This is a genomic window from Peribacillus frigoritolerans, assembly GCF_004358755.1.
In the GTDB taxonomy this organism is placed as follows: Bacteria; Bacillota; Bacilli; order Bacillales; family Bacillaceae; genus Bacillus_P.
The window spans coordinates 288358-336415 of record NZ_SMZY01000004.1 but is presented as its reverse complement, the minus strand read 5'-3'; the positions used below and the strand labels follow the sequence as shown (position 1 = coordinate 336415).

Here is a 48058-nt window from a genome sequence, read left to right as displayed (position 1 = left end):
ATCACGTAAGTGAGTAAGAACCCTGAAAGATGATCAGGTTGATAGGTCTGAGGTGGAAGCGCGGTGACGTGTGGAGCTGACAGATACTAATCGTTCGAGGACTTAACCACAGTCTAATAAAGTGTAATATGTAAGTGAATCTTGTTATCATACGTTATCTAGTTTTGAAAGAATAACATTCTTTCTTCAATTGCATATTGTCTGGTGACGATGGCAAAGAGGTCACACCCGTTCCCATGCCGAACACGGAAGTTAAGCTCTTTAGCGCCGATGGTAGTTGGGGGTTTCCCCCTGTGAGAGTAGGACGTTGCCAGGCACGCATAAAAAGAGAACAGCAGAGATGCTGTTTTTTTTTATGGAAAAAAGAGAGAACTTATTTAAAATGCTGCACGTGTTTGAAATAAGTGAGCAGAAAAGGAGCATAGACGAGCGTGAATTTCAGGGAGCGAGCACAAATGACCGGTTAGCGAGCATAAATAGGAAAGCTGCTGTCATCCAGTGTATGATTGAGCAGAAGCTCCAGGCCAAGGCCGAATTTTTTAAAAAAGACACAATCTACATGTAAATAACTCTGAAAATGGCTCTTTCTAGCTTTCCTTGCAAAATTAATCTATTAAATACCATTTCAAACGCTCATTTCAACGAGCTGCACGAGCTTACTCTCTGCAAACCGTGTTCTGCGATTCGTTAAAGTGCTCTAACTCTCCAGAAGTCACGTTTCACTCTCCGGAATCGGCATATAACTATCCGCGCGCGCCATTCCCCCATTGTGTCTTTCCAGAAACTTTAGTAAGATATGACCTGTTACCTTCATTAGAAGGTAGAACACGGTTAGGAGGAAGTCGATTGCTTTCAAATAGTGTAACGATGGTGTTAATCATCTTGCTCATCAATATTGTTTATGTATCATTTTTTACGATACGCATGATTTTGACGTTAAAGGGTCAGCGGTATTTAGCGGCTTTTATCAGTACGATTGAGGTTGTTATTTATGTCATTGGCCTTGGGCTGGTGCTCGATAATTTAAATGAGATTCAGAACTTGATTGCTTATGCCGTTGGTTATGGCATTGGTGTTGTTGTAGGGATGAAGATTGAAGAGAAGCTTGCTCTCGGGTATATTACAGTTAATGTGATTTCAACAGAGAGTGAGAAGGATTTGCCGGCGATTTTAAGAGACCGCGGATATGGTGTGACAGACTGGATGGCGAACGGGCGCGAAGGCGATCGTTTGGCGATGCAGATTCTGACGCCGCGCAGGTATGAGCTGAATTTATATGCTGCGATTAAGGAGCTTGATCCGAAGGCGTTTATTATTGCTTTTGAACCAAAAACGATACACGGCGGTTTCTGGGTGAAGGCTGTAAGAAGGAGCAAGATTGAGGTATGACGGATAAACCTAAAAAGCGAAAGTTTGAAGTGCTTGATGGCGAGACGATTGACAGCTGTCTTTCCCGTATGCAAAAAGAAGGATACATGCCTGTAAGAAGAATGGAAGAGCCCATCTTTAAAGAAGAGAAGGTAAATGGTGCTATTGAAGTGGTACCTTATGGTAAAAAGATTGTTTTTGAAGGAAAACTGATCTAAATACGAACGTTTTTGTCTCGATAAACATTATTGTTCGATTTTGCGTTGACAACTTCTCAAGTGTGCTGTTATGATAAACATGGATATGAAAACGAATGTATTTTACCTCATATAAAGTCGGGAATATGGCCCGAAAGTTTCTACCCGATAACCGTAAATTATTGGACTATGAGGGAAAGTAATTTTCAGCCTGTCATGGAACGGCTTTCTTTAAAAATGTTCTGATGCCCGGTTTGTGTTGCTTTCTCTTATAGAGAAGCGATGCATGCTGGGCTTTTTTTATGGATAAAAAAGGTGGGATATAGAATGGAAGCAGCGGTTGGAATTATTATGGGAAGCACGTCTGACTGGGAAACGATGAAGCACGCGTGTGAGATTTTAGATGAGCTGCAGGTGCCTTACGAGAAAAAAGTCGTTTCGGCGCATCGTACACCTGATTATATGTTTGAATACGCAGAAGATGCTAGAAATAGAGGGTTAAAGGTTATTATTGCAGGTGCAGGCGGTGCAGCACATTTGCCTGGCATGGTAGCAGCGAAGACAACGCTTCCTGTTATCGGAGTGCCTGTTCAGTCAAAAGCGCTGAATGGCATGGACTCCCTGCTGTCAATTGTTCAAATGCCCGGAGGTGTTCCAGTTGCAACAGTTGCGATTGGAAAAGCGGGAGCGGTAAACGCGGGGCTGCTTGCTGCACAAATCTTATCCATAACAAATGGTGAGATTGAAGAAGCGCTGGAAACAAGACGTGAACGAACGAAAAAAAACGTGCTGGAAAGCAGTGATGAGCTTGTCTAACAAAACGATCTTGCCGGGTTCTACTATTGGAATTATCGGCGGCGGACAGCTTGGCAGAATGATGACGGTGGCTGCCAAAAGCATGGGATATGATGTGGCTGTTTTAGATCCGACCCCGAACTCACCGTGCGGACAGCTTGCAGACTATGAAATTACTGCTTCATACAATGATTTATCAGCGATAAAGAAGCTTGCTGAACTTAGTGATGTGATAACTTACGAGTTTGAAAACATAGATTACGAGGCTTTAAAATGGATTGAAGAGAATGCATACCTGCCTCAAGGTTCTGTCCTTCTCGCTTTAACTCAAGATCGCGAGACAGAGAAAAAGGCGATTACAGACGCGGGCTGCAAGGTTGCAGACTACAGGATTGTCAAAACGGCAGAAGAACTTTCCGCTGCTGTGCAAGAACTTCAGTATCCATGTGTTTTGAAAACATGCAGAGGTGGCTACGATGGTAAAGGGCAGGCTGTGATCAGGCAGGAAAGCGATATTCCTGAAGCTTCAGAGCTTTTAAACAGCGGTGCATGTATTTTGGAAAAATGGGTGTCTTTTGAAAAAGAGATCTCGGTGATTGTTGCCAGAAACTCTGATGGAGAAATCAACTCTTTTCCAATTGCAGAAAATATCCATGTAAACAATATCCTTCATCAAAGCATCGTGCCTGCAAGAATACAGGAAAAGGTTGCAGTAGAAGCAAGAAAACAGGCAGACCTGCTTGCAAAAGCGTTTAGCCTGGTCGGGACACTTGCCGTTGAAATGTTTGTGACAGAAGACGGTGAAGTATTTATAAACGAGCTTGCTCCAAGGCCGCACAATTCTGGTCATTACACGATTGATCTTTGCGAGACGGATCAATTTGAGCAGCACATTAGAGCTGTATGCAATTTGCCCCTCGGAAAGCCGGCGCTGCTGCATCCTGGGCTGATGGTCAACGTTTTAGGCGAACATATGCCGCTTATTTTAAATAATCTTTCGTTATTCCGCGAAGGTAAGATATACTTGTACGGTAAAAAAGAGGCGAAGCACAGACGGAAAATGGGGCACGTCACTTTTTTAACAGAGGTAATTGATGAGACAGAAACAGAGATCAATAAACTATGGGCTCAACAATAGAACGGAGGATTTATCAATGATTGAACGCTACACAAGACCTGAAATGGGTGCAATTTGGACGGAAGAAAACCGTTTTAAAGCTTGGCTAGAGGTTGAAATACTTGCATGTGAGGCATGGGCTGAGCTTGGGCACATCCCAAAGGAAGACGTAAAGCTGCTTCGTCAAAACGCTTCATTTGATATTAACCGCATCAAAGAGATAGAAGAAGAAACACGCCACGACGTGGTTGCTTTTACAAGAGCCGTTTCTGAAACGCTTGGAGACGAAAGAAAATGGGTGCATTACGGCTTAACTTCTACAGACGTAGTTGATACCGCTCTTTCTTATCTTTTAAAACAGGCTAACGATATTCTCTTAAAAGACATTGAAAACTTTGTTGAGATCTTAAAAAACAAAGCGATTGAACACAAATACACAGTCATGATGGGCCGTACACATGGTGTACACGCTGAGCCGACGACGTTTGGCCTTAAGCTTGGCCTGTGGTATGAGGAAATGAAACGCAACTTGGAGCGCTTCAAGCGTTCAGCAGAAGGCATTGAATTCGGAAAAATGTCCGGCGCAGTTGGTACATATGCAAACATTGATCCATTTGTTGAAGCATATGTGTGTGAAAAATTAGGCTTGCAGGCAGCTCCAATCTCCACTCAGACATTGCAGCGCGACCGTCACGCAGATTATATGAGCACACTTGCTTTAATTGCAACTTCAATTGAGAAATTCGCAACAGAGGTTCGCGGTCTTCAAAAGAGTGAAACACGCGAGGTTGAGGAATTCTTTGCAAAAGGACAAAAAGGATCTTCAGCAATGCCTCACAAACGCAACCCGATTGGTTCTGAAAACATGACAGGTCTTGCAAGAGTCATCCGCGGGTATATGATGACAGCTTACGAAAATGTGCCTCTATGGCATGAGCGCGACATCTCACACTCATCTGCAGAGCGAATCATTCTGCCGGATGCAACCATTGCATTGAACTACATGCTGAACCGTTTCGGCAACATCGTGAAGAACTTGACGGTTTTCCCTGAAAACATGAAGCGCAACATGGACCGCACACTTGGCCTTATCTACTCACAGCGTGTTCTTCTTGCCTTGATTGATTCGGGTATGACGCGTGAGCAGGCTTATGATATCGTGCAGCCAAAAGCGATGGAAGCATGGGAAAAACAAGTGCCATTCCGCAGCCTGGTAGAAGCGGATGGAACAATCACAGACCGTCTATCAAGTGAACTGATTGATGACTGCTTTGACTACAACTACCACTTAAAAGGTGTAGATACGATTTTTGAGCGTTTAGGTTTATAAAATCAAAAAACTATGAGGTAAATAATTTATTTGCCTCTTTTTTAAAGAAGCACTTCGGTGGTGTCCGGCTCCATCGCCCAACTCCTCGGCCAGAACGGCTCCGCCAGTAAAGGCAAAAAGCGCCTTTTCTGTCGGATCCTTATCTGTCTGTCGGAGCTAAACGGGCGATTCCGCACTTCGATTTCCCAATATTCTGTCGTTAACAGGAGGATTTTCATGACTATTCAAAAGTTGAACCTGCTATATGAAGGCAAGGCAAAGCAAATTTACCGCACAAATGAAGATGCAGTTTTACTAGTTTCATATAAAAACTCTGCAACAGCCTTCAATGGTGAGAAGAAAGCTGAAATCGAAGGAAAGGGCCGTTTGAATAATGAAATCTCGACGCTGCTGTTTGAAAAGCTGGCTGAGAACGGCATTGAAAGTCATTTCATCAAAAGGCTTTCCCAAACGGAGCAGCTTGTCAAAGAGGTTTCGATTGTGCCGCTTGAGGTCGTAGTCCGCAACATCATGGCAGGAAGCCTCTCAAAGCGACTTGGAATTGAGGAAGGAACACCGCTTAAAACTCCAATTGTAGAATTCTATTATAAAAATGATGATCTGGGTGATCCTCTTATCACGGAAGATCACATTGAACTCCTTGAAGCTGCAACGAAAGAGCAAGTACAGGAGCTGAAGGAAGCGGCATTAAAAGTGAATCAGGTTTTGATCAGCCATTTCAAAGACTGCGGCATCCGCCTGGTGGACTTCAAATTAGAATTTGGTTTAACAAAGGATGGCACGCTGCTTTTAGCAGATGAGATTTCGCCTGATACTTGCCGGTTATGGGACGAAAAAACGAACGAAAAGTTTGATAAAGATGTTTTCCGCCGTGATATCGGCAGCTTAACAGATGCATACTCAGAAATTTTAAATCGTTTAGGAGGAGAAACAGCATGTACAAAGTAAAGGTATTCGTTACACTCAGAGAAAGCGTTCTTGATCCACAGGGAAGCGCGGTACAGCACGCATTGCACAGCATGAACTACAAAGAGGTTAACGATGTTCGGATCGGAAAGTACATGGAGCTTACGATTGAAAAGACTGAGCGTGACCTGGACGCAACGGTTCGTGAAATGTGCGAAAAGCTGCTTGCAAATACAGTCATTGAAGACTACCGCTATGAGGTGGAGGAGGTTGTCGCACAGTGAAATTCGCCGTCATCGTTTTTCCGGGATCAAACTGTGATATCGATATGTTCCACGCTGTCAAAGATGAGCTTGGAGAAGAAGCAGAGTACGTTTGGCATGATGAAACAGATCTAAGCCGTTTTGACGGCATTCTCCTTCCTGGGGGATTCTCATACGGAGATTACCTTCGTTCCGGTGCGATTGCCCGTTTTGCAAATGTCATGAAGGAAGTTGTTAAAGCTGCTGAAGCGGGCAAGCCGGTTCTTGGCGTCTGCAACGGATTTCAGATTTTACTTGAAGCAGGTTTATTGCCTGGTGCGATGAAGCGCAATGAAAACTTGAAATTCATGTGCCGTCCGACAAAGCTTATCGTTCAAAATGAAAAAACAATGTTTACCTCTGCCTATGAAAAAGAGCAGGCCATCTCTGTTCCAATCGCACATGGTGAAGGAAACTACTATTGTGATGAGCTGACTTTAGAAAGATTAAGAGAAAACAATCAAATTGTCTTCACATATGAAAACAATCCAAATGGAAGTTTGGAAGATATCGCGGGAATCGTCAATGAGCGCGGAAATGTTCTAGGAATGATGCCGCATCCGGAACGTGCAGTTGATGCACTGCTTGGAAGCGCGGACGGACTGAACTTATTTAAATCGATCGTGAAAAACTGGAGGGAATCTCATGTCACTACTGCTTGAACCAACACAGCAAATGATTAAAGAAGAGAAAATCTACCGTCAAATGGGCGTTAGTGATGATGAGTTTTCAATGATTGAAACGATTATGGGACGCCTGCCGAATTATACAGAGCTCGGCATTTTCTCTGTCATGTGGTCAGAGCACTGCAGCTATAAAAATTCCAAGCCCGTTTTAAAGAAGTTCCCGACTACAGGCGAGCATGTTCTTCAAGGACCTGGAGAAGGTGCAGGGATCGTTGATATTGGAGATGAGCAGGCAGTTGTGTTTAAAATCGAAAGCCATAATCACCCTTCGGCGATTGAACCTTATCAAGGGGCAGCAACAGGCGTAGGCGGAATCATCCGTGATGTCTTTTCGATGGGTGCTCGTCCTATTGCTCTATTAAACTCTCTGCGCTTCGGGGAATTAACATCTCCTCGCGTTCGCTATTTGTTTGAAGAGGTTGTCGCAGGTATTGCTGGCTACGGAAACTGCATCGGTATTCCTACAGTCGGAGGAGAAATTCAGTTTGATCCTTCTTATGATGGAAATCCGCTTGTAAATGCGATGTGCGTCGGCTTAATCAACCATGAAGATATTAAAAAAGGTGTAGCAAAAGGAATCGGCAATACCGTAATGTATGTGGGCGCTAAAACAGGACGCGACGGCATTCACGGCGCTACATTTGCATCAGAAGAACTGACAGATGCATCAGATGAAAAACGCCCTGCTGTCCAAGTAGGCGATCCGTTTATGGAAAAGCTTTTGCTTGAAGCTTGTCTAGAGGTTATAAAATGCGATGCTCTTGTTGGCATTCAGGACATGGGAGCTGCCGGACTTACAAGCTCGACTGCTGAAATGGCGAGCAAAGCAGGTTCAGGCATCGAGATGAATTTAGATTTAGTGCCTCAGCGTGAAGCAGGAATGACACCTTATGAAATGATGCTCTCAGAATCACAGGAGCGGATGGTATTAGTCGTTGAACGGGGCCGTGAAAAAGAAATCACCGACATTTTTGACAAATATGAGCTTGAAGCAAAAGCAATCGGGGTTGTAACAGATGATAAAATGCTCCGTCTTCTCCATAAAGGTGAGGTTGTTGTAGAAATTCCGGTTGATGCATTGGCAGAAGAAGCACCAGTCTATTACAAGCCATCTGCTGAGCCGGCTTATTACAAAGAGTTTCAGGAGATGGAAGCAAGCACGCCTGAAGTGGGCGACTTGAAAGAAACGCTTCTGAACCTCTTAAAACAGCCGACAATTGCGAGCAAAGAATGGGTTTATGATCAATATGACTACATGGTCCGCACAAATACGGTTGTAGCGCCTGGCTCTGATGCAGCGGTTCTCCGTATTCGCGATACAAATAAAGCACTTGCGATGACAACAGACTGCAACTCAAGATATCTTTACCTCGATCCTGAGGTTGGCGGAATGATTGCCGTTGCTGAAGCAGCACGCAATATCGTCTGCTCAGGCGGAAGACCTCTTGCAGTGACAGACTGTCTGAACTTTGGGAATCCGGAAAAGCCAGAGATCTTCTGGCAAATCGAAAAAGCAGCTGATGGCATGAGTGAAGCATGCCGCGTGCTGAATTCACCGGTAATTGGCGGAAACGTATCGCTTTATAATGAAACAAACGGAACGGCTGTTTATCCGACACCTGTTATCGGGATGGTTGGACTCATTGAAGATACAAAATACATTACAACACAATCCTTCAAAGCAGCAGGCGACCTGATCTATTTGATCGGAGAGACGAAAGCTGAATTTGGCGGCAGCGAGCTGCAAAAAATGGTACACGGCAAGATTTTCGGCAAAGCACCTGAAATGGACCTTGGAGTTGAAGCAGAGCGCCAGGCGCAATTATCTGCAGCCATTCGCGCAGGATTAGTAGCCTCTGCCCATGACGTAGCAGAAGGCGGCTTGGCAGTAGCAGCTGCAGAAAGCACATTCGGCACGAACGGACTTGGCGCAAGCATCACAGTAAATGGCGAAGCAGTTGCCGCGCTGTTCAGTGAAACACAGTCCCGCTTTATCGTGACAGTTAAGCCTGAACACCAGACAGCTTTTGAAGAAATGACAGATGCTGCACTAATCGGAAGCGTAACAGAAGATGCAGCCTTCACTGTGAAGAATGAAACAGGCGAAATCTTAATTCAATCGAATGTAAGCGCGCTTGAAACAGCTTGGAGAGGAGCGATTCCATGCTTGCTGAAATCAGAGGGTTAAACGAAGAGTGCGGAGTGTTCGGAATTTGGGGACACTCTGAGGCACCGCAAGTCACATATTACGGCTTGCATAGTCTTCAGCACAGAGGTCAAGAAGGTGCCGGGATTGTTTCAACGGACGGGAAGAAGCTGACTTGTGTAAAAGGGCAGGGCCTGATCACAGAAGTATTCAGCGGCGGCCGTCTGAATGATATTAAAGGAAAAGGAGCCATCGGCCACGTTCGCTATGCGACGGCTGGGGGAGGCGGTTTTGAAAATGTTCAGCCGCTTCTTTTCCGTTCTGAAAGCGGCGGCCTGGCTCTTGCCCATAACGGGAACTTAGTGAATGCAAACGGGCTGAAGCATCAGCTTGAAAATCAGGGAAGTATTTTTCAATCAACATCAGACACAGAAGTGCTTGCTCACTTAATTAAGAGAAGCGGTTACTTCTCAATGAAGGATAAAATTAAAAATGCCCTGACGATGATCAAAGGAGCGTATGCTTTCTTAATCATGACGGAAACGGAAATGATGGTTGCGCTGGATCCGAACGGTCTTCGCCCATTATCAATCGGCATGCTTGGCGACTCTTATGTTGTCGCATCTGAAACGTGTGCTTTTGACATTATCGGTGCTGAATATCTTCGTGAGGTTGAACCTGGAGAGCTGTTGATCATTAACGATGACGGCTTGCATTCAGAGCGCTTCTCCATGAACGTCAACCGCGCGATCTGCAGCATGGAATACATTTATTTTTCAAGACCTGACAGCAACATCGACGGCATTAATGTTCATACAGCGCGCAAAAACCTTGGGAAACGCATGGCCGTTGAAGCTCCATTTGAAGCAGATGTTGTCACAGGGGTGCCGGATTCAAGTATTTCAGCAGCGATTGGCTATGCAGAAGCATCCGGTATTCCGTATGAGCTTGGATTGATCAAAAACCGTTATGTCGGCAGAACGTTTATCCAGCCATCACAGTCTCTGAGAGAGCAGGGCGTGAAAATGAAGCTGTCTGCCGTACGGGGCGTTGTTGAAGGCAAGCGGGTTGTCATGGTGGATGATTCCATCGTGCGCGGAACAACGAGCCGCAGAATCGTTAACATGCTGAGAGAAGCGGGAGCAACGGAAGTGCATGTCTGCATTACGTCACCGCCTATCAGCAATCCATGCTTCTACGGAATTGATACATCATCAACGGAAGAATTGATTGCAGCGAGCCACTCAGTGGAAGAGATCCGCAAAATAATTGGGGCTGACACGCTGACTTTCCTAAGTGTAGAAGGTCTGCTTGAAGGAATTGGACGCCCTTATGAAGGAGAACGCCGCGGTCAATGTTTAGCTTGTTTTACAGGGAAATATCCGACTGAAATTTATCCAGATACAGAATTGCCACATGAAAAGGAAGAAGTAATGACGAAATAAGAGCGGGGGAATGTGTGATGTCAAACGCATACAAGCAGGCAGGCGTTGATATAGAAGCTGGCTATGAAGCCGTTTCGCGAATGAAAAAGCATGTAGCTAAAACAATGAGAAAAGGCGTTATGGGAAGCCTCGGCGGATTTGGCGGCATGTTCGATCTTTCAGAGCTGAATTATAAACAGCCGGTCCTCGTATCGGGCACAGATGGTGTAGGCACAAAGCTCAAGCTTGCATTCCTTATGGATCAGCATGATACGATTGGTGTAGATGCAGTCGCGATGTGTGTGAATGATATTCTTGCACAGGGCGCAGAGCCATTGTTCTTCCTTGATTATTTGGCGCTTGGAAAAGCAGAGCCTGTCAAAATCGAGCAGATCGTCAAAGGAGTAGCAGACGGCTGCGAGCAGTCAGGCTGTGCTTTAGTAGGCGGAGAAACAGCCGAAATGCCTGGTCTATATGACGGGGACGAATATGACATCGCAGGCTTTGCGGTTGGCGCTGTCGAAAAAGAAGAGATTGTTACAGGCGAGAATATCCGTGCAGGTCACGTCTTAATCGGTCTTTCCTCAAGCGGACTGCACAGCAACGGTTTTTCATTAGTACGCAAGATTTTGCTTGAAGATCACGGTCTTTCATTAAAAGAGCAATTTGCACCGCTTCAGCATTCGCTTGGAGAGGAATTGCTCCGTCCGACTAAGATTTATGTGAAGCCGGTATTGAAAGTTTTGAAGAAGTATAAGGTAGATGGCATGGCCCACATTACGGGCGGCGGATTTATTGAAAACATTCCGAGAATGCTGCCTGAAGGCTTAGGGGCAGAAATCGATTATGGCTCATGGCCGATTCCTCCTGTCTTTGATTTGCTGCAGGAAAAGGGGGCGCTCAGCCAGGAAGAAATGTTTAACATCTTTAACATGGGCGTCGGCTTTGTTTTAGCGGTTGAATACAAGCAGATGCACAATGTCATCAATGAAATCGAAAAGCACGGAGAGAAGGCTTATATCATCGGACGTGTGAAGGAAGGCCAGGGCGTCACATTTGGCGGAGGCTCTCTCACATGATGAAGATCGCCGTATTTGCTTCTGGAACGGGCTCTAATTTCCAGGCTATTCTAGATGAAGTGAAGAGCGGAGGACTGGCAGCGGAAATTGCGCTTCTTGTTTGCGACAGACCGGGAGCAAAAGTCGCCTTACGCGCTGAGAAAGCAAACATTCCTGTCTTCGAGTTTTCACCGAAGGAATTTAAAAACAAGGAAGCATTCGAAACGATTATCCTGAATCAATTGAAGCAGTATAACGTTTCCTATGTGGTTCTTGCGGGATATATGAGACTCATTGGAGAAACGCTGCTTACCGCTTATCCAAAGAATATCATCAATCTGCATCCATCCCTGCTGCCGTCCTTTCCAGGAAAGGATGCCATCGGCCAGGCTTTTCAAGCAGGAGTCAAAGTAACAGGGATTACGATCCACTTTGTAGATGCAGGCATGGATACGGGCCCTATAATTGCGCAAAAAGCACTTGAAGTAGAAGAGTCCGACACTCTTGAATCCTTATCTGCTAAGATCCATAAGCTTGAGCACGCATACTATCCGCACGTACTAAATACCCTTTTCCAAAAAAGAGAGTTAGAGGTGTAAAGAATGACAATCAAACGCGCACTTGTCAGTGTTTCAAATAAAGAAGGCATCATTCCTTTTGTCACAGAGCTAGTGGAACAGGGAATCGAAGTCATTTCAACAGGCGGAACGAGCAGCCTGCTTCAGCAAAACGGCGTCAAAGTAACAGGTATCTCAGAGGTAACGGGTTTCCCTGAAATCATGGACGGCCGCGTCAAAACACTCCATCCAAATATTCACGGCGGCTTGCTTGCTGTGCGCAGCAACTCTGATCACATGAAGCAGCTTGAGGAAAACAGCATTTTGCCGATTGATCTAGTAGTCGTGAATCTTTATCCATTTAAAGAAACGATCTCCAAGCAGGACGTGACATTTGATGATGCGATCGAAAATATCGATATCGGCGGTCCGACCATGCTTCGTTCAGCAGCAAAAAATCATCAGGATGTTGCCGTAGTTGTAGATCCTGCTGACTATGCTGAAGTGCTTGAGCAGATCAAGAGCGAGAAGGAGGTTACCCTTGCAACAAAGCAAAAGCTTGCTGCAAAAGTATTCCGCCATACCGCTTCTTATGACGCGCTCATCGCAGAATATTTAACGAATGCTGTTGGCGAGGAAGACCCTGAGACAGTAACTTATACGTTCGAGAAAAAACAATCGCTGCGCTATGGGGAAAATCCTCATCAAAAAGCTACTTTTTACAAAAAGCCTTTGGCAAGCAATGTTTCAATTGCTGAAGCTGTACAGGTTCACGGCAAAGAGCTTTCATACAACAACATTAAAGATGCAGATGCTGCTCTTCAAATCGTAAGAGAATTCAAGCAGCCGGCTGCTGTTGCTGTAAAACATATGAATCCATGCGGCGTCGGAACAGGCGAAACGATTTTCGAAGCCTTCACGCGCGCATATGAAGCAGATCCGACTTCAATTTTCGGCGGAATCATTGCTTTAAATCATGAAGTGGACAAAGAAACTGCTCATAAATTACATGAAATCTTCCTTGAGATTGTCATTGCTCCTTCTTTTGATGAAGAAGCTTTAGCTATTTTAACGTCTAAGAAAAACTTAAGACTTCTTACATTAGATGTGTTAGGTGCAGACAAACAGGATCAGCAAATCACTTCGATTCATGGTGGTCTGCTTGTACAGGATGAGGACACGCTTTCTTTTGATGATGCAAAAATCACCATTCCTACAAAGCGCGAGCCAACTGAACAGGAGTGGGAAGACTTAAAGCTTGCATGGAAAGTCGTGAAACATGTGAAATCAAACGCAATCGTGCTAACGAAAAATCAGATGACAGTTGGCGTTGGAGCGGGTCAAATGAACCGTGTAGGTGCGGCTAAAATTGCGATTGAACAGGCAGGTGCACTTGCTGAGGGAAGCGCAATGGGATCTGATGCTTTTTTCCCGATGAACGACACCGTTGAAGCAGCTGCAAAAGCGGGCGTAACAGCAATCATCCAGCCAGGCGGTTCGATTAAGGATGAAGATTCAATCCAAAAAGCAGATGAATACGGCATTACGATGGTATTTACAGGAGTTAGACACTTTAAACATTAATCTAGTGAGGTGCTGGTAACGATGAACATTCTAATCATTGGCCGCGGAGGCCGTGAACATGCAATCGCCTGGAAGGCATCACAGAGTAAGCTTGCCCGGAAAGTGTTTGTTGCTCCAGGGAACGATGGAATGAGCAGCGTTGCCGAGCTTATAGCAATCGATGAGCAAAATACAGAGGAGCTCGTTGCTTTTGCAAAAGAAAACGAGGTTGGGCTTACAATCGTAGGTCCTGAGGTTCCGCTCCTAAATGGCGTTGTCAATGCGTTTCAAGAAGCGGGACTGAGGGTTTTCGGTCCAACAAAAGAAGCTGCCCTTATTGAAGGCAGCAAGAAGTTCGCCAAGGAATTAATGATAAAAAATAACATTCCGACTGGAGCGTATCAATCGTTTACTTCTTTTGAAGAAGCGAAGCAATACGTGCTTGAACAAGGAGCTCCTATCGTCATCAAAGCAGATGGACTTGCTGCCGGAAAAGGCGTAACGGTCGCGATGACAATTGAGGAAGCTATCGACTGTCTGCGTGATTTTCTTGAGGATGCTAAATTCGGGGAGGCAAGCAGCTCCGTTGTCATCGAAGAATTTTTAGATGGCGAGGAATTTTCATTAATGGCTTTTGTTCACGGTGAGGCTGTTTATCCAATGGTGATCGCTCAGGATCATAAACGTGCATACGATCATGATGAAGGCCCGAATACAGGCGGAATGGGCGCTTACTCTCCAGTACCGCAAATTTCAGATGCTGTTGTGCAGGAAGCTGTTGAAACAGTGTTAAAGCCTGCTTCTGTTGGCATGATTGAGAATGGCACTCCATTTACGGGGATTTTATATGCAGGATTGATCTTAACGAAGCAAGGCCCAAAGGTCATTGAATTTAACGCGCGCTTTGGCGATCCGGAAACACAGGTTGTGCTGCCGCGCTTAGAGTCAGACTTGATTGAAATTCTGCTTGCTATTTTAGATGGAAAAGAAGCAGATCTCAAATGGCGCAAAGAAGCGGTTATGGGAGTTGTTCTTGCTTCCAATGGCTATCCGAATGAATACAAAAAAGGCGAAGCAATCGGCACGCTTCGTTCAAGCTTTGAGCAAGGTGCGCTTTTCCACGCGGGGACAAAGAAAAACGGGAATGAATTTGTAACAGACGGCGGACGGGTTTTAGCCGTGATTGCCTGCGGCAGTGATTTACTTGAAGCGCAGACTCAAGTATATGAGTACGTATCTGAAGTAGCATGTCCTGCCTTGTTCTACCGCAAGGACATCGGCGCAAAGGCAACTAAACACGTTTTTTCTTAACATAAACAAACATTAAGGCAACAATACTGCCGATAAGCAAAGCAAGCACGAATGTCATATCGGTTAAATACTCCATAATCATGATGTTCACCTCTTAGCAGACTCTCCTGATGGCAGGAGAGTCTTGTTTTTTGTGCAATATGGTACTGAATAGGCCTTGAGCTAAACGGGCGATTCCGCACTTCTAATTAAGAAGGATTATAAGTCTTATCCTCAAACTCCAAATCCTCTTTCTGGTATTGCTTATACATAAACACCATCGGGCAGAATCTGAGGATGCCTTCTCCAACTTTCATCGCACCAAGCAGCATTATGAGCAGCAGAGAATCCTTCCATGGTTTTTTCGAATATTTTGCAGATGCCCACGATAGTAAAAACAGTCCAATTGTAATCCGGATCAGTCCGTTTACAATGCCGATGTTCGGTTTCATAATATGTTCCTCCTCTTTTTGAAAATACAGTAAATCTTTACTGCGTTAAACGGCTGCATATGTTAACATATAAGATAAGAAATTTAGGGAGGGTCTGAAATGCCCCAGTCACAGGCACAATGGAAAGTCCGTCAAATCAGAAATCACATACAAGCGGCATCAGGCCATCAGCCTCCAGCTCTTGTTTTGAAAAATGGGATGTACTTGAACTCTTATCTTAAGCAATGGATCAAAGCCAACATCTGGATCTCAGGTGACCGGATTGTTTATATTGGCGATAAGCTTCCTGCCGAAAGACAACCTGAGATCATCGATTGCGAAGATCGTTTTATTGTACCTGGTTATATTGAGCCTCATGCTCACCCATTTCAACTTTATAATCCCCATTCTTTCGGGAAGTATGTGTCACAGTTCGGTACAACGACACTTATATGCGACAACTTATTTTTGCTTTTTCAGTCCGACAAAAAGAAAGCGCTTACTTTGATTCGTGAATTAAACGAGCTTCCTTTGCAGTATTTTTGGTGGAGCCGTTTCGATCTTCAGACTGAGGTCGCTAATGAACACGAATATTTATCTCTCGATTTTATGAAAAAATGGATGGAACATGAATATGTTATTCAAGGCGGAGAATTAACGGGATGGCCAAAGCTGCTCTCGGATGATGATTTAATGCTGTCATGGATGGTCGAGATGAAACGAAAGGGAAAGCGAATAGAAGGACATTTTCCCGGAGCTTCAGCAAACACACTGAACAAAATGAAATTATTCGGGGCCGACTGCGATCATGAAGCGATGACAGGAGATGATGTGTTAGAGCGGTTAAAACTAGGCTATACTGTTTCACTCAGACATTCCTCGATCCGGCCTGATTTGCCGCAGCTGCTTAATGGCATTCGTGAAAAAGAGATTCGCCACTATGATCATTTCTTTTTCACTACTGACGGAGCTACACCGCATTTTTATAAAGACGGCATGATGGATTCGATGATAAAAATGGCCATTGAGCACGATGTCCCGGCAATAGAGGCTTATCACATAGCAAGCTTTAATCCTGCCAGGTATTACCGAATGGAAGATGTAACAGGTGCAGTAGCCACAGGGCGATTGGCGAATCTGAATATTTTGGAATCACCTGATAATCCAACTCCAGTTGCTGTGCTGTCAAAAGGAAAGTGGCTGAAAAAAAACGGATTGCCTGCTGAAGGATTCGGAGATTTTAATTGGAATAAATCCGGATACGGAAAAATGAAGATCGAATGGTCCCTGTCTTATGATGATCTGCAGTTTTCAATGCCGCTCGGCCTTAAAATGAAGAATGATGTCATCATGGAACCGTACAGCATTACGATCGACAATTCATTTGACGAACTCGGCAGTCATCACGATGAGTCCTTTCTTGCTTTAATTGATAAGAAAGGAAAATGGCGGATCAATACCATGCTGAAGGGATTTGCTTCAGCACTCGGCGGTCTAGCCAGTTCGTATTCAACAACAGGGGATATCATTTTAATCGGGAAAAATAAGCATGATATGATCACAGCATTTAATAGAATGAAGGAGCTCGGAGGCGGCATTGTTCTTGCAGAAAAAGGGGAGGTTCTCCATGAAATACCTCTGGAGATTTGCGGAGGAGCGTCTGCTGAAGAGTTTGGTGCAGTTGTTCAAAAAGAGGAAAGGTTTAAGCAGCTGCTGAAAGATAGAGGATATCACTTTGGCGATGCGGTTTATTCCCTCTTTTTCCTGTCGTCGACTCATTTGCCGTATATCAGGATAACTCCTATAGGCATCTATGATGTGCTCAAAAAAATAATACTCTTTCCATCGATAATGCGTTAAAATATAAAAGTAAGCAGAAGGTGTCAATCGTGAAAAACAACATGATGAAAATGCAGCGGCTGTTCATGGCATTGCTCCTGCTCGCCATGTGTACGGCTTGTAAGCAAGAAGAAAACAGCAATCCAAAAGCAGATGTTGTAAAAAAGGAAGAAACATCTGCGCCTATTGTGGAGAAAAACATCTATCCATTAACAGGTTTGCCCTCTGATGAGAAAGTGGAACAGCGTGCCTTTGCAGTGATGATCAATAATCATCCGGCAGCGCGTCCACAGTCTGGACTTCATCAGGCTGATCTTGTATATGAGGTTTTATCAGAAGGAAATATCACCAGATTCCTTGCCGTTTACCAGAGCAATCAGCCTCGAGTGATCGGTCCTGTCAGAAGCGCAAGAGAATATTATGTAGACTTGAGCACAGGCTTTGATGCAGTTTTTATTAGCCACGGCTGGAGTCCTCAGGCTAAAGAGACGCTTGAAAAGGGAAAACATGATTACTTGAATGGCTTGTTTTATGATGGCACACTCTTTTGGAGAGCGCCATTCAGAAAAGCGCCGCACAATTCTTATATCTCTGCTGAAAATATAAAAGAAGGCGCAGATCTGAACGGAATGAACCTGTCGAAGCAGCCGAAACCGCTGCCGTTCACTGGTGCAAAAGAAGCTGCAGAAGGTGATTCGGGTTTAGAAGCCATTGTCCGCTACGACCAGTCAGATGTGTGGAATTCAGTCTATAAATACGACATACAAACAGAGAAGTACTTACGATATAGCAACAATGAACAAACGAAAGACCTGGAAACAGGAGATGCCATTGCGGTCGATAATTTATTTATCGCAGAAATGAATCATCAAACGATTGACGACTATGGAAGAAGAGCGATTGATTTAACGTCCGGAGGCAAAGGAATCCTGCTGCAAAAAGGCGTCAGCCTCCAAGTGGAATGGCGCAACATTGACGGACGAATCCTGCCTTATATAAGCGGAGAGCCCGTCGGATTTGTACCGGGTAAAACCTGGATTAACATAGTGCCTGCTCTAGAAAATCACGTTTCACTCCACTAATTTTCATAAAAGGAGAATGAAGATGCAAATTGAAAAATTACGGGGAAAAGAACTCGACCAATTATTTGAATCTGTTTTATCATTAAAAAACCTGGAAGAATGCTATCGGTTCTTTGATGACCTTTGCACAGTGAACGAAATCCAATCACTTGCACAGCGCCTCGAAGTAGCACGCATGCTGCGCGAAGGTTTCACATACCATAAGATCGAAACCGAAACAGGTGCAAGCACAGCAACCATCTCACGCGTAAAACGCTGCCTGAACTATGGCAACGATGCCTATACAATGGCGCTTGAGCGTATTCAAACACAGGAAACAAAGGAATCTTAATACATGGAAAAGGCTAAAATCTATTTGATTTTAGCCTTTGTTTTTATTCGAAACATTCATTTGAGGCGGTTCTTCAAACCATCCATTTTCAATCATCAGTTTAATCCCATCATTTGCATAGAAGTAAATATCCTTGGCGATTAAAGTGGTTTTCAGTGATAGATCGCTTCGTAAACTGAAAATCGAGCCGAAGCTGCTCCCTACAAGGCCAAAGCCGTTTAACAGATAGATGCAAAACATCATCAGCTTTTGAGAAAACGGGGCTACTGCGGAAGAAGTGACGTTCCCTCCTGAACCTGCAGAGAATTGCACATCACTGTCCATAAGAAGTTCTTCAAACAGTTCAATCTGTTTTTTAGCAAGCTTTTTTCCTTTTAAAAAATACTTTTTAACCGCTTTGTCTGTTGAACACTGCGCAAAACCTGATATCAGCTGCATGCCGATGTTGTTTGTTTCAATGCCATGATGAAGATAACCAATTTCAATATCATTTAAGGCGCGGTTATTTTTAAAAAAAGAGAAACCGCTCAGGTAGTTCTTATCTTCAATAAACTCAGTGCTCTTTGGCTTGTCAACGATCGGAGGAAGCGTTAAGATGCCTTTGTCCAGTAGATAATGAGTAGATAGCTTATACACCTTCTGAGTCACCGTTGTCAGTCCTTCATATATGGACATGACATCTTCACGGTAAGCCATATTCATATTTAGTGTATACATCCCCATGCTGACCTCTTTTAAAATGCGGAGCAGCATGATGTCAAAGCCATTATCAAAAAGCTTCGGAGCCTCCAGGTTTACATCCTCTTTTGTAAAACCTCTTGGTATAACGACTCCCTCACCTTCAAAAATGTCTTCTATTTTGATGACAAAATGATTGAGCTCCTGCCACAAGCCTCCCATAATGTTTTTTGCCTGCTGATCTTCTGATTTTTCCATGAAATACTCTAATATTCTTAAAATCATTGTTTTTTCCTGATATGTAAGCCACAATGTACCAAGCTCAGACGAACAAATTGGATTCTTAAAATTCAATGCAATCCCTCCATGGGAGTATTATCTTCATTTTGTATTTGAATTATGAGGATTTCTATTTGCACGATATTGTCTAAAGACATGCAGAAGGTTTCGGCAGAGAAGAAATGGAGTGCGAAAACCGGAAGAAGGCTGAAAAAAGTGTTCTATATAGGGGCTATGACACCTTGAAACAAGGAAAATCTTGCTGTCATAAAAAATGTATACTGCCTTAAAACGCCCCAAACCCCGATTACGTGAACAGATTGTCAAAACCTTCATAGCACCTGTCCGTTTTTTGCAGGGCGTTAATTTGATATAATGTTTCAGGTGGAACCCGATTGTTAGGAGGAAAGACCATGTACGACGTTACCGAGTGGAAACATGTTTTCAAACTCGATCCAGATAAAGAGATAAGCGATGAAAATCTAGAAATAATATGTGAATCCGGAACAGATGCGATCATCGTCGGCGGAAGCGACAATGTGACGATGGATAATGTGTTAAACTTAATGTCCCGAATCAGGAGATACCTTGTACCTTGTGTGCTTGAGGTGTCTGAAATTGAGTCGATTATACCGGGATTTGATTTGTATTTTATCCCGTCGGTCATGAACAGCACGAACACGAAATGGGTAATGGGACTGCATCATGAAGCTGTAAAAGAATATGGCGAGATCATGAGCTGGGATGAGCTGATTGTAGAAGGCTATTGTATTTTAAATGGTGACTGCAAAGCGGCAAAGCTTACAGAAGCGAATACGGAGCTTGCAGCAGATGATGTCATGGCGTATGCCCGAATGGCTGAAAACATGTTCCATATGCCGATCTTTTATTTAGAATACAGCGGAACTTACGGAGACGTAAATGTGGTCCAGGCTGCAAGCTCTGTCTTATCCTCTACCAAACTCTTTTACGGCGGCGGCATTGAAACGCCTGAACAGGCAGCTGAAATGGCTGAATACGCGGATGTTGTGGTAATCGGCAATGTCATCTATGATGATTTTGGTTCAGCTCTGAAAACAGTAAAAGCAGTAAAACCCTGATTGCATAAAGCTCACATTTTGAGATAAAATAAGAACATACGTTTGATATAAGGTGGTGTCCGGAACGTGCAATTTTTAACAGATCAATTATTGAATGGCTTAAACGATATGCAAAAAGAAGCGGTCAAGGCAACAGATGGACCGCTCTTAATAATGGCCGGGGCAGGAAGCGGCAAGACGAGTGTGCTCACAAGAAGAATTGCTTATTTAATGGTGGAAAAGGGCGTAGCACCTTGGAATATTCTAGCCATTACTTTTACAAATAAAGCGGCACGCGAGATGAAAGAAAGGATCGGAAAGCTGCTCGGACCAGGTGCGGATGATATTTGGATTTCGACGTTTCACTCCATGTGTGTCCGTATTTTAAGAAGAGATATCGACCGGATTGGAATCAGCAGAAACTTCTCGATTCTCGATACGACTGATCAGCTTTCTGTCATTAAATCGATTCTTAAAGATCGCAATATCGATCCAAAGAAATTTGATCCCCGCAGTATTTTAGGAAGCATCAGCGGAGCGAAAAATGAACTGATCACACCTGAAGAGTTTGAAAAAACAGCGGGCGGCATGTATGAACAGGTTGCAAGCGATGTTTACAAGGATTATCAAAAAAAGCTCCTGAAAAACCAGTCGCTTGATTTCGATGATTTAATCATGACAACGATTCAGCTGTTTCAGCGTGTTCCTGAAGTGCTTGAATTCTACCAGCGCAAATTTCAGTTTATTCATGTGGATGAGTACCAGGATACGAATAAGGCCCAGTACCTATTGGTTAAAATGCTTGCATCACGTTTTCAGAATCTATGTGTTGTCGGTGATTCCGATCAGTCGATTTATCGCTGGCGCGGTGCGGATATCGCGAACATTCTTTCTTTTGAAAAAGACTACCCGACGGCGAGCGTGATTTTGCTTGAGCAGAATTACCGTTCCACACAGCGTATCCTTGAAGCGGCAAATGGTGTTATTAAAAACAACATGAACCGCAAAGCGAAAAATCTTTGGACTCAAAATGATGAGGGCCAGAAGATCAACTATTACCGCGCTGACAGTGAATCAGCAGAGGGACAGTTCGTAGCTGGGAAAATCAATCAGCTTGTCTCTTCAGAAGGAAGAAAGCTGTCTGATTTTGCGATTCTCTACCGCACGAATGCCCAGTCCCGTGTAATCGAGGAAATCCTCCTCAAATCAAACATCAATTACACGATCGTTGGCGGGATTAAGTTCTACGACAGAAAAGAAATTAAAGATATCCTGGCATACTTAAGATTAATTGCTAATCCTGACGATGATATCAGCCTAGCGCGAGTTATTAATACACCAAAGCGCGGTGTAGGCTCCACCTCAGTCGATAAAATAGCCCAGTATGCGCTGGACAATGATTTATCTCTGTTCGGTGCGATCGAACAAATCGAATTTGCAGGCGTCAGTGCGCGTGTTGTCAGTGCGATGGTTAATTTCCGCGAGCTTGTGCGCAATCTGACAAACATGCAGGATTACCTGTCTGTCACTGAGCTTGCAGAGGAAGTCATTGAAAAGACAGGCTACCGCGACATGCTGAAAACGGAAAAAACAATCGAAGCACAAAGCCGTCTTGAGAATATTGATGAGTTTTTATCTGTTACGCAAAACTTTGAGAAAAACAGTGAAGATAAAAGCTTAGTTGCCTTTTTAACCGATTTGGCTTTAGTTGCGGATATTGATAAATTAGATGAAGATGAGGAAGCCTCTAAAGAAGCTGTTGTGCTGATGACTCTTCACTCTGCGAAAGGACTGGAGTTTCCGGTTGTTTTCTTGATGGGTGTCGAGGAAGGCGTATTCCCCCACAGCCGTTCTCTTATGGAAGAAGCGGAGATGGAAGAAGAGCGACGTCTTGCCTATGTCGGCATTACCCGCGCCGAAAAAGAACTGTACATTACGAATGCAAAAATGAGAACTCTTTTCGGACGTACAAGCATGAATCCTGAATCCCGTTTTATCTCAGAGATTCCGTCTGAACTGCTGGAGAATCTAAATGAAGTGAAAAAGAGCCCTTCTCCATTTGCTGCAAAAACCCGGCCGGAAAGACGCCCTCAGGTCAACAGACCGATGGCGGCTTCAACAGGCGGAGACGAAATTGCCTGGGCTGTCGGCAATAAAGCAGAGCATAAAAAGTGGGGGATCGGCACAGTTGTCAGTGTGAAAGGCGAAGGAGAAGGCAAAGAGCTTGATATTGCATTCCCAAGCCCTGTAGGCATTAAACGCCTGCTTGCCAAGTTTGCTCCGATACAAAAAGTGTAGATCGTTAAAGGAAAGGAATGGACCCTGGATGGATATGAATGCAGCCAAACAACGTGCAGAAACTCTGCATGACTTATTAAATAAATACAACTATGAATATCACGTTCTTGATAAACCGACTGTGCCTGACTCTGAGTATGATCAGCTTCTTCAAGAATTGCTTGAGATTGAAGAAACGTATCCTGAGCTGAAGACGGCTGATTCCCCAACGCAGCGTGTCGGCGGCAATATCCTTGAAGGGTTTAAAAAGGTGCAGCATAAGAAACCGATGCTAAGCCTTGGAAATGCCTTCAATGAGCAGGATATCAGAGATTTTGACCGCCGCGTGAGACAGGCAGTCGGCGATGATGTTCAGTATATGGTTGAACTGAAGATTGATGGACTCGCCGTGTCTCTCACATACGAAAACGGTGCATTCGTTCGAGGTGCAACGCGCGGGGATGGCACAACAGGCGAAGATATCACCGAAAACTTAAAAACAATCCGGTCCATTCCGCTTAAATTAAAGAAAAACCTTTCAATTGAAGTGCGCGGCGAAGCCTACATGCCAAAATCGTCTTTTGAGAAATTAAACGAAACAAGAATTCAGCTCGAAGAAGAGCCGTTTGCCAACCCCCGCAACGCGGCTGCAGGCTCCCTTCGCCAGCTTGATCCTAAAATTGCGGCGAAACGAAATCTGAATATTTTCGTCTATAGTATTGCAGACCTTGGTGAAGAAACTGGAGCGGCCACTCAAAGTGCAGGACTTGATGCCCTTGAGGAGCTTGGTTTTAAAACGAATACAGAGCGCCGCAGATGTGATTCAATTGACGAAGTGATAACGCTGATTGAATCCCTTCAGGAAAAAAGAGCTAATCTGCCATATGAAATTGACGGCATCGTAATCAAAGTAGATTCGATTGAACAGCAGGAGGCGCTTGGTTTTACAGCCAAAAGCCCGCGCTGGGCAGTTGCCTATAAGTTTCCTGCAGAAGAAGTAATGACGAAGCTGATTGATATCGAATTAACGGTCGGACGCACTGGTGTCATTACACCAACTGCACTCCTGGAGCCTGTACGTGTTGCTGGTACAACAGTAAAACGCGCTTCTCTTCATAATGAAGATCTCATTCGTGAAAAAGACATTCGTCTTGGTGACTACGTCGTTATTAAAAAGGCTGGAGACATTATTCCCGAGGTTGTCAATGTGCTTCTCGAGCACCGCACTGGCGACGAGGAAGAGTTCAAAATGCCGACGCATTGTCCTGAATGTGAAAGCGAGCTTGTCAGGATTGAAGGCGAGGTTGCACTTAGATGCATCAATCCTAAGTGCCCGGCGCAGATTCGCGAGGGATTAATTCATTTTGTATCTAGAAATGCGATGAACATCGATGGTCTTGGTGAGCGGGTTATTGCCCAGCTTTTCAAAGAAAACCTGATTAAGGATGTTGCCGATCTATACAAATTGACCCGAGAGCAGCTGCTTGAGCTTGAACGGATGGGTGAGAAATCAGTGGACAACCTGCTTCAGGCGATTGAAAACTCAAAACAAAGCTCACTTGAGAGATTGCTGTTTGGTCTTGGCATCCGTTTCATCGGCGCAAAGGCAGCAAAAACGCTTGCGCAGCATTTTGAGACAATGGAACGATTGCAAACAGCCTCAAGAGATGAGATTATTGCGGTTAATGAAATTGGCGATAAGATGGCGGATGCCGTCGTGACTTATTTTGAACAGCCTGAGATGAATGAGCTGATTTCCGAGCTGAAATCATGCGGAGTGAATATGGCTTACTTAGGACCAAAGCTAGTAAAAGCAGAGGAATCAGATTCCTTCTTTGCAGGCAAAACGGTCGTTTTAACGGGGAAACTAGAAGAGCTTTCCCGAAATGAAGCAAAAGACCAAATTGAAGCGCTTGGCGGCAAGGTAGCCGGAAGCGTCAGCAAAAAAACAGATTTAGTCGTTGCCGGGGAAGATGCAGGAAGCAAGCTTTCAAAGGCTCAAGAGTTAAACATCGACATTTGGGATGAGACGAAACTGCTTGAGGAACTAAGAAAATAAGAGGTGTATTCCGACTTGAAAAAAGTAATGGTAATGCTGCTCGCAGGCTGTTTATTCCTTTCAGCCTGCGCACCCAGCTTTGGCGATCAAGAGGAAATCGTGCGGGAAACGGAAGATGAATCAACCGAAAAAGCGATCATTCCTAAATACAACATTTCAGATTCTTACTATAAAATGATCCTTCCTTTTAAAGAAGGAAAAGCAAGGGGACTTGTTGCTGAAAATATCAATACCCGATTAGACATCGACGAATTCGAAACGGGACTGATGAGAGTGGCGCAGGAAGAATTTTCTCCAGACAATCATCTTTATCAGGAAGGTCAGTATCTGGATGAGTTGACAGTGCGGTCTTGGCTTGGCCGCAAACTTCAAGGGGATAAATTGAAAGAAGCGCAGGAAAAAGCTAAAGCGAGTAAGGAAACGTTCAAAAATGAGGGTCTCAACCCACTAGCAAGTACCGAAGGCGATTTTATACAACAAAACGAAAAAAGCCCAATCTACTTAGCCCACATGCTTGAACACAATTACTTAGTCCGCAAAGGCGAAAATACAGTTGAGCTTGGCGGAGTTGTCATTGGGCTTGCTTTAAACTCGGTTCATTATTACCGTGAAGCAGTCGGTGAGCCGCAAAGAGAATATGTCATCGATCCTCAGAAGCTTGAAGCAGAGGGGAAAAAGATGGCTGAAGAAGTCATCAAACGTGTACGAACTCAAAAAGGTCTTGAAAATGTACCAGTTGTCATTGCCTTATACAAGCAAGCGCCGAAGTCATCCATTGTCCCGGGAAGTTTTATCGCAAGTACAGTAGTAGACGGGGGCAGCAATCAAATCGGCAAATGGGACAGCATTGATGAGGAATACGTCTTCTTCCCATCGCCTCAAGGTACAGAAGACTACCGCGAGGATGCCAATCTCTTTGAGCGATTCAAACAGGATATCGACGAATTTTTCCCTAATTACACAGGCGTGATCGGCAAAGCCTTTTACAAAGGGGAAGAAATGCAAGAATTGAAGATTGATATACCAATGCAGTTCTACGGAAAATCAGAAGTCATTGCCTTTACCCAGTTTGTCACTGGGAAAGTCGTAGACTATTTCCCTGACTATGTTTCAGTTGAAGTAAACATCAATTCAACTAGCGGCCAAGAGGCATTGATCGTCCGCAAACCTGGACAGGAAAAACCGACCGTTCATATTTATCAATAAATGATTAGCCATCTCACATTGTGGGGTGGTTTTTTTCGATGGGTGGAACTAGAGATGGCCATTTTTCTAGGTGAATTGCTCAAGCGGGATTCCAGATTCAGTGCAACTAGCAGAAACGAAGCCCTGACTATCCGGGGCTTCAAACCCAGTCTTCCCCTTCAAGCTAGCTATTCTCCTACTCTCTGAACATAATAAACTTAATATTGTGACAGTTTACCATAGTTTGAAAGTTTCCATCTCTTTCGTTAGAATGGGGGTGTAAACGTTTCATACTTGCAGGGAGGCGAATTTGAATCATGATACCGTACAAACACGAACCATTTACTGATTTTTCAGCAGAAGAGAATAAGAAAGCCTATCTTGAAGGCCTGAAGCTTGTTGAGTCATATTTAGGGCAGGATTATCACTTGGTCATTGGCGGAGAATGTATTTCCACAGAGGATAAAATTGTTTCTGTGAATCCTTCAAATAAAGAAGAGGTGATTGGCCGCGTTTCGAAGGCGAACCGGGAGTTAGCCGAGAAAGCTATGCAAGTGGCAGATGAGACATTTAACACATGGCGCAAAGTGAAGCCGGAAGTACGTGCGGACATTCTATTCCGTGCTGCAGCGATCATTCGCCGCCGCAAACATGAATTTTCTGCGCTTTTAACGAAAGAAGCAGGCAAGCCTTGGAATGAAGCGGATGCGGATACAGCAGAAGCGATTGATTTCATTGAGTATTATGCCCGCCAAATGATGAAATTAAAGGATGGCATGCCAGTTGAAAGCCGTCCGGGTGAGTACAACCGTTACAGCTACATTCCTTTAGGTGCAGGGATTATTATTTCCCCGTGGAACTTCCCGTTTGCGATTATGGCAGGAACGACAATCGCAGCTATCGTAACAGGCAACACAGTCTTGTTAAAACCGGCTTCGACTACTCCGGTCGTTGCGGCCAAGTTTGTTGAAGTGATGGAGGAAGCCGGACTTCCTAAAGGGGTATTGAACTTCGTGCCTGGAAGCGGCGCTGAGGTTGGCGATTATTTAGTTGATCACCCGCGCACCCGTTTTATCAGCTTCACAGGTTCACGTGACGTAGGCACACGCATCTATGAGCGTGCTTCTAAAGTGAATGAAGGCCAAATCTGGCTGAAGCGCGTTATTGCTGAAATGGGCGGCAAGGATACGATTGTCGTTGATAAAGACGCAGATTTGGAATTAGCTGCACAATCAATCGTGAAATCTGCATTTGGATTCTCAGGACAAAAATGTTCTGCTTGTTCCCGTGCAGTCATCGTTGAGGATGTGTATGATCAGGTCCTGAATCGCGCAGTTGAACTAACAAAAGAATTAACAGTCGGCGATACAGCAGACCAATCCTATTTCATGGGTCCTGTCATCGATCAGGCTGCATTTGATAAAATTATGAGTTATGTAGAAATCGGCAAAGAAGAAGGGAAGCTCGTTGCAGGAGGAGAAGGAGACAGCTCTAAAGGCTTCTTTATTCAGCCTACAATCATTGCGGATCTTGATCCGAAAGCACGCTTGATGCAGGAGGAAATCTTCGGTCCGGTTGTCGGCTTTACGAAAGCAAAAGATTTTGATCATGCGATTGAAATTGCCAACAACACGGACTACGGTTTAACAGGGGCAGTCCTTACAAACAACCGTGAGCACATCGAACAAGCTCGCGAAGACTTCCACGTCGGAAATCTGTATTTCAACCGCGGCTGTACAGGTGCGATCGTTGGCTATCAGCCATTTGGCGGCTTCAACATGTCCGGTACAGATTCAAAAGCGGGCGGACCGGATTATTTATTGCTTCACCTTCAGGCAAAAACAACATCGGAAACGCTGTAATAGAAGGAGAAAAGAGCTTAAACAAACGTTTGTTTAAGCTCTTTTTGTGAGGTGAATCCAGGTGAATGAAAAAAGGTTAAATGCGTTTTTATTTTTATCCGGTATCTTGTTCGTATTCAGTTTGTTATCCATGTTTTTTTTCATCGATGATTTAATAAAAGATATCGTGTTTTCTATCGGTTTTTTGGTAGCGATTATGATACATCTCTATTTCAGAAATCAAAGAAATAAAGCACAAAAGAAAAACGCTTAGGAAGATTCAGCCTCCTAAGCGTTTTAACATTTCTTACTTTGTTTCTTCCTCTAAAACTTCTTCCATTTCGTTAAACGTATTTTGAACGCGTTTAGAAGGTCTGCTTGTGATCAAGCTGACTACGTAAACAGCAAGTAAACTTAAGAAGAAGCCGGGAATCATTTCGTACATGAATTCTTTCAGTGCAGGGACGTTTACCCAAATCAGCACTGTGACAGCACCGACGATCATACCGGCAAGCGCACCCCACTTCGTCATGCGTTTCCAATATAAGCTGAGCAGCACGGCCGGTCCGAATGCAGAACCGAATCCTGCCCATGCGTATCCGACTAGGGAAAGGATGGTGTCGCTAGGTTCCAAGGATAGGAGGACACCTACGATTGCAACAAGCAATACCGCGAGTCTTCCAATAAATACAAGCTCTTTATCAGATGCATTTCGTTTAAAGAACGTTTTATAAAAATCCTCTGTCAGGGCACTCGCAGTAACAAGCAGCTGTGATGAAATGGTACTCATGATAGCTGCAAGAATTGCTGCAAGCAGGAACCCTGTTATGAACGGATGGAAAAGCACCTGGGCAAATTTGATGAAGATTGTTTCAGGGTCTGCAAGAGAAGCTCCTGTCTGATTAATATAAGCAATACCGACAAGTCCTGTCAGCAGTGCGCCAATAATCGAGATAATCATCCAGGCCATCCCAATTCTTCGTGCAGGCTTGAGTTCTTTAATTGATGAAATCGCCATAAAACGCACGATAATGTGAGGCTGGCCAAAATAACCAAGTCCCCAAGCTAAAAATCCAAGAATGCCAATAACTGATGTTCCTTTAAAAATATCCAAGTAAGTCGGGTCTATCTCACGGACAACGTCAAATGTAGGCCCCACTCCTCCAAGTTCCATAAATGCAACGACTGGAACCAGAATCAGTGCGAGGAACATGATGATGCCCTGCACGAAATCGGTTAAGCTGACGGCAAGAAATCCGCCAAAAAGAGTGTAAACCATGACAACACCTGCTGTAAGAAGCATACCGAACAGGTAATCCGTTTTAAAGGCTGACTCAAACAAAAGTCCGCCTGATACTAATCCTGCAGATGTGTAGAGTGTGAAGAAAATAATAATAACGATTGCAGAAACAAAACGGAGCATGCGTGACGTGTCTTTAAAGCGGTTTTCGAAGTAGTCCGGGATTGTAATTGAGTCATTTGCTACCTCTGTATAGGTACGCAGGCGAGGAGCCACAAGAATATAATTCAGATAAGCTCCGATAGATAAACCAACTGCGATCCACATACTTGATAATCCGGTTGTGTACATCGCACCGGGAAGCCCCATCAGCATCCAGCCGCTCATATCAGATGCACCTGCCGACAAAGCAGTTACTGCAGGTCCGAGCCCGCGTCCTCCCAGCATGTAGCCAGATACATCATTTGTTGATTTTTTGAAGGCATAGAAACCAATAAGAAGCATGCCGACAAAATAAATTCCGAGTGATACAATTGTTCCAATTTCCACCAAATCTCTCCTTTGACATAAGTGATAGTGTGATAAAGATCCAAATATTGCAATCCGTTCAGCCCTACGGTTTCCTAACCTAACAAACTATTCCCCCTGTTTCAAGGAAATGAAACAGGCATGGCGCGGATTTGAGCGCTTGTGAGCTATGGCGCACATATACGTAAGCGCTTCCTAAAAAGAATTAAAGTAAAACTATTTAGAATTTTCAGATGATAATTTTTTCTTTTAATATTACGTATTATGTGCAGTCAGATTTATAACAAAACAACAATTTTCCGGATAGGCAAACAGCAGCATTCTTACATATGATAATGAGATATAAATGAACGTATGTCAGGAGGATTGAACATGGATTCAAACGGAAAAGATCCGATGAAATTGATCAATGATTTTTTTGTCTCGCGGCCAAAGAATACCCTTCTCGGAAGCATCGACGACTATTTCAAACAATCATTTGCTCCAAAAGGATTTCAGGTTATGACGGATGAAACGGATGCAGCATTTGTTGTGAAAGCAGAATTGCCAGGAATTGAAAAAGAGGATATTAAACTTGAAATTCTCGGAGAAGATCTGATCATCACAGTAAAATCAGCGAAAAATGAGAAGAAAAACGGCAAACAATCAATTCCTATTCCCCCTTCAGCTGTAAAAAGAAATTTAAAGGCGAACTACCGGAATGGTGTCTTGAAAATCACGATTCCAAAGAAGACATCAACTAAAATCGAGATTGACTGAAGTAAAACATGCATCAGAGAATAACAGAATTTTAAGTAAAAAGAATATGGTAATATAGTTCAATTTTTAAGATGATAAAAGAGAAAAATTCAATAATAGAAAGGCGCGGATGGATATTCCGGCGCCTTTTTCTTTGGATGAGAATTATTTAAGTAAAACGAAAGGTAAAATAGTAAAAACTTTTAGTTAAATTTTACTTGAAATTTTCCGACTATTATTCTATTATTAATTTTGTAAACGATTTCATTTTTGCGGTCAGTATCTTTTGATTAAGATTAATAGGGGGTAAAACATGAAAAAGGTAATAGGTTTGATTAGTCTGGTTCTAATCATCGGCATGCTCTCTGCTTGTTCAGGAGGATCTTCTGAAAAAACAAGCAAAGACGACAAAAAATTGACGGCTTGGGCTTGGAACATCAACGTTCCTGTACTTGAAGCAGCGGCCGAACGCTATAAGAAAGAAAATCCTGATTTTGAACTTGAGATTGTAGAAATCGGGAGAGAAGATGTTTATTCGAAATTAACAACAGGTCTGCAGGCTGGCGGGCAAGGTCTTCCTGACATCGTCCTTGTTGAAGATGACCGCATTCAAGGATATGCAGAATCTTATCCTAAAGCATTTTTAGATTTAAAAGAGTACGGTTTTGATAAGCAGGCTGATAAATTTCCTTCAAGTAAAACAGACCTTTTAACGGTTGATGATAAAATTGTCGGCTTCCCGTTTGACGGCGGTCCGACAGGCGTCTTTTACCGCACAGATATTTTTGAAGAAGCTGGCGTAAAAGCAGAAGATATTCAAACATGGGAGCAATTTGTTGAAGCGGGTAAAGTCATTAAAGAAAAAACAGGCAAACCAATGCTTGGACTTGATTTAAACGGTGACGACGGTCTTTACCGCATGATGATGAATCAGCAGGGTTCCCTTTACTTTGATGATAAAGGAGAGCTTGCTTTAACATCAGAAGAATCAATGAATGCTGCAAAAGTGATCAAGCAGCTTAAAGATGAAGGCTTAGTGAAAAATACAGTCGGCTGGGATGCATGGATCAGCGCCATGGTAAGCGGCGAGGTTGCAGCAGCACCATCTGGCGCATGGCTATCAGGCTCCATCACTGGACAAGGCAAGGATACATCAGGCAAGTGGGGCGTTATTCCTCTTCCTGCATTTGAAGAAGGCGGAAACCGTGCTTCTAACTTAGGCGGAAGCAACTACGTCATCATGCAATCTACGGATAAAAAACAAGAAGCATATGACTTCATGGAATACTTCTCAACAGATGAAGAAACACAGCTTGAAGCAATGAAAGGCGGCTTATTCCCGACACTTAACACAATCTATGATGAGCCGATCTTCACTGAAGAGCAGGAGTTCTTCTCGAATCAGCCGATCTGGAGCACGTTCACAGAGCAAATGGACAGCATTCCATCTGTTAACTACACAGGCAACTATTCACTGGCAATGGATGAATCAATCAAAGCCCAGTCTGAATCAGTAAGCGGCAAGGTGTCTATTGAAAAAGCATTCGAGGCAGCACAGAAACGCCTGGATAACAGAATTAAATAATACATTGAAAAATGAAAAAGAAAGGGCCGAATCTAATTCAGCCCTTTCCTAATTTAAGGTGGGATCTTGCATGAGTCAAACACGTTTATTTCCTTATATGTTTATCGCCCCTGCAGTTATACTCTTTATCATTTTTACAGTATATCCGATCTTTTCATCTCTTTTGTTAAGCTTTCAAACCTTTGAGGCAGGGGAATATACCTTTACCGGATTCGATAATTACGTCACGTTATTCAAGGATGAAATTTTCCATAAAGCCCTTATGAATACATTTATCATCTTTATCGTTCAGGTTCCGATCATGCTGATTCTGGCGCTTGTGCTTTCAAGTGTGCTGAACAGCGGACTTCTGAGATTAAAAGGATTTTTCAGAGTATCGTTTTTCCTTCCAGCCGTAACATCACTTGTGGCATATTCCATCCTTTTCTCAATTATGCTTCAGGAGGAAGGAATCATTAATACGGTGATTGGATTTTTAGGTATGGAAGCGATCCCATGGCTGTCAGACAGCTTTTGGGCAAAAGCATCCATCATTCTTGCGATGACATGGAGATGGACGGGATACAACATGGTTATCTTCCTTGCAGCTCTGCAAAACATTCCAAACGATATGTATGAGGCTGCTTCTTTAGACGGTGCAGGAAAGATCAGACAGTTTTTCTACATTACCATTCCGCAGCTGAAGCCGGTCATTTTGTTCGCAGGAACATTATCGACAATCGGAACGCTGCAGCTATTCGATGAGCCATTCAACTTAACAAAAGGCGGACCGGCGGATTCAACGATGACACTGGGCTTATACATCTATCAAAACGGATTCGAATTCTTCCAGTTCGGCTACGCATCAGCCATTGCATACATCGTGGTTGTGTTAGTAGGCATCCTAACGTTCATTCAATTTAAAGTGGCAGGTGATAGATAATGAATGCAGAAACGAGCAATACCATCCAGACGAATTTCCTAACCGAAACAAAGAAGAAGCGCAGCAAAAAATTGCCGCAGAAGCTAGGCATGTACAGTTTATTAATGCTTTTCCTGATTATCTCGATTTTCCCATTTTACTGGATGTTTATCGGTGCAACAAATGATTCAGGAAAGATGTTTACGAATCCGCCGACACTGACGCCTGGCGATCAGCTGATGACGAATTTCCAAAACCTGAATGCATCCATTAATATTCCGCAGGTTATGTTCAACTCTCTGTTTGTATCACTTTTATATGTAGTCGCAGCGCTCGCCGTATGTTCGCTTGCAGCATATGCTCTTGCAAAATTTGAATTCAAAGGCAGAAACTTTATCTTTACTGCGTTTTTACTGTCAATGATGATTCCGTATCAAGCAACATTGATTCCGCTGTTCCGCATGATGTCTGAGCTGAATTTGCTGAATACGTACTTTGCGGTCATTGCACCGCAGCTTTGCTATCCATTCGCGATTTTCTTATTAAGACAGAACTTCCTTGCATTCCCGACAGAGCTGATTGAAGCAGCGAGATTAGACGGAGCAGGGGAACTGAAAATCTTCTTTAAAGTTGTTGCACCATCTATGCGTCCGGCGCTTGCGGCAGCATCGATCTTCTTGTTCATGACACAGTGGAACAGCTTCATGTGGCCGCTTGTTGTGTTAAATGATGCAAGCATGTACACATTCCCGGTAGCACTTTCAAGCTTAATGGGTCTTTCATACATTGATTACGGTCAAGTCATGATGGGTGTTTCGATCGCTACGATTCCAATCATTATCTTCTTCTTAGTATTGCAAAAGCAATTTATCTCAGGCATGCTCGGCAGTGCTGTGAAATAGGGGGAAATTAGATGCTGACAACAAAGGGGAACCAGTTTTATTTAAATGATGAGCCGTTTCAGATTTTATCCGGCAGCATCCATTACTTCCGGGTCGTTCCGGAGTACTGGGAGGACCGGCTGCTCAAATTGAAGCAGCTCGGCATGAATACGGTTGAAACCTATATACCTTGGAATGTCCATGAGCCTAAAAAGGGCGAGTTTTACTTTGAAGGATTAGCAGACCTTGAACGCTTTATAAAAAAAGCAGAAGAACTGAACCTGTACGTCATCCTCAGACCGGCTCCCTATATCTGTGCAGAGTGGGAGTTCGGCGGATTTCCAGGGTGGCTGCTGAAGGAGCATGGCATGGCGCTCCGCAGCTCAGATCCTGTCTTTTTTGAGCATCTGCGCTCCTATTTTAACGTCCTGATGCCGAAAATCGTACCGCATCTAACGTCAAACGGCGGTCCGGTTATCGCCGTTCAGGTAGAGAATGAATATGGCGCTTACGGCAACGACCTTGAGTATTTGAATGCTTCAGCAGAGCTTTTTAAAGAGGCTGGAATTGATGTTCTATTATTCACCTCAGACGGACCAGAGTTCATCCAGCACGGCTCCATGCAGGACGCTGTGACAACCTTGAACTTCGGCTCCCGCTCTGAGGAAGCCTTTGCCGCGCTCGAAACGTTTCGAGCGAATTCTCCGAAAATGTGCGCCGAATTCTGGATCGGCTGGTTCGATCATTGGGGCGGCAAGCATCATACGCGAGAGGCTGCTGCTGTAGCGGCAGAATACGAAAAAATGGTGTCACAGGGTGCTTCCGTTAACTTCTATATGTTCCACGGCGGAACGAACTTCGGGTACATGAACGGGGCAAATCATTATGAATTCTACACTCCGACCATTACAAGCTATGATTACGACGCACTTTTGACAGAATGGGGAGACCCGACGGAAAAATACCGTGCTGTGAAGCAGGTGCTGTCTAAATACACGGTTGTTCCCAATGAAAACCCGGTTCCGTCTGAAAAGAAACACTATGGAACCGTTCAGCTTACACAGCAAATGAGTGTGTTCGATTTTCTGAAGCAAAAAGCACCGGAAACGCTTATTGCTCCAAAATCAATGGAGGAACTGAATCAGAACTACGGCTATATCCTTTACAAAACAACGATCACAAAGCAAGGCGAGCTTGAAGTGGATATCACGCCAATCCGTGACAGAGCGTTTATTTATATTAACGGAAAGCTCGAGCGCACCGTGTACCGCAATGATGCAGAAAAAACGATTAAGCTGCCCTTCAGCGAGAAGGAAAACATCCTTGAAATCTTTGTTGAAAACATGGGACGCGTCAATTACGGCAAGCATTTAAAGGATAAAAAGGGCATCATCGATAACCTCTGGATCGGCAATCAGTACTGGTTCCATTGGGACGTCTATTCGCTTAATCCTGACGAGGAAGCCATTTCATTCATTGAAGGAAAAGATGAACGCTTTCCGCGTTTTTACAAAGGTGAACTTTCAATTGAAGAAGCTGCGGATACCTTTATTGATTTAGAAGGCTGGACGAAAGGAAATGTGTGGGTGAACGGCTTTAACCTTGGCCGCTACTGGGTCACAGAAGGACCTCAAAAAAGCCTGTACGTGCCGGGTCCTATTTTGAAAAAAGGAACAAATGAGATTTTACTTATCGAGCTAGAAGGAACAAATGCACATTCCATCACTCTTACGAATGAATCAAATCTTGGCTAAAGGAGCACGCTGCGATGCCTATATTCATAAATGAAGAACGCAACCAATTCCACCTTACAAACAAAACGGTCAGCTATATCTTTCATGTCATGAAAAACGGTGAGCTTGGCCAGCTGTACTACGGAAAAAAATTGAACCATCAGCCTGACTTCTCTCATTTTGCCGCTTATCATATTCCGACTGCGGCAAGCTGTCATCCTGAAAAGAATGATCCTGCCTTTTCCCTTGAGACAGTGTGTCAGGAATACCCGCTGTATGGAACGAGCGATTTCAGAGAGCCGGCGATTTCCCTGCGGCATCCAAATGGAAGCTCTGTCAGCAAGTTTGAGTATTCATCCTATGAAGTGATTGATGGAAAAGAGCGCATCCCCGGCATGCCGGCTACGTTTGCCAATGCAGGCGAAGCGCGCACGCTCATCATTACCTTACTTGATAAAGTGAGAGATTTGAAACTTAAACTCTCCTATACAATCTTTGAAAACAGCTCTTCGATCACACGACATGCAAGCCTTGAAAACGAGGGAGAGCAGCCGGTCGATATCGAAAGAATGATGAGCTTGTCACTCGATCTTGCCGATCATGATTTTACAATGGTCCATCTTGCCGGAACATGGTCAAGAGAGAGACATGTGAAAGAACGAAAGCTGCAGACCGGCATTCAATCGATTTCAAGCATTCGCGGAGCAAGCTCGCATCACCATAACCCGTTTATGGCGCTGAAACGTCCGCATACAACTGAAACAAGCGGGGAGGCCTACAGCTTTCACTTCGTATACAGCGGCAATTTTTTAGCGCAGGCTGAGGTCGATCATTATGATACAGCGCGTATTCAAATGGGCATTCATCCGTTCCAGTTTAACTGGCGCCTGAACCCGGGCGAATCGTTCCATACGCCAGAGGCTGTCATGACGTACTCAAGTCAAGGGCTGAACGGTCTTACTCAGTCCACTCACAACCTCTTCAGAGAGCATCTCATTGCACCTGTCTGGCAAAAAAGAGAGCGTCCTGTTCTGATCAACAACTGGGAAGCCACTTACTTTGACTTTAATGCAGACAAAATCGTCGCAATTGCCAAGCAGGCCAAGGAACTCGGCGTTGAATTATTCGTCTTGGATGATGGCTGGTTTGGCAAGCGGAACGATGATACGACATCACTCGGTGACTGGTTTGTGGACAAAAACAAATTACCGGACGGAATTGACGCTTTGTCACAGTCGGTCCGAAACGAAGGGCTTAAGTTCGGTCTATGGTTTGAGCCTGAAATGATTTCAGAGGAAAGCGATTTATTTTCAAAGCATCCGGAATGGGTCATTCATGATCCCGAGCGGCAGGTTTCATACGGGCGCAATCAGTGGGTGCTCGACTGCACAAGAGAAGAAGTGGTGGATTATCTCTTTGAGAGAATCTCCTCCATTATCCAATCAGCAAAGCTCAGCTATATCAAATGGGATATGAACCGCAACATCACGGAAGCGTATTCTGCAGCACTCGGACAGGATCGCCAGGGAGAATTTTTCCACCGATACATTCTTGGGGTTTACGACCTGTATGAAAGACTGACTTCGAAATACCCTGATGTGCTGTTTGAATCTTGTGCAGGAGGCGGCGGACGCTTTGATGCAGGAATGCTTTATTATGCTCCCCAGGCCTGGGCAAGCGATGATACGGATGCGGTGGAGCGGTTGAAAATTCAATACGGATCTTCCTTTATCTATCCGATCTACAGCATCGGCTCGCACGTTTCCGATATTCCAAATCATCAGACGCTGCGCAGAACATCCTTAAAGGCGCGCGGTGATGCCGCATACTTCGGAACGTTCGGCTATGAGCTGGATCCGAACAAAATGACCGATGAAGAAAAAGCAGAAGTAAAAGTTCAGATTGAAACATATAAATTACACCGCACATTAATCAGAAACGGCGATTTTCACCGATTGATCAGCCCGTTTGAATCGAATCAAACAGCGTGGATGGTCGTCTCAAAGGATCAGACAGAAGCATTCATCGGCTGGTATCAAGTACTGGCCGCTCCAAATCCGAAGAAAATCCAGACATTGAAGCTTGAGGGCCTTGATGCAAACAGCACATACCGTGTGAACGGGTCAGATCAGGCGTATGGCGGAGATGAATTGATGCAAAGAGGACTGCCGCTTCCGGTTGAGTACAACGGTGTGAACAAGAACCATGCAGAGCGCGGCGGAGATTTTCAATCAAGCGTATTCCACTTAACGAAAAATGGGGGATGAGACATGTATTTAGGCGTTGATTACTATCCAGAGCATTGGGATCCATCCCTGTTCGGCGAAGATATTGAAAAAATGAAGGAAATGGTCGTCAACATGGTGCGCATCGGCGAATTTGCCTGGCACTTAATGGAGCCTTCTGAAGGTCAGTATGACTTCTCTTTTTTTGACGCAGTCATAAACCGGTTTAAGCAAGAAGGCATCGCGGTCATGTTTGGAACACCGACCGCAACGTTCCCGGCCTGGCTCGTAAAAAAACATCCGGATATTCTGCTGGAAGACGAAAATGGCCATCCGAAATCGTTCGGCGGCAGAAGACAGTACTGCTATAACTCTAAAAACTATCAAACGTATTCTTTAGCGATAGTCGAAAAGCTGGTTACTCACTATCAAAACGAGAGTGGCATCGTGTCCTGGCAGATTGATAACGAACTCGGCCATGAAGGCAGCGATATGTGCTACTGCGGTCAGTGCAGAGATGCTTTTCACACATTCCTTGCAAAAAAATATGACTCGGTTGATGAACTGAACAAGTGCTGGGGAACGATTTTCTGGGGACAGACGTATAACGCGTTTGAGGAAATTCCGGTTCCAAAGCCGACGATCACGGTTCATAATCCGGCGATGATGCTCGACTGGGCCAGATTCAGAAGCGAGTCTCTAAGCGAGTTCGCAAAGATGCATCTGAATCTAGTGAAAAAGGTAAAAGGAGCTCATCAAGAGGTTACAACCAATCTCCCGGGCGGCTTCTTCGGAAAATGGTTCGACCACAACGAGTTTTCAAGAGACTTAGATTTTGTGTCTTATGACAATTACCCGGTTTGGGGCGGGCTGACAGAACCTGTCACACCAGCCTTCTTATCATTCACGCTCGGATTTGTCCGCGGCATCAAACGCGAGAACTTCTGGATTGTCGAACAGCTGATGGGAGCACAGGGTCATGACATTATCGGGTATCTTCCAAGACCAGGCCAGGCGCAATTATGGTCGTACCACGCATTTGCACACGGATGCAGCAACATGCTTTACTTCCGCTTCAGAGGCATGAACAGAGGGGCAGAGCAATATTGCCTTGGCATTATCGATGCCGACAATACCCGTTCACGAAAATTTTACGAAGTTCAGGAAGTATTTAAAGAAATCCGCAAGCATGAAGACGTGTTCGAGGCACCAATCCAATCAGATGTAGCCGTGCTTTATGACTTTGATAACATCTGGTCGATGCGCATTCAGCAGCAGAGCTCACAGCTGGAGTTTACAAACGAATTAATGCGCCTGTACCAGCCGTTCCATGATGTGAATGTATCCGTGGACGTTCTCAAATACGATCATGATTTCTCAGATTATAAAGTCGTGCTTGTACCAGTTCTTACACTCGTAGACGAAGAACTTGCTGCAAGATTAAAAGCCTTCACAGAAAGCGGCGGCACTGTGATCTTCTCATTCCGTGCCGGCATGAAAAACAAAGACAACAACATTCCATTCGGCGACAAATCGCCTTATCAATTAAAAGAACTGCTTGGCATTGAAATCGATGAAGCGGAATCGCTTCATGCGGGACAGCACGTTTCCATCCTTTCTAAAGACGGCAAGAAAGAGGCACAGGGACAGGTTTGGAGAGATCTTATCCGGACAACGTCTGCAGATGCTCTTTATTCCTACAGCGACCGTTTTTATAAAAACTATGCGGCCTTAACAGTCAATGAGTATGGAAACGGAAAAGCGTATTACGTTGGAACAGGTGCTGAATCAGGCGTCCTTTCTGAGTTAGCTTTAACTGTCTTAAACGAATCAGGCATTTCATACATCGAGAGCGAGCCCGGTGTTGAAGCAGTGGTTCGCGGCGGTCATGTGATTGTCATGAACCACAACCACGAGGAAGCAGCTTTTGAAGGAGAAGTACTGCAGCCGTTTGAAACGAAAATCATGGACCGAGGGGGACACTCATCATGAATGCGGGGGAATTAGAAGGCTTATTCAGGGAGAAGTTCGGCAGCGGGGACTATCGAAGTTTCTTTGCACCGGGACGCATTAACCTGATTGGGGAACACACAGATTACAACGGAGGGCACGTCTTTCCCTGTGCGATTACGTACGGAACCTACGCGCTTGCGTCAAAGCGTTCAGACCGGATACTGCGCATGTACTCAGTAAATTTTCCTGATAAGGGAATAGTTGAGTGCTCGCTTGATGACTTGAGCTATCAGAAAGAACATGATTGGGCGAACTACCCTAAAGGGATGATTGCAGCGATAAAGCAGCGCGGTTTACTCATTGAAGAGGGACTTGATCTCTTAATCTATGGAAACATTCCAAACGGCGCAGGCTTATCATCGTCCGCCTCCATTGAAATGGTTACAGGCGTTATGCTTGATTCTCTCTTTAATCTGAAAATAGACCAGATTGAGCTCGTCAAGCTCGGTCAGGTCGTTGAAAATCAATACATCGGCGTCAACAGCGGGATCATGGATCAATTTGCCATCGGCATGGGGAAAAAAGCGTGCGGCATGCTGCTGGATTGCAATACGCTTCAATACCGCTATGCTCCGATTCAGTTAGAGCATCACGTTATCGTGATCATGAACACAAACAAACGCAGAGAGCTTGCCGCTTCAAAATACAACGAACGCCGCCAGGAATGTGAAGATGCTTTGAAAATCCTGCAGGAAAAGGTACCCGTGCAGTCGTTGGGTGAACTCTCGATGGAAACATTCAATCAGTACGCAGATTCCATTGCAGATGAAACCGTGAGAAAGCGCGCGCGTCACGCTGTCAGTGAAAACGAACGGACCATTTACGCACTTGAAGCTCTTGAAAAGAACGACCTCTATACATTTGGCGAATTGATGAATGATTCCCACCGCTCTTTGAGGGACGATTATGAAGTAACAGGTACAGAGCTCGATGCACTTGTTGAGGCTGCTTGGATGCAGAACGGCGTCATCGGTGCCCGCATGACAGGCGCAGGTTTTGGCGGATGTGCGATTGCGATTGTTGAGCGCGAAAGTGTCGGCGATTTCCTTGATGAAGTCGGCCAATCTTACCTAAAGGCAGTCGGCTATGAGGCATCCTTCTACATTGCAGATATCGGGGACGGCGCATGCGAAATTGAATTGGGGGTTCATATATGAGCGTTTTAGTTCTTGGAGGAGCCGGCTACATCGGCTCCCATGCAGTCTATCAATTAGCAGATCAGGGAGTGGACGTTGTCGTGGTCGATAACCTCCAGACCGGCCACAAAGAAGCAATCCATCCGAAAGCTGGTTTTTACGAGGGCGACCTGAGAGATCAGGCATTTTTAAACAGCGTGTTTGAAAAAGAAGACATCACCCAGGTGCTCCACTTTGCAGCCAATTCGTTAGTAGGAGAATCTGTCCTGCAGCCGCTCAAGTATTTTCACAACAATGTCTACGGACTGCAAGTCCTGCTTGAAGTCATGCAGAAGCACGATGTGAAAGAAATCGTCTTTTCATCAACCGCAGCTGTATACGGCGAACCGAAGTATATTCCGATTACAGAAAAGGAACGTACAAACCCGACAAATCCTTATGGCGAATCCAAACTGATGATGGAAAAAATGATGCGCTGGTGCGAGGAAGCATACGGCATCCGTTATGTATCCCTGCGCTATTTCAATGTTGCGGGAGCAAGAGCCACAGCTGAAATCGGCGAGGATCATACACCTGAAACACACTTGGTTCCGATTATTCTGCAGGTCGCATTAGGACAAAGAGAGTACATCTCTGTATTCGGAGATGACTATGCAACGTCTGATGGCACATGCATCCGTGATTACGTCCACGTGGAAGATTTGATCGACGCCCATCTGCTTGCTCTGAACTATTTAAGCAGACAAGGCGAAAGCATCATTTTGAACCTCGGCAGCAGCCAGGGCTTCTCGGTTAATGAAATGATTAAGGAAGCAAGAGAAGTAACAGGCCATCCGATTCCTGCAAAGGCAGCACCTAGACGTCCAGGCGATCCGAGCACACTTGTCGCTTCATCCGAAAAAGCAAGAGCGATTCTCGGCTGGGAGCCATCCCGCACGAATATCAAAACGATCCTGCAGGACGCATGGAACTGGCACCAAACAAAACCTAACGGATATGGAGAGGATTCCAGATGAACAATTCTTCATTCGTCAATCAATTAGTTGAGCAAGCCATCCAGAAAAAATTCATCACAGACAGAGACCGGATGTATGCCCGAAACCAGATTCTCGGTCTGCTTGGGATTGATGCCTATGAAGAATGCGAACTGCCGGAAACGCTGCTTCCCATACCCGACCTGCTTGAAATCATTGTCCTGAAGGCAGCAGAACGGGGCATCATTGAAGGAACCTTTGATGAAAAAGAAAAGCTGTCTGCCAATCTGATGAATGTATTTCTTGATAAGCCGTCTGCGATTCAGCAAACGTTTGAAGAGTATTACAGCCTGTCACCTGAAATCGCGACAGATTATTTTTACAAACTGAGCCAAAACAGCAATTACATCCAGACAAAACGAATCGCGAAAAACATCCATTATAAAACGCCGACTGAATACGGAGAGATTGATATTACAATCAACCTTTCAAAACCTGAAAAAGATCCGCGGGATATCGCAAGGGAACGGGCAGTCAAATCAGCAAGCAAGTATCCGAAGTGCCTGCTTTGCGCTGAAAACGAAGGCTATACAGGCCGCATCGGACACCCTGCACGATCTAATCACCGTGTGATCGAGCTGAACCTTGAGAATGAGCAGTGGTATTTTCAATACTCTCCGTACATTTATTACAATGAACATTCCATCGTGTTATCCGGCGAGCACAGAGACATGAAAATCAATGGAGATGCTTTCCGTAGATTGCTTGCTTTCGTTGAGCAGTTTCCGCACTATTTTATCGGCTCAAATGCGGACCTTCCGATTGTGGGCGGATCGATCCTCTCTCATGATCACTATCAGGCGGGCAAGTATACGTTTGCGATGGCGGAAGCTCCTGATGAAGAAACATTCGAGATTGCAAGCTTTCCTGAGGTAGCCTTCTCAAAGGTGAAATGGCCAATGTCGGTTCTGAGACTGCGATCATCAGATAAAGCGGCGCTCGTTTCTGCAGCAGAGCACGTACTGAATACATGGAAATCCTATTCCAATGAACAAGCAGAAATTATTGCTTTTACAGGAGGCGAATCCCATCAAACGGTGACGCCGATTGCGAGAATGAGAGACGGCCGCTTTGAGCTGGACCTCGTCCTTCGCAATAACCGAACGAGCGAAGAGCATCCGATGGGGATTTTCCATCCGCATGCTGATCTGCACCATATTAAAAAAGAAAACATCGGACTGATTGAAGTCATGGGCTTGGCGGTTCTTCCAGAGCGTCTGAAACATGAGCTTCAGCAAATAGAAGCGTTCCTCGTTGGAGAAGAGGCTGAAGTCCCGGAGCACCATGAGGCATGGGTTCAGCACTTGCTTTCAAACTATCAATCGTTTGAAAAAACAACAGCTGATGGGATCCTGAAAAAAGAAGTAGGATTAAAATTCAGCAGAGTATTAGAGGATGCGGGAGTTTTTAAAAGAACAAATGAAGGGAATAATCATTTTAGTCATTTTATCCAGAGTTTAAAAAGAGAGAGGAACGATAAAAATGAAAATCCTTCACGAAACAATACTCACGCACCCACAGCAAAACATTGAGAAATATACGCTTGAAAACGGCCAGGGCTTTTCGGTCAGCTTCTTAAACCTTGGCGGAACGATCACGTCGATCATGGCACCAGATAAAAACGGAAATTTTGAGAATGTTGTTTTAGCTTATGACCATGCTGAGCAGTATATCGAAAATCCATATTATTTAGGAGCACTCATCGGCCGCGTCGCAGGACGGGTGCCAAATGCAGAGCTTGGTCCTTACAGACTTGAAGCAAACGAAGGCGAGCATCATTTGCACGGAGGCCCGCATGGCTTTCATCAGGTTTTCTGGAACGTAAAAACCGTGGAGCATGAGGATGCAGCAGAAGTCATCCTCACCCATTTCAGCAGGGACGGTGAAGGCGGCTATCCGGGGAATCTGGAAGTGCAGGTCACATACCGTCTTGACTGCGACAACACATTCACCATTGATTACGAAGCGCGCTCGGACAAAGATACATGGCTCAACCTGACAAACCACGCATATTTTAATTTATCAGCAGACAGCGGAAGGGATGTGCTGAATCACTCTCTTACAATGAAAAGTGATGCCATCGCAGAATTCGATGACGATTCGATTCCGACAGGCAAATGGATTCGTGCAAAAGAAACCCCGTTTGACCTGAAAACTGGTAAACTATTAAGAGAAGCAGCAGAGTCTGACCACGAGCAGATTATCAAGGTCGGAAACGGATTTGACCACCTTTTTCTATTTGAACAAAGTGAGCTCAACCAAGTGTCAGTAGAGGAGCAGGAAAGCGGCCGGAAGATGGTTGTGCAGACAACAGATCCCGCAGCTGTCATTTACATGGCGAACAAAATGGACACAGATCATCCATTAAAACCGGGTCAGGCAACTGGGCCATATGCGGCAATCTGCATTGAAACACAGCGCATTCCTGAATCGCTGCTGATTCCAGGACTGCCGACACATAAGCTTGCGGCACATGAAGCATATCGTTCTCGGACATCATTTACATTTGGACTAATATAATTTTCTTATCTATAACAAAGGGGTTACGGTATATGGCGGCTACGATAAAAGATATAGCTGAAAAAGCGGGTGTATCCATTGCGACGGTTTCGAGGGTCCTGAACTTTGACGAAACGCTATCCGTTGGAGACGAAACGAAAAAGCGAATTTTCGAAGTGGCCGAGGAGCTGTCTTATCAAAAACGCAAAACAAAGAAAAGCCTCGTTCCGAAGATCGCCATCGTGCACTGGTACACAGAGCAGGAGGAGCTGAACGATCTTTACTACATGTCGATCAGACTCGGCATCGAGGAGCGGGCGAAGAGCCACAACCTTCAGCTTGCCACCTATTTCTACGACGATTTTGACGCGATCAACCAGGATCAGCTTCAGGGCATCGTCGCAGTAGGGAAATTCAGCAAGCAGCAGGCAGAGGAATTCAAAAAAGCCGCGCGAAACGTTGTCTTCGTCGACTCAAGTCCGGATCCGGAAAAATACGATTCCGTTATTGTCGACTTCGAACGGGCAACAGAGCGCGTTCTCGACCATTTCATCGCAAAAGGACACACGCAAATCGGCTACATCGGCGGACGCGAAACCTACCGCGAGCACAGCACAACACTTGACGACCAGCGCGAGCAGACATTCATCAAGTACTTGTCTGGAAGAGGAATGCTGCGCGAGGACGCCATGTTCATCGGCTCCTTCACAGTAAAAGACGGCCACCGCATGATGTCCCAAGCTATTGCAGAGCTCGGTGACTCCCTGCCAAGCGCCTTCTTTGCAGGCAATGATTCCATCGCCATCGGCAGCCTCCAGGCCCTGCACGAGCACGGCATCCGCGTCCCGGAGCAGGTCAGCATCATCGGGGTAAATGACATCAGCGTCTCAAAATATATTTTCCCGGCACTCAGCACGGTGAAAGTGTACACAGAAGTCATGGGTGAGACTGCCGTTGATCTTCTGGTCGAGCGGATCACAGAGCGGAAAATTGCGAAGCAGGTAATGATTGCAACGAAGCTGAAACTGCGCCAAAGCAGTAAATAAGCGACTTAATTAAACGTTTGTTTAAACAAAAAACACCGCATGGATGCTGGTGTTTTTTGTTTTTTAGGAGGCAGTTGGAAAAAAGAAAGTTTTTATGGGGGTTTGGAAAGTAAATGGGGGAATGCGGAAAGTATTTAGAGCGGATCCGCTAGTATTTTCGGTAAGCTGGCAAGTAAGTGGTGGGTTGCAACGATTGGCATTTTTCCAGCAAAAGATTAATAGACCCTTTTTCTAGAAAAACCGACACACCATATTCTCCATCCATGATATAAAGAAACTAACCAATCAAAAAAGGGGACCAAACCATGGAAATCGTGCCGCAGCCCGTCCGAAAGAAGAGAACCAAACTCAAAATTACCTCTGCGCTTCTCATCACGCTGATCCTGTTCATTGCCATCCTTCAATTCATCCCTGTTCAACCTGCAGAAAAACAAGCTTTCCTCAAAAAAGGCAAGCGTCCGCTGATTATCGCGCATCAAGGCGGAGACGGCATGGCTCCAGGCAACACGCTGGCAGCCTTCTCGCTATCTGAAAAACTAGAGGTAGACATGCTTGAGATGGACGTTCATCCCAGTATCATGTTTATCTGGGATGAACGTCCATCTCATGTAAGTCAGAGAGGTTAAGAAGTGATATTTCTCCTATATTCAACGGGTGTATAGTTCGTCTCTTTCTTGAATAATTTAGTGAAATAAGAATAGTTTTCATACCCAACTTTAGATGAAATGAGATGAATTGGCAGGTCAGTATTTTTCAATAAATCTTTAGCAATCTCCACTCTTTTTCTAATAATATAGTTTACTAATGATATGCCTGTCTCTTTTTTGAATATTCTTGCGATATAGTCAGGGCTTAGATATACAACTTTTGCTAACTCATTTCTTGATAAATTCTCCTCATAGTTTTGATCAATGTAATTTTGAAGGGTGGTGACAACAGACTCTTTTGAATCTGCGAACTTGGAGTAGCTTATGGAAACCTCAACCAAATAGTCGATATAGCATAAAAAGTCATCAATCGATCTTAAAGACTGAGAAAGAAGCAAATCAGCCATTTTCCCTTGAAATAATTTGTTTGCTAATATTTCTTTTCTCTTCAAGTATGCATAAATTATCTGGGTTAGATCTTGCCTTAATCGATTTAGTATTTCCAGATCTAAAGCATTTTGGTTAAGTAATTCCACTGTATATTGATAACATTTATTTGCAAAGCTCAGCTTGTCTTCACTCTCAAGATAATGCTCAAGTAGATAAAGGGGTGGTTCTGCATATTTGTTATCATTCTTTATGAGATTTTCAACTATAAATAATTTGTTCCTAAAATCCACGATATTTTCTTTCTTTTCCTCTAATTCTTGAGTTGCTTGAGGTAATTCTTCTAAAAGGGCATTATTTCCAAGGAAGCATTGAATATCACAGTTTAGTAGATTGTTAATAGTCATAATAAAATGGTTAAAGTAAAGAGACCCTTCGATGGAATCCATTCCCTGATTCAGTTTAAAGCATGCAAGATATTCATACTCGTTTCTCCCATATTGCGCAAGGAATTCTATATCTGCAAAACGGTTATTAAAACTAATCTTCAATAATTCAATTAACGAGTTCTCTATATCTGCATCAGGTTGGATGGACATTTGAAGTTCCTGATAGTCTTTGACCCTATAGGGGAATAGAGCGATATAAAATGGTATAAACCGGTCTTCAAGCGAGTAATTGACCTGATTCATTTCAAGCAGTTCAAGCAGATTCTCCCTTTTTGAAAAATTGGTGTCTCTTAAGTATGTGTACCAAAATTGCTTTTGCAGGGTTTCTTTGTTTTGCTGCCGGTAATTCATCATTTTTACGGCATCGTCTATACTTTGTGATGCTTTCAATTTCATAATAGCTTTTTTCACAATTAACTCCAGCTTATCAAATTCGATAGGCTTTAAATAATACTCAAAGCTTTGCAGTTCGATGGCTTTTTGCGCATAGTTGAAATCTGCGAAGTTCGTTAAGAAGATTGCCTGAAGATCGTAGCCCTCCAATCGTATCCACGACAGCAACTCTAACCCGCTGCCCTGAGGCATTTCAATATCACTAATTAAAAGATCAACCTTCTCTTTTTCCAAAAGTTTTTTTGCTTGCCGGATGTTATTGGCGGTAAAGATTTTCTTAATGCCAAGAGCATTCCAGTTCATTTTTTTTTCTAAGGCTGTAACAACAAACCGATCATCGTCTACTATTAATACATTCATTATTTCACTCCTCATGAATCAGAAATGGAATGATTAAGCTGATTTCGGCCCCGCTGTTTGCACGGTTTGTAAAATGTATGGAAAAACGTTCTCCGTACAGCAGCCGCAGTCTCTGTAAAACATTGTTTATACCGATATGGTCCCCATTTTCATTAGTTAAAGAAACATTCTTTTGAAGCTTACTTAGAACATGTGCTGGAAAGCCTGGACCATTATCCTTCAAGGTAATTTCAATCCAATCATCATCCTTATTTTGGATTTTTCCTATTTGTAATGAAATCATAGAATAGTCATCCAATGCAACAGCATATTTAATCGTATTTTCTATAAAAGTCTGCAGCATCAGAGGTGGAATAAGAGCATGTTTGACCTCACTTATAACATGACTCTCAAAGACAAAAACAGGACCGTAAACTAACTTTTGAATGGAAAGATAATCATTA

At 44.2% G+C, this 48058-nt stretch carries 42 protein-coding genes, 2 rRNA genes and 1 riboswitch (1 of these 45 cut by a window edge); of the genes, 38 read left to right on the top strand and 6 right to left on the bottom strand.

Annotated features, from left to right (window positions below):
• From E2R53_RS19300 to purD, 17 genes are all read left to right on the top strand, one after another.
• Positions 1-110, top strand: a 23S ribosomal RNA gene (locus E2R53_RS19300); the annotation flags it as partial.
• A 90-nt stretch (positions 111-200) separates the two neighbouring features.
• Positions 201-316, top strand: a 5S ribosomal RNA gene (rrf, locus tag E2R53_RS19295).
• A gap of 24 nt (positions 317-340) precedes the next feature.
• Entirely contained in the window at positions 341-565 is a 225-nt protein-coding gene (locus tag E2R53_RS19290) for a hypothetical protein (RefSeq protein WP_133313375.1), read from the top strand.
• Between the two features lie 281 nt (positions 566-846).
• Positions 847-1389 carry a DUF2179 domain-containing protein gene (locus E2R53_RS19285; RefSeq protein ID WP_133313374.1) on the top strand — a complete coding sequence of 181 codons (543 nt, stop codon included), beginning with the start codon at positions 847-849 and terminating at the stop codon, positions 1387-1389.
• Positions 1386-1586 (top strand): NETI motif-containing protein, encoded by a 201-nt coding sequence (locus E2R53_RS19280; RefSeq protein ID WP_133313373.1) that lies wholly within the window; start codon positions 1386-1388, stop codon positions 1584-1586. Before E2R53_RS19285 ends, E2R53_RS19280 begins: the two co-directional genes overlap by 4 nt.
• An 87-nt stretch (positions 1587-1673) precedes the next feature.
• Positions 1674-1775: riboswitch (purine riboswitch) on the top strand.
• A 117-nt stretch (positions 1776-1892) separates the two neighbouring features.
• Positions 1893-2381: a 5-(carboxyamino)imidazole ribonucleotide mutase gene (purE, locus tag E2R53_RS19275; protein ID WP_133313372.1), complete on the top strand. Its 489-nt coding sequence runs from the start codon at positions 1893-1895 to the stop codon at positions 2379-2381.
• Positions 2368-3498 carry a 5-(carboxyamino)imidazole ribonucleotide synthase gene (gene purK / locus E2R53_RS19270; protein WP_435796807.1) on the top strand — a complete coding sequence of 377 codons (1131 nt, stop codon included), beginning with the start codon at positions 2368-2370 and terminating at the stop codon, positions 3496-3498. Before purE ends, purK begins: the two co-directional genes overlap by 14 nt.
• Before the next feature lie 16 nt (positions 3499-3514).
• On the top strand, positions 3515-4807 hold the full coding sequence (gene purB, locus E2R53_RS19265) for an adenylosuccinate lyase (protein ID WP_133313370.1): 1293 nt from the start codon (positions 3515-3517) through the stop codon (positions 4805-4807).
• 222 nt (positions 4808-5029) lie between these two features.
• Positions 5030-5755 carry a phosphoribosylaminoimidazolesuccinocarboxamide synthase gene (purC, locus tag E2R53_RS19260; RefSeq protein WP_070875317.1) on the top strand — a complete coding sequence of 242 codons (726 nt, stop codon included), beginning with the start codon at positions 5030-5032 and terminating at the stop codon, positions 5753-5755.
• A complete protein-coding gene (gene purS, locus E2R53_RS19255; RefSeq protein ID WP_070875309.1) occupies positions 5743-5997 on the top strand; it encodes a phosphoribosylformylglycinamidine synthase subunit PurS in 255 nt (84 codons plus the stop codon). The genes purC and purS overlap by 13 nt, the downstream gene beginning before the upstream one ends.
• Positions 5994-6677, top strand: coding sequence for a phosphoribosylformylglycinamidine synthase subunit PurQ (gene purQ / locus E2R53_RS19250; protein WP_133313369.1), 684 nt, complete (start codon positions 5994-5996; stop codon positions 6675-6677). Before purS ends, purQ begins: the two co-directional genes overlap by 4 nt.
• Positions 6661-8889, top strand: a complete 2229-nt coding sequence (purL, locus tag E2R53_RS19245) for a phosphoribosylformylglycinamidine synthase subunit PurL (RefSeq protein WP_133313368.1) — start codon at positions 6661-6663, stop codon at positions 8887-8889. Before purQ ends, purL begins: the two co-directional genes overlap by 17 nt.
• Positions 8865-10292 carry an amidophosphoribosyltransferase gene (gene purF / locus E2R53_RS19240; protein ID WP_133313367.1) on the top strand — a complete coding sequence of 476 codons (1428 nt, stop codon included), beginning with the start codon at positions 8865-8867 and terminating at the stop codon, positions 10290-10292. Before purL ends, purF begins: the two co-directional genes overlap by 25 nt.
• Positions 10293-10309: 17 nt before the next feature.
• Positions 10310-11350 (top strand): phosphoribosylformylglycinamidine cyclo-ligase, encoded by a 1041-nt coding sequence (purM, locus tag E2R53_RS19235; RefSeq protein WP_133313366.1) that lies wholly within the window; start codon positions 10310-10312, stop codon positions 11348-11350.
• Positions 11347-11928, top strand: coding sequence for a phosphoribosylglycinamide formyltransferase (gene purN / locus E2R53_RS19230; protein ID WP_133313365.1), 582 nt, complete (start codon positions 11347-11349; stop codon positions 11926-11928). The genes purM and purN overlap by 4 nt, the downstream gene beginning before the upstream one ends.
• A gap of 3 nt (positions 11929-11931) precedes the next feature.
• On the top strand, positions 11932-13470 hold the full coding sequence (purH, locus tag E2R53_RS19225) for a bifunctional phosphoribosylaminoimidazolecarboxamide formyltransferase/IMP cyclohydrolase (RefSeq protein WP_133313364.1): 1539 nt from the start codon (positions 11932-11934) through the stop codon (positions 13468-13470).
• A gap of 21 nt (positions 13471-13491) precedes the next feature.
• Positions 13492-14760 (top strand): phosphoribosylamine--glycine ligase, encoded by a 1269-nt coding sequence (purD, locus tag E2R53_RS19220; protein ID WP_133313363.1) that lies wholly within the window; start codon positions 13492-13494, stop codon positions 14758-14760.
• Here purD and E2R53_RS23790 read toward each other — a convergent pair.
• Both E2R53_RS23790 and E2R53_RS19215 read right to left on the bottom strand, forming a co-directional pair.
• Entirely contained in the window at positions 14741-14842 is a 102-nt protein-coding gene (locus tag E2R53_RS23790) for an EYxxD motif small membrane protein (RefSeq protein ID WP_346265498.1), read from the bottom strand. The two genes, purD and E2R53_RS23790, sit on opposite strands and share 20 nt — an antisense overlap.
• A gap of 106 nt (positions 14843-14948) precedes the next feature.
• Positions 14949-15191: a YgaP family membrane protein gene (locus tag E2R53_RS19215; RefSeq protein ID WP_133313362.1), complete on the bottom strand. Its 243-nt coding sequence runs from the start codon at positions 15189-15191 to the stop codon at positions 14949-14951.
• A gap of 99 nt (positions 15192-15290) precedes the next feature.
• Between E2R53_RS19215 and E2R53_RS19210 the strand changes: the two genes are divergently transcribed.
• From E2R53_RS19210 to E2R53_RS19200, 3 genes are read left to right on the top strand one after another with little or no spacing between them, the layout of a single operon-like run.
• Positions 15291-17030 carry an adenine deaminase C-terminal domain-containing protein gene (locus E2R53_RS19210; RefSeq protein ID WP_133313361.1) on the top strand — a complete coding sequence of 580 codons (1740 nt, stop codon included), beginning with the start codon at positions 15291-15293 and terminating at the stop codon, positions 17028-17030.
• A gap of 41 nt (positions 17031-17071) precedes the next feature.
• On the top strand, positions 17072-18091 hold the full coding sequence (locus tag E2R53_RS19205; RefSeq protein WP_133313401.1) for a DUF3048 domain-containing protein: 1020 nt from the start codon (positions 17072-17074) through the stop codon (positions 18089-18091).
• A 22-nt stretch (positions 18092-18113) separates the two neighbouring features.
• Positions 18114-18422 carry a YerC/YecD family TrpR-related protein gene (locus E2R53_RS19200; protein WP_070879478.1) on the top strand — a complete coding sequence of 103 codons (309 nt, stop codon included), beginning with the start codon at positions 18114-18116 and terminating at the stop codon, positions 18420-18422.
• 30 nt (positions 18423-18452) lie between these two features.
• Here E2R53_RS19200 and E2R53_RS19195 read toward each other — a convergent pair whose 3' ends face one another.
• Positions 18453-19454 carry a DUF3231 family protein gene (locus E2R53_RS19195; RefSeq protein WP_133313360.1) on the bottom strand — a complete coding sequence of 334 codons (1002 nt, stop codon included), beginning with the start codon at positions 19452-19454 and terminating at the stop codon, positions 18453-18455.
• A gap of 338 nt (positions 19455-19792) precedes the next feature.
• Between E2R53_RS19195 and E2R53_RS19190 the strand changes: the two genes are divergently transcribed.
• The 5 genes from E2R53_RS19190 to pruA all read left to right on the top strand — a co-directional run bounded on the left by E2R53_RS19190 (position 19793) and on the right by pruA (position 27841).
• A complete protein-coding gene (locus tag E2R53_RS19190) occupies positions 19793-20479 on the top strand; it encodes a heptaprenylglyceryl phosphate synthase (protein WP_133313359.1) in 687 nt (228 codons plus the stop codon).
• A gap of 108 nt (positions 20480-20587) precedes the next feature.
• Positions 20588-22756: a DNA helicase PcrA gene (gene pcrA, locus E2R53_RS19185; protein ID WP_435796806.1), complete on the top strand. Its 2169-nt coding sequence runs from the start codon at positions 20588-20590 to the stop codon at positions 22754-22756.
• Positions 22757-22784: 28 nt separating this feature from the next.
• On the top strand, positions 22785-24794 hold the full coding sequence (gene ligA, locus E2R53_RS19180; protein ID WP_133313357.1) for an NAD-dependent DNA ligase LigA: 2010 nt from the start codon (positions 22785-22787) through the stop codon (positions 24792-24794).
• 15 nt (positions 24795-24809) lie between these two features.
• Positions 24810-26000, top strand: coding sequence for a CamS family sex pheromone protein (locus E2R53_RS19175; protein WP_133313356.1), 1191 nt, complete (start codon positions 24810-24812; stop codon positions 25998-26000).
• A gap of 293 nt (positions 26001-26293) precedes the next feature.
• Entirely contained in the window at positions 26294-27841 is a 1548-nt protein-coding gene (gene pruA, locus E2R53_RS19170) for an L-glutamate gamma-semialdehyde dehydrogenase (protein WP_133313355.1), read from the top strand.
• Positions 27842-28127: 286 nt separating this feature from the next.
• On the opposite strand, the gene putP is transcribed toward pruA, so the two are convergent.
• On the bottom strand, positions 28128-29612 hold the full coding sequence (putP, locus tag E2R53_RS19165; protein ID WP_435796804.1) for a sodium/proline symporter PutP: 1485 nt from the start codon (positions 29610-29612) through the stop codon (positions 28128-28130).
• Between the two features lie 348 nt (positions 29613-29960).
• Here putP and E2R53_RS19160 point away from each other — a divergent pair, with 348 nt between their 5' ends.
• From E2R53_RS19160 to E2R53_RS19100, 13 genes are all read left to right on the top strand, one after another.
• Positions 29961-30347: an Hsp20/alpha crystallin family protein gene (locus E2R53_RS19160; protein ID WP_165971043.1), complete on the top strand. Its 387-nt coding sequence runs from the start codon at positions 29961-29963 to the stop codon at positions 30345-30347.
• 292 nt (positions 30348-30639) lie between these two features.
• The gene (locus E2R53_RS19155) at positions 30640-31911 is read left to right on the top strand and encodes an ABC transporter substrate-binding protein (protein ID WP_133313352.1); all 1272 of its coding nucleotides are present in this window, start codon (positions 30640-30642) and stop codon (positions 31909-31911) included.
• Positions 31912-31981: 70 nt separating this feature from the next.
• On the top strand, positions 31982-32833 hold the full coding sequence (locus E2R53_RS19150; RefSeq protein WP_133313351.1) for a carbohydrate ABC transporter permease: 852 nt from the start codon (positions 31982-31984) through the stop codon (positions 32831-32833).
• Between the two features lie 89 nt (positions 32834-32922).
• Positions 32923-33714: a carbohydrate ABC transporter permease gene (locus tag E2R53_RS19145; RefSeq protein WP_223443076.1), complete on the top strand. Its 792-nt coding sequence runs from the start codon at positions 32923-32925 to the stop codon at positions 33712-33714.
• 11 nt (positions 33715-33725) lie between these two features.
• The gene (locus E2R53_RS19140; protein ID WP_165971042.1) at positions 33726-35447 is read left to right on the top strand and encodes a glycoside hydrolase family 35 protein; all 1722 of its coding nucleotides are present in this window, start codon (positions 33726-33728) and stop codon (positions 35445-35447) included.
• 14 nt (positions 35448-35461) lie between these two features.
• On the top strand, positions 35462-37693 hold the full coding sequence (locus E2R53_RS19135) for an alpha-galactosidase (protein WP_133313349.1): 2232 nt from the start codon (positions 35462-35464) through the stop codon (positions 37691-37693).
• 3 nt (positions 37694-37696) lie between these two features.
• A complete protein-coding gene (locus tag E2R53_RS19130; RefSeq protein ID WP_133313348.1) occupies positions 37697-39643 on the top strand; it encodes a beta-galactosidase in 1947 nt (648 codons plus the stop codon).
• A complete protein-coding gene (locus tag E2R53_RS19125; RefSeq protein ID WP_133313347.1) occupies positions 39640-40821 on the top strand; it encodes a galactokinase in 1182 nt (393 codons plus the stop codon). Before E2R53_RS19130 ends, E2R53_RS19125 begins: the two co-directional genes overlap by 4 nt.
• On the top strand, positions 40818-41816 hold the full coding sequence (gene galE / locus E2R53_RS19120) for a UDP-glucose 4-epimerase GalE (protein WP_133313346.1): 999 nt from the start codon (positions 40818-40820) through the stop codon (positions 41814-41816). The genes E2R53_RS19125 and galE overlap by 4 nt, the downstream gene beginning before the upstream one ends.
• Positions 41813-43366, top strand: a complete 1554-nt coding sequence (gene galT / locus E2R53_RS19115) for a UDP-glucose--hexose-1-phosphate uridylyltransferase (RefSeq protein ID WP_133313345.1) — start codon at positions 41813-41815, stop codon at positions 43364-43366. Before galE ends, galT begins: the two co-directional genes overlap by 4 nt.
• The gene (locus tag E2R53_RS19110; protein WP_133313344.1) at positions 43317-44354 is read left to right on the top strand and encodes an aldose epimerase family protein; all 1038 of its coding nucleotides are present in this window, start codon (positions 43317-43319) and stop codon (positions 44352-44354) included. The genes galT and E2R53_RS19110 overlap by 50 nt, the downstream gene beginning before the upstream one ends.
• Before the next feature lie 32 nt (positions 44355-44386).
• Positions 44387-45379 carry a LacI family DNA-binding transcriptional regulator gene (locus tag E2R53_RS19105; protein ID WP_133313343.1) on the top strand — a complete coding sequence of 331 codons (993 nt, stop codon included), beginning with the start codon at positions 44387-44389 and terminating at the stop codon, positions 45377-45379.
• A gap of 305 nt (positions 45380-45684) precedes the next feature.
• Positions 45685-46005, top strand: coding sequence for a hypothetical protein (locus E2R53_RS19100; RefSeq protein ID WP_133313342.1), 321 nt, complete (start codon positions 45685-45687; stop codon positions 46003-46005).
• Here E2R53_RS19100 and E2R53_RS19095 read toward each other — a convergent pair.
• Positions 46002-47615: a response regulator gene (locus tag E2R53_RS19095; RefSeq protein ID WP_165971041.1), complete on the bottom strand. Its 1614-nt coding sequence runs from the start codon at positions 47613-47615 to the stop codon at positions 46002-46004. The two genes, E2R53_RS19100 and E2R53_RS19095, sit on opposite strands and share 4 nt — an antisense overlap.
• A gap of 4 nt (positions 47616-47619) precedes the next feature.
• A protein-coding gene (locus E2R53_RS19090; protein ID WP_165971040.1) for a sensor histidine kinase crosses the window boundary here: on the bottom strand, positions 47620-48058 show its 3' end. 1262 nt of this gene lie beyond the right edge of the window; 439 of the gene's 1701 nt are visible here — the last part of the coding sequence; the start codon falls outside the window, past its right edge; it ends in the stop codon at positions 47620-47622.

What these genes read in the sequence shown, in the direction of transcription:
- purS (WP_070875309.1), top strand. Translation starts at nt 5,743, where the DNA reads ATGTACAAAGTAAAGGTATTCGTTACACTCAGAGAAAGCGTTCTTGAT.
- E2R53_RS19215 (WP_133313362.1), bottom strand. Translation starts at nt 15,191, where the DNA reads ATGAAACCGAACATCGGCATTGTAAACGGACTGATCCGGATTACAATT.
- pcrA (WP_435796806.1), top strand. Translation starts at nt 20,588, where the DNA reads ATGCAAAAAGAAGCGGTCAAGGCAACAGATGGACCGCTCTTAATAATG.
- E2R53_RS23790 (WP_346265498.1), bottom strand. Translation starts at nt 14,842, where the DNA reads ATGATTATGGAGTATTTAACCGATATGACATTCGTGCTTGCTTTGCTT.
- purH (WP_133313364.1), top strand. Translation starts at nt 11,932, where the DNA reads ATGACAATCAAACGCGCACTTGTCAGTGTTTCAAATAAAGAAGGCATC.
- E2R53_RS19205 (WP_133313401.1), top strand. Translation starts at nt 17,072, where the DNA reads ATGATGAAAATGCAGCGGCTGTTCATGGCATTGCTCCTGCTCGCCATG.
- E2R53_RS19135 (WP_133313349.1), top strand. Translation starts at nt 35,462, where the DNA reads ATGCCTATATTCATAAATGAAGAACGCAACCAATTCCACCTTACAAAC.
- purM (WP_133313366.1), top strand. Translation starts at nt 10,310, where the DNA reads ATGTCAAACGCATACAAGCAGGCAGGCGTTGATATAGAAGCTGGCTAT.
- E2R53_RS19110 (WP_133313344.1), top strand. Translation starts at nt 43,317, where the DNA reads ATGAAAATCCTTCACGAAACAATACTCACGCACCCACAGCAAAACATT.
- E2R53_RS19100 (WP_133313342.1), top strand. Translation starts at nt 45,685, where the DNA reads ATGGAAATCGTGCCGCAGCCCGTCCGAAAGAAGAGAACCAAACTCAAA.
- purB (WP_133313370.1), top strand. Translation starts at nt 3,515, where the DNA reads ATGATTGAACGCTACACAAGACCTGAAATGGGTGCAATTTGGACGGAA.
- galE (WP_133313346.1), top strand. Translation starts at nt 40,818, where the DNA reads ATGAGCGTTTTAGTTCTTGGAGGAGCCGGCTACATCGGCTCCCATGCA.
- purN (WP_133313365.1), top strand. Translation starts at nt 11,347, where the DNA reads ATGATGAAGATCGCCGTATTTGCTTCTGGAACGGGCTCTAATTTCCAG.
- E2R53_RS19140 (WP_165971042.1), top strand. Translation starts at nt 33,726, where the DNA reads ATGCTGACAACAAAGGGGAACCAGTTTTATTTAAATGATGAGCCGTTT.
- purK (WP_435796807.1), top strand. Translation starts at nt 2,368, where the DNA reads ATGAGCTTGTCTAACAAAACGATCTTGCCGGGTTCTACTATTGGAATT.
- purE (WP_133313372.1), top strand. Translation starts at nt 1,893, where the DNA reads ATGGAAGCAGCGGTTGGAATTATTATGGGAAGCACGTCTGACTGGGAA.
- E2R53_RS19210 (WP_133313361.1), top strand. Translation starts at nt 15,291, where the DNA reads ATGCCCCAGTCACAGGCACAATGGAAAGTCCGTCAAATCAGAAATCAC.
- E2R53_RS19290 (WP_133313375.1), top strand. Translation starts at nt 341, where the DNA reads ATGCTGTTTTTTTTTATGGAAAAAAGAGAGAACTTATTTAAAATGCTG.
- E2R53_RS19190 (WP_133313359.1), top strand. Translation starts at nt 19,793, where the DNA reads ATGTACGACGTTACCGAGTGGAAACATGTTTTCAAACTCGATCCAGAT.
- E2R53_RS19155 (WP_133313352.1), top strand. Translation starts at nt 30,640, where the DNA reads ATGAAAAAGGTAATAGGTTTGATTAGTCTGGTTCTAATCATCGGCATG.
- E2R53_RS19145 (WP_223443076.1), top strand. Translation starts at nt 32,923, where the DNA reads ATGTACAGTTTATTAATGCTTTTCCTGATTATCTCGATTTTCCCATTT.
- galT (WP_133313345.1), top strand. Translation starts at nt 41,813, where the DNA reads ATGAACAATTCTTCATTCGTCAATCAATTAGTTGAGCAAGCCATCCAG.
- E2R53_RS19280 (WP_133313373.1), top strand. Translation starts at nt 1,386, where the DNA reads ATGACGGATAAACCTAAAAAGCGAAAGTTTGAAGTGCTTGATGGCGAG.
- purF (WP_133313367.1), top strand. Translation starts at nt 8,865, where the DNA reads ATGCTTGCTGAAATCAGAGGGTTAAACGAAGAGTGCGGAGTGTTCGGA.
- E2R53_RS19200 (WP_070879478.1), top strand. Translation starts at nt 18,114, where the DNA reads ATGCAAATTGAAAAATTACGGGGAAAAGAACTCGACCAATTATTTGAA.
- ligA (WP_133313357.1), top strand. Translation starts at nt 22,785, where the DNA reads ATGGATATGAATGCAGCCAAACAACGTGCAGAAACTCTGCATGACTTA.
- E2R53_RS19150 (WP_133313351.1), top strand. Translation starts at nt 31,982, where the DNA reads ATGAGTCAAACACGTTTATTTCCTTATATGTTTATCGCCCCTGCAGTT.
- E2R53_RS19130 (WP_133313348.1), top strand. Translation starts at nt 37,697, where the DNA reads ATGTATTTAGGCGTTGATTACTATCCAGAGCATTGGGATCCATCCCTG.
- E2R53_RS19160 (WP_165971043.1), top strand. Translation starts at nt 29,961, where the DNA reads ATGGATTCAAACGGAAAAGATCCGATGAAATTGATCAATGATTTTTTT.
- E2R53_RS19105 (WP_133313343.1), top strand. Translation starts at nt 44,387, where the DNA reads ATGGCGGCTACGATAAAAGATATAGCTGAAAAAGCGGGTGTATCCATT.
- purD (WP_133313363.1), top strand. Translation starts at nt 13,492, where the DNA reads ATGAACATTCTAATCATTGGCCGCGGAGGCCGTGAACATGCAATCGCC.
- purL (WP_133313368.1), top strand. Translation starts at nt 6,661, where the DNA reads ATGTCACTACTGCTTGAACCAACACAGCAAATGATTAAAGAAGAGAAA.
- E2R53_RS19125 (WP_133313347.1), top strand. Translation starts at nt 39,640, where the DNA reads ATGAATGCGGGGGAATTAGAAGGCTTATTCAGGGAGAAGTTCGGCAGC.
- E2R53_RS19095 (WP_165971041.1), bottom strand. Translation starts at nt 47,615, where the DNA reads ATGAATGTATTAATAGTAGACGATGATCGGTTTGTTGTTACAGCCTTA.